This window comes from Bradyrhizobium sp. AUGA SZCCT0222 (assembly GCF_018130205.1).
Lineage (GTDB): Bacteria > Pseudomonadota > Alphaproteobacteria > Rhizobiales > Xanthobacteraceae > Bradyrhizobium.
In genome coordinates this window covers 1-57671 of the sequence record NZ_JAFCLX010000031.1, presented here as the reverse complement: position 1 = coordinate 57671, position 57671 = coordinate 1, and the positions used below count along the sequence as shown (strand labels likewise).

Below are 57671 nucleotides of genomic sequence, written 5' to 3'. Positions count from 1 at the left end.
GATTTCCTGTGCGCTGCTGATCCACTTATCGCTATCAACCGCATGGATTTCAAATCGAGGTTTCTTCGATGTACGAGACGCTTTGCTCGACATCGAGATACGAGCGTCAAAAGTTCTTCCATCTGACGCGATGATTTTGCCGTTCCGGGACGCACCGCCTTCCATAAACCCGTATGGCATGTTCGCAAACTTTCCATTCAGGACTTATTCGCGGCGAGGCGCCGTCCCGTGGGTAGTCGGCCGCAATGCCTACTTCAATTCAGCGAGGCGCCATGAATTGGAGGAAAAGGTGTTCCAAGCCGCCACCGGCCGGCCGCTATGGCAGTCGATCCTCCAGCAATCCGAAGAAATGAAGGTCAACGCTCCCGCAGCTTACTATTTTGGATTGAGATATAGCGACGCGCGCCTCGTACTCGGCACAGCAGGCGCGTGGACCATTTATCAGGAACACGTCGACAGAATGATTAGTGCGGTCAACAAAATGACGCCAGACGAATTTCGCTTTTTTGCCGGGCGCGCAGGCGCCAATTACATCCTAATTTGCAAAGCGCCGGGCGCAGTGGCAACGCCCGCCGCAATTACCGAGAATGCCTATTTTGCTTTGATTAAAGTGCCCAACCCGTAGGGACTCAGCGCGCCGGCGGCGTCCGATCATCGTCAGTTCGCACGTTCAATCGAATAATGTGGTCGATGTTATCGCGGATCTGATGGTGCAGAAAAAAATCACAGATGAACCCCACCAAAAAAACGATCAACCCGAGCAACACTGCAGTAAGCGAGAATGACAGGAGAGGCCTGTCTTGAACGCGAAATTGATCTCCAAATCCGAACCAGAACAGAAACTCGCTTCCGACAAAGTAGGTTAGCACCAATAGCCCGATCGCCGTGATGCCAAATCCCAGCGGACCGAAAAAATGCAGGGGATTCAGACCAAACCGATGCAGAAAGAGCAGCGATAGCAGGTCAAACAAGCCCTGGTAACGAAACGACCGAAACTTCGAGAAGCCATGCCTTCGATTGTCATTGCCGATGGCAACCTCTCCAACCCGATAACCTGCAAGGTGGGCGAGCAACGGAAGATACCGATGGTATTGGCCGAACACGACGATGTTGCGGACCGTGGCGCCGGCATAGGCCTTAAAACCGCAATTCATATCATGAACTTTCAGGCCCGAGCTCAACTTTGTAACGGCGTTGTAAATGCGGCTTCCAACCTTTCTAACCAACGTTTCCTGTCGCGATACGCGCCAGCCGCTGACCAGATCGAAGCCCTCCGCAAGTTTTGCAAGGAATAGCGGTATATCTTCCGGCCGGTCCTGAAGGTCAGCGTCCATCGTAATTACAATCTCGGCATTGGTATCGCGAAAGCCCACCATCAAGGCGAGCGACTTTCCCGAATTGCGCCGCAGGTGGACGGCCCGTAGCCAAGTGTATTTGCGCTTCAAGTTCGCAACTGTATTCTCGGTGTCGTCTGTCGAGCCGTCGTTGATCACGACGACCTCGAACTCGCCGGAATAACCGATCGACCCGAATACATCACCAATCCGCGAGACGAGTTCTTCAAGGCTTTCAGCTTCATTGTAAGCTGGGACAACAACCGCGAATCGGATGCGATCCTTATGCGCGGTGTTCATGCTGTGGTCGTCTGGCTCTGCGTGAATCACCGCGACACCTGAGGAAATCTCAACCGCCAAGCTGCGAAAACCGCCAAATTATAGAGCAATCGATAATAATTCCGACGCCCCGCCATATGCTGGGAGTAGTAATGTTCGACCACGGACATGTCCACCAGACCGTCTTCCTGCCACAACGGATGTTTCAGCAAAGCATCGAGCCGGCTCTTAAGCGCGCCTTTCAACCAACGCGCTATCGGAAAAGTGAAGCCTTGCTTGGACTGATTTACGATTTCATTCGGCAACCCACGCCGACGTGCCAATTTGCGAAGCAGGACCTTGGTCTGGATGCCGCTTACCTTCATACTGCTTGGCAATGTATTTGCAAACTTGATCATGTCGCGCGAAAGAAGAGGCGATCTGACCTCCAAGCTGTTCAGCATCGCGCCACGATCGGTGTGCATGCAGACAAATTCAGGGAGAAATACCTGCTGATAGAAATGCAGACACTTGTTGGTGTCACCCTCGTTCGTCACACTTTTTTCCAACGGTTGAAACAATCCTAACAAGGACTCATCGTTCGCTTGCCGAGAGAAGAATGCGGGAGGAATCCCGGGCATCAGCCGCTTCAAATCCTCAGGCGGGACAGTCGCAAGCCAAAGTGGCAAACGATTCCAATCATCTGACGGAAAACCCTGCAGAAATGCAGCTGCCTTGAACTGCAGTCCCAGATAGCTGTCCGACCCTGGCAGAAAACCCAGCACGGATTGAGCCGCGGGGAAGAATGCAGCCGGCGCAAGTCGCAGCAACCGCGCAACCTGCAAACCCTGAAATGGTGCATATCCAGCGAACAGCTCGTCGCCGCCGTCCCCGGCTATGCCGACAGTGATATGTGTCCTGACCGATTGCGCTAGAAAGTGCGTATTCACCAGGCCCGGATCACCATGAGGCTCGTCGATGTTTTCCAGCACATGATCGAGAGCGTCGATCACCGAACTCTGGTTCAAGGTGAAAACGTGATGATTCTTTATGCCAATATGCTTAGCAACGGCGTTTGCCTTTGCACTTTCGTCGAAGTCGGCTTCGGACATGCGAACACTGAACGATTGAACTTCCGCATTTGAACGAGCGCAGGCATCGAGCACGATCGAGCTATCGAGCCCTCCGCTCAGAAAAACGCCGTAGGGGACGTCGGATCGCATCGACTGTACGCACGAGGCTGTTAGTATCTCATCAAGCTGATCGATTGCGTCAGACTCACTGAGCGGCTCGATGGGCTCTTTCGGAGTACTGGTCCAATATCGCTTGGGTTGACCCGCCTTCTTTTCGATCTCAAGGAAACAGCCCGGCGGCAATTTTTTGACGCCGGCAACGGGTGTATCCGTCCATGCATAATAACTGTTGGCCAGGAATCGGGCGAACGCACCTTTGTCTATCTGCCAAGAAAACGACTTCAATGAAAGCAACGAGCGCAATTCCGACGCATAAATCAGGCAGTCGTCGTCAGCGTAATAGTATAGCGGCTTCTGCCCAAGCGGGTCGCGAAAAATAATCTGGCGACGGTTCTCAAGATCATGCAATCCACCGGCAAACATTCCATCAAATCGCAACAGCGCATCGACGCCCCATTGCTTGAACGCTGCGAGCATTACCTCAGTGTCGGACGTGGTCGTGAATCTGTGTCCGTAGCCCGACAGCTCTTCTCGCAATTCAATGAAGTTGTATATCTCACCATTGAAGCTGAGCACTTCGCCGCCACCGTTCTTGCTGAACGGCTGGTTGGCGGATGCGGAAAGGTCGAGAATGCTGAGGCGTCGATGGCCAAGGTAAACACGGGGAGAGATTGTCTCCCCCTGGAATTCAGGTCCGCGGTGAGCGAGCAGTTTAGTCGCCTGTCGTGACTGTTCTATATCGTAATCGGTCAGATCCCGATTAAACAAAATCCAGCCAAAAACTCCACACATCGATTAGCGCTCACTGCATTCGCTTGCCGACCCAACGTACATTTTTACGCCCTTCGCGAAAATGCGTGGATCGAATCCGAAATCAGCCTTTGCATCTGACGAGTCCCACGGCGCATGCTGATGCAGCGTGGCAAGCTGCTGAAAAGGCAGGTTAGCCCAGGGCATCAGAAAAGCGCCAAACCTGGCCGCTATCTGAACAGGCTTGAGCGGGATGGGGAGCAATACTGGATAGGACCGAAGGTTACTCTGGATAATACCGATCATATCCTTCAGCTTGATTTGCTGCGGCCCAGCCACAACATAAGCCATTCGTTCACGCCCGTTACCCGCGAGAGCGGATAGAATGACGTCACAGAGATCCTCGACGAAAAGCGGCTGAAGCTCAATCGCACTACCGCCGATCACGGGAACGATTGGCCATTTCCGAACGCTTTCGACCAGTAGTCCTACGTTGCCTCTCTCGTGTGGACCATAGATAAGGCTTGATCGAATGAATTTCCATGGATACGGCGACGCTTCGATCAGCTTTTCCGCCGCTCGCTTGGCTAATCCATACCGGCCGAGTTTCTCGATTGCGGAAACTGAACTGAGATAAAGGATCTCCGCTCGTGCACCAGCGCGCTGCAAACCGTCCAACAAGTCGCGGGTGTATCCGATGTTCGAGTCGTCTATTTCTTTCGGACGACCGTTGACCCTGCCGGCCAAGTGAACCACCGCATCGATTTTCTGCGATCTAGCAATTTCCTCGACGATGCGAGACCTATCAGAGCCAATCAAGACCCATCGAACACCAGGAGAATCATTACTCAACGGCTTTCGACACAGCGCGGTTACGGTATAACCAGCGCTTATCAACCTCGGAAGCAAGTTGAGACCGACGAACCCGGTCGCTCCTGTCACCAGCAAATTCTTGCCAAGCATAGCGGCTAGCTGAGGCTATTGGCTATCAGGCGGACAATCGTCGTGGGTGCTTTTGCGAGCAGCCACGACGGACGGAGATAATAGTCGCGATATGCGCGGCCGTGCGCTTTTCGTACCTGGTCCGGCGTCGACGTTTCGATGTTAACCACCGGCCTGTACTCAGTGAACTGCGTGAAGTCCGTTGTCAAAAGTGATCCCTTCACAGATTCATATAGATCCGTGCCCGGAAAAGGAGTCGTGATGCAGAACTGGGCGCCGAGCGTATTCAGGTGCTTGGCGTATTCTATGGTGTCCTCCATCGATTCCTCGGTATCGCCGGTAAGACCAAGCATATAGAAGCCGTTAATCCGCACCCCCTTCTCGTGCAGATAGCCGACGATCCGCTCCTGCAACGCAACGGCCGGATTCTTTTTGCCCGATGCCAGCAGGATGTCGTTTGCACCAGTCTCGATGCCGAGATTGACGCCGCGAAGTCCGGCCTCCACCATTACGTCAATCAGACTTTCATCAAGGCAATCGATTCGGGTCTCGCAAGCCCATTCGACTTTCAAGTTGCGCTCGATCAGCAACTCGGAAATTGTACGTGCGTGCTTTTTATTAAGCGTAAAACAAATGTCCCGGAAAAGCATGCTGCGCATCCCGAAGTCGCGCACATTGCGTTCAATCTCATCGACCACATGCACGGGATCACGACGCCGGAACGCTTTCGTCTGCGACACCATATAGGGACAGAAATCGCAATTAAACGTACAGCCACGCGTCGACTGCACGGGGAAAAACGGGCGCTTGTGGAGCAGCGGAAAGTAATTGAACTTCTTGTGGTCCATCGCCCGCCAGTCTGGAAAGGGCAGACGCGTGAGATCCTTGACGACACCGCGATTTATCGGCCCCGTCAGCTCAATCTCGCTATCCAAAAAAGCAAACAATGCTGATTCAAGTTCGCCGCCGATCATAAAGTCGGCGTCGTTCTTAAACAGAGCCTGTTGTTCATATACAAACGGACCGTAGAAACCGATCTTTGCCTCGGGCATCAGCTTTCGCTGACGTCGCGCCCAGACGAGTTCGTCAGCGTAGCAGTGCATCGAGTTTGCGATGATGACGATATCTTGGCCAGCAAGGTCGGCACCTTGCGTGAACGTAACCGTGTGGCCGGCCTGCTCGAGAATCGACGTGGCAAACCCGAGTGACATCACGGGCAATTCGATAAGATTGGCTTTCATGCGCGAGACGAGGCCGCCAATGACGCCACTCGCTTGCATGAACGAGCCGAAGCCGCCCGTATGATCCCGGTTGGCTTTCTTGTCGCCAAACTTCAGGTCGACCAAGGCAATTTTCATATATCAAATCCCAGATCAAGCTCACTTGCGCCCCCCGCAGCCCAAGGGGCAAACGTATCGGCAGCAATGATCTTAAGTGCTCGCGCACGGCCTTCTTATATTAGAAGCGAATGGTAGCCAAGCGAACGGTCCGGCCTCGTCGTTTTTGAGGGATACCGGCCGATTCTGCTTGAAACTACCGTAACTTGAGCACAATCTGGGCGGCTGATGGGAACCAAAAACGCGCAACCACCGCCCTACGGTGTTTCAGAGTTATCCAGCTTTGACCGCAGCTATCGGGAGACTTGCCAGATCTGTCAACCTGATCGCTGGCGGACGCTGGAAACAGCTGTGGCGGCATCCGACAGCATCGCGCGAGGCGCCGGATTATCCTATGTCGCCGCCTCGTTTGGAGATGGCGCGACCTCGATCGACATGCGGCGATTCAACCGGTTCGTTGGCTTCGATCAATCCGAGAGGTGGGTTGAGGTAGAGGCCGGCATCAGCTTGGGAAAGCTCTACAGTTTTCTGGCACCACGCGGATTGTATCTGGCGGTTCAGCCCGGACATCCTCAAATCACGGTCGGTGGCTGCATAGCCGGCAACGTCCATGGCAAAAACCAGTTTCGTGAGGGGATTTTTCAAAACTGCGTCCTCAGTCTGAAGTTATTTCATCCCTCGCTTGGCTATCTCGATCTGTCTCGCAAGCAAAATCCGGAGCTATTCGAACTGACCTGCGGAGGGTTCGGCCTGACGGGCCTGATCGTTTCCGCAAAGCTGCGGGTCGAAGAGCTTCCCGCGCAAGCCGTAAGCCGTCGTATTATTCCTGTCGAATCGCTGTTAGCGGGCGTGGCAGAAATCGACCGCGCTAAAGCCCACAGTGACATGGCGTATGCCTGGTTTGATCTCGCGAATAGTCATAAGCAGGGGCGAGGATACGTAGCGAGAGGGACCTTCCTTCAGAATAATTCAGTCCAGGAGAATCCGGAAGAAATTCAATTGCCCAATTGGCGCTCGATAGGTCGAAAGCAACAGGCCTTTGGCGGCTTGAAGGTGTTTAATCGAATGTCGTTACCTTTGATAAACAGGCTGCACTATCGGAGCGAATTGAACAGACGCGAAACAACACAATCGCTTTTCACATGTCTTTTCCCGACCATCGGCAACGAAATTTACTACGATGGTTATGGTCGGAACGGATTCATTGAACAACAGGTGCTGGTGCCGGAATTGTCGGTCAACAGCTACGTTGTCGAATTTACCCGTCTGGTCAGAAAATCGAAGTGCTTTATCCCACTGATGACGCTAAAGGCGTTTCGTGGTGATGAACGGTATTTGGATTACAATGGAACGGGCTACAGTTTTGCAATTGACCTTCCGCAAAGTCTCGATGCGCATCGGTTCTTGAACACGCTCGACGAAATCAACGTTGAACATGGCGCCAAAACCAACCTCCTAAAGGACTCACGGTTAAGCACGGCCGTGGTCGAGCGCCAGTATCCACACTACGGAGATTTCAAGCGCGAGCTTTTTCGGTTCGATCCGGCCAGACGATTTCGTTCCGCACTTTCACATCGGCTTTCTCTATGACACGCAGCTGCATCGTCGGCGCCTCGGCAGGGCTGGGGCGATCGTTAGCGGAAGAACTGGGAAAACGAGGACACGACCTCCTTTTGGTTGCTTCGGACCCTCGCGACCTCAAAGCATTGGCAGCCGATGTAGCTATCCGTTTCAAGGTCGATGCCCGATGGATAGCATTGGATCTGGCGGGAGACGGCCTTTCGCCTCTTATTGTTCAAGGAAAAAGTGACGCCTGTCGGATCGACAATTTGATTGTCGTGGCTGGCATTTTTCTGGCAACCGATGGCGTTGAAACAAACGACGTAGATATTTGTCAGATCATTACAACCAATATGTTATCTCCTATCCGGCTGATAAATGCGTTTCTACCCGACCTCAAAGATCGGAAGCACTCAAATATCGTAGGCGTAGGCTCAGTCGCAGCCGGGCGCCCCCGCCGACGCAACGCCGTATACTCATCGTCAAAAAGCGGTCTTGAGTTCTACTTTGAAGCGTTGCGTCATGACTTGGTCGAACGGTCGTGCAACGTCCAATTTTATCGGTTGGGATTCTTGCAAACCAGCATGACGTATGGAAAGCGGGTCGCGCTACCGGCAATGGAGCCTGGCGCCGCCGCTACAATCATTGCCGATAATCTCGGGCGGGACGTTGGTGTTCAGTATTTGCCACGATGGTGGTGGATCATTGTTTCGGCGCTGAATGCCATTCCGTTTAGATTATTCCGACATCTCAATCCGTGAACCAGATTTCCGGTCCATTTCCGGCATCTGAAGGGCCCGGCCATCCGGAACGCTGCGGACATCAAAGCCGCATGGTGGCCCAGACGCCATTCCACGGCCTGGGTAACTAACGTCATCCGGAGCACAGGTTGGCCGCTTGGCCGCCCGCTCCATGGGGTGCGCAAGGCCACTGGCCGACGACTTGCCAAAGCAGGCGCGACCACGAAACAAGCGATGCCAATCCTGGGCATGCCGATCCACCTGTCCATCACATCGGCCTGGGGGCGGCCGCGGCAATCGCCCGCGGCGCGGCGAAGAATCCTGAGAAGGGTAAGCCGTCGCGTCTTCAGGCCGCCCGGACTGAACTCAGGAACTGGCCGACCTCGCGCTTGAGCCGGCTGCTTTCGCCGGACAGCGATTTTGCCGCAGCGAGCACCTGGGAAGAAGCCGATCCGGTCTCGCTGGCGCCCTGCTGAACATCGGCGATGTTGGAGGAGACCTGCTGGGTGCCGTGCGCGGCCTGCTGCACGTTGCGGGCAATTTCCTGCGTCGCCGCGCCCTGCTGCTCGACCGCAGCCGCGATCGCGGACGCAATTTCGGACATCCGCCCGATGGTATCGCCGATTTCCTTGATGGCGCCGACCGATTCCTGCGTCGCGGCCTGGATGCCGTTGATCTGCTGGCTGATCTCGCCGGTCGCCTTGGCCGTTTGCTCGGCCAGCGCCTTCACTTCCGAGGCCACGACGGCAAAACCGCGTCCAGCCTCGCCCGCCCGCGCCGCCTCGATGGTGGCGTTCAGCGCCAGCAGATTGGTTTGGCCGGCGATGGTGTTGATCAGCTCGACCACATCGCCGATCCGGGCCGCCGCTTTCGCCAGCTCGCCGACGCGATCGTTGGTTCGCTGCGCCTGCTCCACCGCTTCAGAGGCGATCCGCGCCGAATCCTGCACCTGACGGCTGATCTCGTTGACCGACGATGCCATTTCTTCGGTGGCGGAGGCGACCGACTGCACATTGGTGGAGGCTTCTTCGGAGGCTGCCGCCACCGTGGTGGCCAGTTTCTCCGAACGGTCCGCGTTCGAGGTCAGCGTGCCGGCCGATACTTCGAGCTCGCTCGAGGCCGTCGAGACGATCTCGACGATCTCGCCGATCATCGATTCGAAGTCGCGGGTAATCGTGTCGACGCGCTGGCCACGCTGGATCTTGGCATCGGCCTCCACCGCCGCCGCCTCATCGGCGGCCTTCTTGGCGATCAGGGCTTCCTTGAAGACCTGCAATGAACCTGCCATCGCGCCGATCTCATCGGCGCGCTCGATCGTCGGGATGGTGACGTCATGGCGGCCGGCGGCGAGGTCACCGACGATTTCGGTCAGATTGGCGAGCGGTGTAATCACCCGGCGGCGCAGCATCATTGTGACGCCGGCGAGCACGCCGAGCAGTGCCACAACGGCAAGGCCTGCCAGCGCCAGCATCGTCAGCGCCCCATCGCGCGCGACGCCGGCGCGTTCGGCGGCTTCAGCCAATGCCGCGTCGCGCACGGCAAAGAAGCTTTGCACCGCCGGCACGATCGTGGCGGCGAGTTCAACATCGGATTTGATTCCATAGTTGCCGTCGCCGCGCGCGGCCGGCATCTCTTTTTCAAGCCAGGGTGCGGCCTTGCCGAAATAGAGATCGATCGCATCCTTCAGCGGTTTGACGAGCCTTGCCGGGCTGCCGATCTGATCCACGCCGGCTTCGATTCGCTCGCGATTCAGGTCCACGCGGCCCTGGGCACGGTCGAACGAAGAGATTTCGGCCACTGTCATCGGGCGGCGCGCGCTGATCGCAGGAGACATCGAAGCGGCGCGGCCGCCGGCGGAGATCCGCATATCCTGGGCTGTACGAGCGATGCTCATCAGCGCCGTCAGCGACGCGTCGGCGGTGGCCACCTGATTTTCAAGGCGGTTCAAGAGCGGTTCGACAATCGCGACGACCTGGGCAACGCCGGGCAGGAAGCCCTTGACCACCGCCGCATCACGCGCAGCCATGGGTACGACAAGCGCGCGATCGTTCGCGGCGCGGATATCGGCAAGCTTGGTCGCCGCCTGGTTGAGGCCCGCAACGATCGTGGCGCCATCGCTGAGGGCGCCGACCGCCGTCCGGGCGTTCGCGAAAGCGGCATCGGCCTGATGCACGGCCTTTGCAATCGCTTCGAGTTGAGCCGGGGTTGCGGTCCCATCCTGGAACAGCGGACTGAGATACGGCGCACGATAGGCCGCGACCTGTTGACCAACAGCCAGAACCGCGCCGAATGCCTCCACGGCCTTGATCGCTTCATTCTTGCTTGCAAAGGTACGATATTGCGGAACGAGAACCCCCGCACCAAGGATCACCGACAGGACCGTCACCGAGAGCATTGATACCGCAAAGAGCCGACCGATTCGCATGTTCTGTTTCCGTTGCCGTGTGAGCGGCCAAAATACGCAAGCAGGACTAAAGCGGGCTTAATGGACGAACGGTATAATTACGGGAGTGCGCCGAGCCGCGAGCGTGAGGGCGCGCAATACTGCGCAACGACATTTGGCTCGGCCAAACGAAAACGGCCCGCCGAGGCGGGCCGTTTCTGTCAGTTAGGTATCGGTGTCGCTGGTTTGATCGGGCGCCAGCTTGGGATCTTTGTCACCCTTGCCGGGAGCCTGACTCTGCTGGCCCGGATTCTGACCACCGCCCTGCTGTTGACCAGGCTTCTGACCCGGCGTTTGATTCTGCTGACCGGGTTGGTTTTGGTTCGTCATGTCGTTTCCTTTCATGGGAACGCCGTAACAACGGATCGAAGCCCGCGACGTTCCGATCAAAGAAAATCCGCAGTTCGCGTTGCCGCCACGATGTGACAGCGAGGCGGGCGCATTCGCGTTTGTCGCTTCCGTTCGTTTTGCCGCGTTCTGCGATTGCGCCGGATTGAGCGGCGATTGCCCTGGTGCGACGCGGCCGGCATGCACCGGGGTTCCGGAATCATCATACGAACACACAAGCAACGCCCAATGACCAAGCGGGAACTGCTGCTTTGGGGCAACCATTGCCGATGCGAGCCATTGGTTCGCTGTCAAGGAAACAAAGGGACATCAAAAATGTCGAATGCAATCCGCAACAACTCGAATCAGAACTCCACGCAAGAAGCTGATAAAGAACGGGTCGACGTAGCGACCGCGTCATCCACTACCTTCCCCGCCGGCTTTCAGGCGCTTGCCACGGCGTACGGCGACTACACCAAGAAATCGTTTGAAGACACCAGGTCGTTCGTCGAGAAGCTCTCGGGCGTGAAGTCGTTCGAGAAGGCGATTGAAATTCAAACCGAGTACGCGAAGACGGCTTACGAAACATTCGTAACCGAGTCGCAGAAGATTGGCGCGCTGTACGGCGATCTTGCCAAGCAGTCCTACAAGCCATTCGGCGGCTTCGGCGTTGGGACCAATTCGACGAACCGATAGTTCTTGTAATTCGTTAAGTCACTGCAAATCGAAAGGTCTTGCCCCGCGATGTCAGAGCAACGTCGCCTGTGCATCGCGGGACCTTTTCCGATGCCCCCTCAATTCGTTCATTTTTTCCAGCATGCGAGAGACTGCGCTCGCAGCTGTTACGAGGAGCATCATGACCATATCCAATCCACGTTCCCGGAATCGCTCGCTCGATCCAGAGGAAGTCTTGGCCGTGAACCAGGCGTACGACCTTGCATGTCAAACGCTTCAGAACATCGGTCAGCTCGAAGTGGATCGTGAGATCATCCGCCCGAAAGGTTTTGCAGGCCGCCGAGAGTGGCGAGCGCGACGCCGACAAAATATGCGCGCGTGCGATCCATGACCTGACCGCTTTCGATTACCGGCAGCATGGCACCTAGGGCCACCACCAACGGAAACGAGCGGGATTTAGGCGGCCAGAGGGAGCCCTGCAGGTGAATGCAGGACTCCCTCGTAGGCCTGACAAGACACTGGCGGCAGTCTGTCTTGCCCGGTTGCACTTTGGGGCCGTCTCAGTGCTATGCAGATGGCGCGTTGGCGGTGTCCATCTCTTCCTCATTGCGCCTACCCGCCGCCAAATCCATCTTCGGCGGTGGGATCTAAACTGTCTGTTCAATTTTGATCATGCGAGCAAATTTCTTGGCCGGCGGTTTGCGATGTCCGAAGCCGGGGCCATGGCCTCGGCTTCGAAACGTAACGTGGTTTGCGTTTAATTTATTTCGGAACCTGAGCGATATTGACCAGCGCCCCGAATACAAGGCGAGCATGCTGGTTCCATCACCGCCCTCCTCGGCATCTTCCGGTGACTGAGAGCTTTGCGCTCCCGCCTGACTCAAAGGGTGGATTGCAATGACCGCTTACCCAGCCGCAATTCCGCTGCTCGCCATACAGCGCCTCCGCTGCCAAACATGTCAAACGCGCATGAACCTTGCGCAGATATCGCCTGGACCCACCGGGTTTGAGCTTCGCACGTTCGACTGTTCCAGATGCGGCAACGTCGAGAAAATTGTTATCGCGTCAGATCCAATGAAGTCCGGCGATGTTGGCTGGCTCGTTGGCGAACTGCGGCCACCGACGTAACGTCATGGAACCGACCGACTCGACTGCAACACCCCGATCGAAAACACTCGATCGCGCGCTTTCGCTTGTCGCGGCATTCATTGTCGCCGCCATCATAGCCGTTATCAGATACTGATCCCGCGGGGTCGAAACGACCGTCGCCGGCAAATTGAGCACCGTGGCGAGGCCTGGCCTGGCCGGACCGCAAAACTGGCAGCGGATCGGCGCACGGTCCCGGCAGCAGCGACCTTGCCCACCACCGTATCGTTCCTGGCCGCACGCCACGATAGAATAGCTCTATAGCTGCTATGTGCAGGCTTCGGTATCCCGATCGGGCGGTGTCGGCTAGAAGTACACGATGGGTTGATGCATTCGGTTTTCACCCCGCATCACGTCCTTCCCGACTTGTCGATATCCACGGAGTAACCCGATGCGACTGCCAGCGATCATGGTTGCAGCTATTCTGACGACCGTCTCTGCAAATGCGAGCGAGCTGACCGGGACGCTGCAGAAGATCAAGGAGACCAACCGGGTCGTGCTCGGCATCCAGGAAGCCTCGGTGCCGTTCAGCTATCTGGACGGCGACCAGAAGGTGATTGGATACGCCGTCGATATCTGCATGAAAATCGTGGACGCGGTGAAGCAGGAGCTCAAGCTTTCCAGCCTGAAAGTCGAGACAAGCCCGGTGACGTCGTCCAATCGCATTCCGCTGATGATGAATGGAACGGTCGATCTGGTCTGCTCGTCCACCACCAACAATGCGGAGCGCCAGCGCCAGGTGGCGTTCACAAACTCGCATTTCCTGTCGGCGACACGCTTTGCGGCGAGGAAGACCGACAACATCACCACGATCGACGCGCTGAAAGGCAAGCCTGTCGTCGCGATCTCAGGCTCGACCAATATGGTGCAGCTCACCCAGGCCAGTACCACACGAAATCTCGGCGTTGCGGTGCTGGCCGCCAAGGACCAGGCGGAGGCGTTTCTGATGCTGGAGACCGGCCGCGCCGCCGCCTACGTCCTCGATGACGTGCAACTTTCCGTCGCGATCGCGCGATCGAAGGACCCGTCGGCCTACATCATCAGCGAGGAGGCATTTTCGAAGGCCGAACCCTACGGGATCATGCTGCGCAAGGATGATGCACCGTTCAAGACCGTGGCGGATCGCGCGACCGCGAACCTGTACCGCAGCCCCGAGATCGAGGTGATCTACAAGAAGTGGTTCGAATCACCGGTGCCGCCGAGCGGCCTCAATTTTCGCAATCCGATGCCGGTGGTTTTGCGCAACGCATTCGCAAATCCGTCTGACAGCGCGGACCCGGCAAGCTACGAGCGTTGACGGCGGCCGGGAAGAAGCGCCGTGGATTGCGGTCCCGTGAAGGTCCGCCTACGCACAGCGCCACACTCTAGACCTCGATCGGTTTGGCGCGTAGCGCTTCCTCAAATGCGCTGACGATGGCCTTGATCAGACGTCCGCTGATCCTGTCCTTCTGCCACAGCGCAGTCATCTCTACGGGTGACGGCTCCCAATCCGGCAGGACGGGAACGAGTGCGCCGGTTGCCATGGCATCCTCGATCAAGAATTTCGGCAGATTGGCGATGCCGAGACCGGCGCGGGCAGCGTCGACGAGAATGGTCTGGCGGTTTGCGGCAAAGCCGATCGCGGGACGTATGATGGCGCGCATCCCCTGAGCATCTTTCAGATCCCATTCGATGAGATCGCGGCGGATCGCGAGCGCCGGCAGCATTTCCAGATCTTGTGGCGTGCAGAGATCGGGATGTGCAGCGAGGAAGGCGGGGCTTGCGACCAGCGCGCGCGGCAGATCGGCGATTCTGCGGAACATCAATTCGGAGTCTGCCACCGGCCCCATGCGAACCACGAGATCGTAGCCCTCCTCGATCAGCGAGACCCTGCGATCCGCGAGCGTCATCTCGATGATGACGTCGGGATATCTGGTCTTAAAGCCGATCAGTGCGGGGCCAAGAACCGCGGTCGCCATATCAGGGGGAAGCGACAAGCGAACGGTGCCCGACAGCGCGACGCGCTCGTCCTGAACCTCGGCGACAGCCTGCTCAGCCAGCATGAAGGCAGACCGGCCGCGCTCGAACAGCTGCTGCCCCTGTTCGGTGAGTATCACGCCCTTCTTGGTCCGGCGCGCAAGCCTGACATTCAAGGTCTCTTCCAGAGCCGACAGCCGGCGCGAGAGCGTGGCCTTCGGGATGCCCGTCGCGCGTTCGGCTGAGGCGAAGCCGCCAGCTTGCACGATGCGGATGAACAGCGCGAGGCCGTCAAAATCACCGAAGGTTTTCATGTTTCATTTTTGGAACATAAGGTAGCAAACATCAAGTCTCCTCAGCAATTCGTTCCAAATGTAGCCTCCATGCGAGCAATAAGGCTCGCAACGGGCACCGGAGACTGGTTATGACCACGACATTCACCCCAAAGAACTCGGCGCTTCTGCTGATCGACCACCAGGTCGGCACGATGCAGCTCATCAAGAATATCGACGTCGCGCGGGCCAAGCGCATGTCGCTCGTGCTGGCCAAGGCCGCCAAAATCCTTGGCATCCCGACCGTGCTGACCTCCAGCCAGGAGGATCGTTTACAGGGGCCGCTGCTGCCGGAACTGAAGGACATTCTGCCGGACGCCTTCGAGAAGCGCGTCAAGCGCGAAGGCGTCGTCAACGCCTGGACCGACGCCAACTTCAAGGCGGCTGTGGAAGCAACGGGGCGGAAGAACCTGATCATGGCCGGCGTGACCACCGACGTCTGCCTCGTCTTCCCCGCCATCGATGCGGTGACCGAAGGCTACAACGTGCAGGCCGTGATGGACGCTTCGGGATCGCCGTTCGAATTGTCCGAGGACATGTCGCGCCGCCGCATGCAAGACGCCGGCGTCGTCCTGACCGCCACCAACACCATGCTCGCGGAACTGGCCCAGAACTGGGGCACGCCCCACGGTCAACAGCTGATCCAGTTGCTGTTCACCGAGGTGCTTCCGCCGATCCAGTCGTAACCGGTGACGAGACGTGTTTGTCAAAGAACGCGCGTCTCGATCCCACCACAGATCAAGAAGGCTGAACGGAACATGACCCAAAAACAGACGCCGATCGTCCATGCGCCCGCCGCAGGTGAGGCCAACAGCGCTTTCGGATTCAAGCGCTATTTTCGCATCACACCCGAAGATACCGGCGGCGCGTTCTGCGTGTTCGAGGAGGAAATCGAAGAAGGGGCAGGCCCTCCTTTGCACATCCACCATGTCGAGCACGAGATGTTCACGGTGCTGTCCGGGTCGGTGAAGTTTCACTGCGACGGGACGGAAGCCGTGGCTGAGGCGGGAACGACCGCGTTGATCCCGCCCGGCGCGTGCCACGCCTTCAAGGGCATCGGCCCCGGCACTTCCCGCGTGCTCGTCATGCTGTCCCCGGGAAAAGGCGAAGGCTTCTTCCGCGAGGTCGAGAAAGAAGGGCTGTCATCGAAGGACGGAATGGACCGGGTGAACGAGATCGCTGCGAAATACAGCGTCGAATTCGTCGGCCCGCCCCTCGACTGACCACCACCGGCGCCCGGCCATCCAGTCGTAACCACCGTTGAGGTCGCACGAAATCAGGACGGCTCATTCGACATGATCCCGGCTCAAACAACGCCGGGACTCCTGTCCCCGAGTCTCAGCATGGAGTTGCCGAATGTTGAAAATCCTACGCGCAGAGCGCAGCCGCGGCTTCGAGCACGGATCGTTCAAGATCCGGCGCGTGCGGCCTGGCCTTGTCCTCGGATCGAACGCCGATCCGGCCTTCGGGCCGCTCGCGGTCCTCGATCACGCCAATCTTGGCGTCGGCACCGTGGTGCGCTTCCACGAGCACGTCAACGACGAGATCCTGAGCTACATGAGGCGCGGCACGATGGTGCATGAGGACTCGTCGGGCAACCGCGTGGCGCTATCGCCGGACAGGCTGATGATGATGAACGCGGGCCGGAGCTTCTGGCATGAGGAATCCGCGCCTTCAGACCCCATCGAAATGCTTCAGATCTTCATCCGCCCCCGCGAGGCGGATCTGCCCGGCGAAGTTCAGTTCCACGACCGCGACGACACTCTTGCCGACGGCAGCTGGCATCTCATCGCCGCGCCGGAGGCAAGCGACGCGCCGCTCAAGGTCCGCCAGCAGGTCACGGTCTATGACGCGCACCTGCCGGCCGGCCGCGAGATCGAGATCCCCCGGGCCGATGGCATGGATCAGCTGCTGTATGTCTTCGACGGAGAGATCAATGCCGGCACCGCACATCTTTTGAAGGGAGATGCACTCGCCGACGACGAGACCCCGCTTCCGGCCATCAAGGCCATTCGTCCCTCCACCCTGGTTGCCTTTCTCGTGGATCGCCATGCGCCCGCCACGCGAGCCGGCACCATCAGCGGCGGATGATCGGCGCAAAAAATGTCTACGCCCCTGCCCCAGCTTCCCGCACAGTCCGCCGAGGTGCAGCCGCCGCCCTCCGAGCACACGTCGCATCCGAAAGCGGAACAGACAAAGGCGCCCACCTCGTGGGGCGCGCTCGGACGATTTGGCATCCCGCTGTTCGCGCTTGCGATGGTTCTGGGCTTTGTCACCATCGCGATCACGCGATGGGACCGGTGGACCGGCCAGGCCGCGGTTCAGGAAACCGACAACGCATACGTTCGAACGGAGATGACGCGCCTCGCGAGCAGGGTCGCAGGCATGGTGCGCACGGTCGCGGTGAGAGACTTCCAGCGTGTCAAGGCGGGCGACCTGCTGGCGGAAATCGATCCCGCTGATTATGCCGTCCAGGTCGCACAGGCCGAGGCCGCCGTTGCCGCAGCCAGAACGGCGCATGACAACCTCAATAACCAGATCGCGCTGCAGCGCGCCACGATTTCCCAGGCCGAATCGCAACAGGCATCTGCGGTGGCGCACGAAATTCAGGCACGCCAGGAACGCGAGCGGCAAGAGAAGCTCGCACAGTCAGGCTTCAGCACGCAGCAAAAAATCGAAACGGTCATAGCCGAGCACGTCAAGGCCCAGAATGACCTGCGGGCGAGCGAAGCTGCCGTGGACGCGCAGCGACGACAGCTCGACGTGCTGACCGGCACAAAGGCGCAACGCGCGTCTGACCTGCAGGCCGCCGAGGCCGCTCTCGCGGCAGCGCAGCTGCGCCTCGGCTATACAAGGATCACCGCGCCATTCGATGGCGTCGTCGGCGAACGCCAGGTGCAGCAGGGCGACTATGTGAACGTCGGCAGCCTGCTGATCGCGGTTACGGCGCTCCCCAAACTCCATGTGATCGCCAATTACAAGGAAACCCAATTGACGCGGGTGACCGAGGGACAGGCCGTCGACATCGCCGTCGATACGTTCCCCGGCGAGTTGCTGCGCGGGTATGTCGAGCGCCTCTCTCCCGCGAGCGGCTCGCAGTTCGCGCTGCTGCCTCCCGACAATGCGACGGGCAATTTCACCAAAGTGGTCCAGCGGATTCCCGTGCGGATCGGCTTTGCACCGGACCAGAAGCTGCTTGAACGCCTGCGCTCGGGCATGTCGGTCACGACGCGTATCCATACCGAAGCGCCCCGAAATCAGCGGGCACAGCCGTGAGCGATTCCGCGGAGACAGCCGATACCGGCCCCGCCGACAAGCCTGCTTCGCAGTACCGCCCACTCTTCGCGGTGGCCGCCGTCCTGTTGGGCCCGTTCATCGTCAGCTTTCACAGCCGCTTCTTCGCGATCGGGCTCGCCGACATCAAAGGCGCGCTGAGCCTGAGCTTCGACGAGGGCGCCTGGCTCAGCACGGCCGGAACCGCGTCACAGATCATGATCGCGCCGGCCGTCGCCTGGCTCGCATCCACGGTCGGCATCCGACGGCTGTTCGTTGCCCCGACGCTGCTCTACACCATCGTCTCGCTCGCCATCCCCTTCGTGCGCTCGTACGATCTGCTGCTTGCGCTGCACATCGTTCACGGGCTGTGTCTCGGCGTCTTCGTGCCGGCCACCATGATGGTGATACTGCGCAGCCTGCCACCCCGATGGTGGCTGCCAGCCATGGCGCTCTATGCGTTTCGCCTGGCATTCACGGCAAATGCCGGGATCTCGCTGGTTGACGTGTATGTTCAGGCCCTCGGCTGGCAATGGGTCTATTGGGGCGATGCGCTGCTCGCTCCCCTGATGGCCCTGTGCGCCTGTCTGGGCGCCCGTTCCGAGCCGATCAATTACGATCTGCTGCGCCGGGCGGACTGGGGCGGCATGCTGCTGTTCGGCGCAGGACTTACTTTGCTGTTCGCAGGACTCGATCAGGGAAATCGGCTCGGCTGGCTCTCCTCCGGCACGGTCCTCGCCCTTCTGTGCGGCGGCGCGGCGCTGATCGCGGCATTCCTGGTGAACGAGGCCGTCGTGCCGGAGCCTTGGGCCCAAGCGAGCGTGATCTTTTCGCGCAACATCGGACTGATGCTGCTCGCTGCTCTTTGCTTCATCGTGACCAGCCTGTCCAACGTCGCGCTGATACCCAACTTCCTCACGACCGTTCGGCAGTTGAGGCCCGAACAAATCGGCCCGCTGCTGCTGAATTACGTCGCACTGCCGCTCGTGCTGCTGGTTCCGATTGCCGTCGTCCTGCTGCGACGGATCGACGCCCGGTTCGTGCTGGTCCTCGGTCTCTCGGCATTTGCAGCCGCAGGCTTGCTCGGCACAAAGCTGACCAGCGACTGGGATCCCGCGGCCTTCGTGCCCGTCGCACTTTTTCAGTCTGCCGGTTACGGCCTGACGTTCCTTGCGATCATGGTGTACGCCTTCGCCAATGCCGATCCGGCTCGCGCGACGGCGTTCTCGGCCTATATCCAGGTCTTGCGCCTCGGCGGCGCGGAAATCGGCGTTGCGCTGATCACGACCTGGCTGCGTGTCCGCGAACAGACGTACTCAAACCTGCTCGGTCAACACGTCGTCGCCGGTGACGCCGGTGTAACGCAGGCCCTCTCTCGGATCACCGCGCCGTTCCTCAGCCATGGATCGGATATTGCAACAGCTCGGGGGCTCAGCACCCTGGCTGCTTTGGTCCGGCGCGAAGCCAATGTTCTCGCCTACATCGACGGGTTCTGGCTGACGTTCTGGGCTGCGCTTCTGGGGCTTATGCTGGTCGCATTGATGACGTCACCGCCGGAAGGCCCGTTCACACCCCAAATGCGGCATGCACCGGAGCGCGTACGGTGAGATATGCCCGTCTTTATCTGGGTTGTTGGATTCTGAACTGGCGATCCCGGCATGACTCGAACATGCGACCTACGGTTTAGGAAACCGTCGCTCTATCCGGCTGAGCTACGGGACCGCGAACCCACCGAATAGGCAGGCTTCGCGATTCCATACCAGAGCGGAAGCCTGATCGCCAGCCTGCGATTGCGCCGTGATCTGGAACGCGCAACCGCAGGATTCCTGGTGATTCTGCCACCTGGAGCCCCGTTCCGAGGGAGTCGAAACGGGGCTCCAGATTCTTGTTTTGACGCTTTTCTTGACGCGAACCGGACGCCACTTCGCTGGAAAACGCTCTACACCGTCGAAATCCCGTCGATCGGGCTGACATCGCCGACGAACCGCAGCAAGTCGGCCATGGTGAAATCGCCCGGTGTCTTGGAGGGCAGCGTCGGCTTCCAGTTCTTGCCCTTGAGCCAGAGATACGACTGGCGGTCGCCATGCACGAGGCCGACGAAGACTTCCGAAATAATCGTGGCGCCGACGGGTCCGAGTTTTTCGCCGCCGCCGCGTTGCTCGGCCTCTTTGAGGATGTAGTACCAGAGCGGGGTGTGCTCGTGCAGGCCATGCTTCTTGGCCACCGCGCCGTCGGTGCCCTTGGCGATCTCGGCCGAAGTCAGCGGGTTTTTGATCCGCATCGCCTTGGCGACATCCTGTCCCGACGGCAATCCGAGCAGCACGCCGCGCTTCAAATTGCGGAACGGCAGGCTGCGGGTGGCAGCGGGGCCGCCGCCCGGGAGCGTATGCAATTGCGGCACCACGAACGGATCGAGCTTGCGCGAGGGATTGAGCCTGACGTCAGCGGGATTGGTGGCCAGCACTTCAAAGTAACGCCGCCAGTCGATGATCCAGTTGCTGGAAAGCAATGGAATCGGCAGCGGAGGCACGACAGGATTCGGCGCGAGATCGCCGACAATGCCGCCGGACAAACCGGTGAACTTGAACAGCAGGTCGAGCGAGGCCGGGATTAGTCCGCCGGGACCGGGCGTGAAGATGCGATTGTGGCTATAGACCTCGCGCACCATGCTGTGGCCGAGCCGGTACGCGGCCCCGGAAAACTCGACGGGCATGTAGGGCGTCTTCTTGAAGCGATAGAAGCGGCGGCCCTGTTCGAGGATTTTCGCAACGATCCCCTTTTCGGTGATGCGCTCGACGAAATCGTGCAGCACCATCCACTGATAGTGCCAGGTCACGATCTGGCGGGCCTGCACGAATATCTCGTCGGCGGGCGTGCCCGCCGCAGCCAGCTGATCGCACACCTTGTTGTGGAATTTCAGCATCGCCAGATGCGTCTGCGCGACCACGAGGTTTTCGTCGTTGCGATGATCGCCGATCAGCGCGAAGCCTTCGGGACTGCGCGGCAGATCATTGCGAGGGGTGATGGTTACATTGCCGGCCGGCACGCTGATGGTCTTGCCTATCAACAGTTTCGGACCAGGACCCTTGCCATCGGGATCGCCAGGATTGCGCGCGTAAAGATGCCGGCTGCCATCCGGACCGAGGCCATAGACGTTGTCCAGATCGAGCGCGGGCGTACGGAAATTCTCGACCGCGTTGGGATCGGCTTCCTTTTCACCGAACGACGTCAGATCCAGCGTGATGTCGTGGTCGACGAACTGCCCGAGATAGGTGAAGCCGGCCGGCACCTTGGTGTTGTTCCCGGCGGGATCGCCGGGGTTCGGGTCTTTCATCGCGTCGGCGAGTTCCTGCAGCGGCGTGTCATCGACCGCCAGCGGATCGAGGTTCGGAAACATCCGACCGAACATGCCGGGATCGTCATGCCCGGAAAGCGTATCAAGAAATTGTCGTGTCGGATGACGGCCAGCTTTGCCATGGCCGGGCTGGACATTCACTTCTGTTGCCATCACGTTTCTCCAATCAGGAAATGCTGCGAGGAGAGGGGCGCCAGTGAGTCGTCTCAGTTCCTTAAAATACGATTCGAAATTTCAGCATTGCCCCTCTGGGTGAGTGACAACAGCTATAATCCCATAGATTGTGGCAGATTGTTGCGTGGTTCACACTTCGCCGCGAAGTTTGCTGCGTCAATAGCGCTCAGGGCCAATAGCGTTCAGGCGATCTCGAACTCTTTGCGGATTTCGGCGTCGGTGTAGAAGCAGATGCCGCCGTCGAGATCGTGGACCAGCCACTCTCCCAGATAGACGATCTGCGCGCCGCTCCGCCGCTCGTGTCGAAGCTCGAGTTGTCCGTCGTCGCTGCGGTGAAGCGAGCAACTGGACTGTACCCAGCTCGGCCATTCGTAGAGCGGCTGCCCGGTGAACTGCCAGGCGATCAGGGCCGTATTGCTGGGACGGGGCTTCAACGTGAGTGTGCTGTTCACAACGATCTCCGAAACGGTGACTTTTCGTAGTCTGACAACGCGCGGAAGCCATAAAGGTTGGGCGCGGTTCCCGGAACTTCGCCACGAGTCGGCCGCTTTTCCTATGCGTCTTTGGGATAGTCCGGGATCATACGGGCACGTTGCGGCAGCCGCCGCAGCCGACCTGCCGGCGGCCGCCGGACTGCGTCCCGAAAAATCAGGGAGATGAGAGCCGGTCCCTACGCCTTGATGTTGTTCTCGCGCACGACCTTGCCCCAGGCACTGACCTGCTTGGCGAAGAACGTGCCGAAATCCTTGGCGTCGGCCAGCAGCAGCGACATCTGCTGCGTTTCGCGCAGCTGCGCCGCGACCGCGGGCTCGCTCAGAATTTCGCGGACCGGCTTTGCGAGGCCATCGATGACATCAGGCGGCGTACCCTTGGGTGCAAAAATGCCCCACCAGGCCAGCGTCTCGGAATCGGGGTAGCCGGCTTCGATCCCCGTCTGCGTGTCCGGCAGCGAGGCCATCCGCTCGCGCCCCAGCTGCAGGATGGGGCGAAGCGTATTGGTTCCCAGCTGCGCCATGATCAGCGCCGCCGATCCCGCGATGAGGTCGACGTGTCCGCCGAGCACGTCGTTCATGGCCGGTCCGCCGCCGCGATAGGGCACATGCGTGATTTCCACGCCGGCCTGCTTGGCGAGCATCGTCATCGCGAGATGGCCGAGCGTGCCGATGCCGACGGATGCGTATTTGATCGAACCGGGCTCCTTTTTCGACGCCGCAACGATATCGGCAAAGGTCTTGAACGGCCGGCCGGCGTTCGCCGCGATCACATAGGGCGCGGTGCCGACGAGGAACACCGGCATCAGATCCTGCTCGACGTCGACCTGCGGCTTTTCGAGAATGGCCGGGATCACCGCGTGAGAATCGAAGGTCACGAGAAACGACGAACCGTCAGGCGGGCTCTTGGCCACCTGCGCCGCGCCGAGCGAACCGGCGGCGCCTGACTTGTTCTCCACCAGCACGATACGGTTGAGCTTGGTTTGGAGGTGAGACTGCAGCAGCCGCGCCAGCGCGTCAGTGGAGCCCCCCGGCGGGAATGGCACCACCAGCGTCATGTTCTTCGCCGCTTGCGCCAAGGCCAGCGACGGCGCGAAGGTGAATGCGGCCGACGCCGCCAGCATGGTACGTCGCGTGATCTTCTTCATTTCTCTCCCCCTGATTGTTCCTGCGTTTGTTTTTTGTTTCGCAGGTTTATTGATTACCGAAGCCCGATCCCGGCTTTTTGTATTCCGGCCGCGGCGGACTGAAGATATCGAGCACGCGGGCGCCCTCCGGCCCGGCACGCATGGTGTGCGGCACGTTTCCCGGCGTGCGCCAGAAATCGCCCTTCTTCACCGTGATTTCCTCATCGCCCTGCACCCGCACGGCCGAACCTTCGAGCAGCACGCCCCATTGCTCCTCGGGGTGATGATGCAGGGTGCCTTGCGAATGCGGCGCCAGCGTCACCACCGACAGCATGGCCTGCTCGCCGGCGAAGATGCGCGTGGTGAGACCCGGCGCGAGATCGCGAAACAGGCCGTCATCCGGGTTGTCCAGATTGTGAAACTCGTCCCTCTGACTCATCGTCGCTTCCTCAACGTCAGTTGTCCCAATGTCCGTTGCGTCTCGATCATGATTTGCCGTAGGAGCCCTGATAGCGGCCTTCGCGGATCGCCACCAACGTTTCCTCTTCTCGCCTGGTCTGGGCGCGCACCGCCTCGAGCAACGAGGGTGCGATCGCGGCCGGAAAGGACACCACGCCGTCCTCGTCCCCCACCACGATATCACCCGGCGATATCACCGACCCGCCGATCGAGACCGGCACGTTGATTTCGCCGGGGCCGCTCTTGTAGGGGCCGCGATGAATGACCGAACGGGCAAAGCATGGAAAGTCGGATGCGGCAAACGCGGCGACGTCGCGGATCGCGCCGTCGATCACATAGCCGGCAGCGCCACGATACTCGGCAATGTTCTTCATGATCTCGCCGACCAGCGCCCTGCTCTCGTCGCCGCCGCCATCGACCACGATCACGTCGCCGGGTCCAACCAGCTCAAGCGCCTTGTGAATGGCCAGATTGTCGCCCGGCCGGGTGCGGACGGTAAAGGCAACGCCCACCAGCCTGCCGCTGCGATGGAACGGCCGCAGCCCCACGGCGCCCGGCAGCCGGGCAAGGTTGTCGCTGATAACAGATGTTGACGCGCTCCTGAATGCCTCGATCAACTCAGGCGCCGGCTTTGGCACGCTATCCATCGCAATGGTGACGCTCATGCAGTTGGTTTCCCCTGATGCTTCTTCTTGTTCGCGGACATCTTTGATAGCGCCAAACCGAGGCAATCAAATACCTTTTTGTACAGATTGATATGCCCAAATTCTATTCCATTGGGCTGTCTTGGAATCGGGGGTGTGTTTCTCCCGGGAAATCGGGCGGCCGATCGAACGGATTTTCATCAGATGTGAGCTCGCCCCTTCGTTGGTGCACGATGTTCGACGAAACCGCACCGGGCCGGCGCCGGGAGTAAATGGCAAAGTCCTGCCACAATGCGTCAACAGGCTGACTGCGGCGCAGCCGCCTCCGACAGGCTTCCGCCCAATTGGGTCCAAACCCCTTTCGCGTTGAATTTCCAGAATAAATTCCAATGAACCGCCGGTGGGTTCCATCATTCACAGGCAAGAAATCAGCGCTGGAAAATCGCCGGGTTCCGGGGGTGACAAGGCCTCTCAAAATGGCGACAATCGGTTTAATCCATGACCGCAAATCAACTTTGGAACTCACGTTGAGGAAACTTCGTCCGTGATTGCGTTACCATCATCGCTGCTCGCTATCGCAGCCGTCGCCGGCCTCGTCGTGCTGGGCCCGGTGCATGCGCATGCGCAGTGGTGGCGCGGCACGCCGGTCGATTTCGAATCTTGCGCCGACGCCGCCGAGAAGGCGAAGACCAAGGAAGACAAGACGTCAGCGCTTGCCGAATGCAACGCGAAGTTCGCCGGCCGCCGCAAGCCTGGCGGCGGCTACACCTATTACGACTTCATGCAGGACCGAACCTTCGACATCGCGGGGCCCAACCCAACGCCGGAAGAGCAGAAGAAGATCGACCAGCAATATACCGCCTATCTGGAAAGCCAGCGCCGCAGCAGCATCGCGGCGGCCTTCACGGCCAAACAACAGCAGCAGCAACCGGAGCCGCAACGCGACGTGCAGCAGGTGGCGCTGCGAACCGAGGTCGAGAAAATCCCGGTACCGGTGGCAAGCCCGGTCAAGCAGGCCGCGCGCATCAAGGCTTCCAACTGCGCAAAAAATTCCTTCTCCTGCGAATGGCCGCGGCTGTCGCAAAGCATCGACGATTTGAAGAAGCTGTTCAACCCGCCGCCGACCAAGCCGAAGCGAAGCTGATTTCTTCCGTCGTCCCGGCCTGTTTTCTTTCGTCGTCCCGGCGAAGGCCGGGACCCATACGCCGCGGCCTGCGTTATTGGAAAAGGAAGACAACGACCAGCGTATTAAAGCAATGATCGCTGGTGGTTATGGGTCCCGGCTCAAGGCCGGGACGACAACATCAATCCGCAATCACCCTCGCTTCAACAAAATCAGTTCGCAGGCACGCGCTTGGTCCGGCGCGGAGGCTTTGTCACTGGCGCGACCGGTCTATCGAGCCGCGTCGAGGCGGCGCGCTGCTCCTGCAGCCGTGCCTCATAGCCCGGCGACGGCGTCGCAACGGGCGGCACGGCATAAGCGGGAAGCACGGATACTGAGCCGAGAAAGGCGGCGATCGCCAGAGGTGCTGCGCGTGTCGGTTTCATGCCGCTTCTCCCAGTGAACGCTCCCAAGCAAAACTCGCGCAGCATCGGCGCCATTTCAAGGCAACCGACCGCTTCAGCTGCGGATCTGGTCCGGTGCCAGCCCCGGCGAACCCTGGCCGGCGGCCTCGGCTTTGCGGATCAGTTCGACGACCCGGCGCGACAGCGGCACATCCAACCCGCGCCGCTCGGCGATCTCGGTGATGACGCCCTGAAAATAGTCGATCTCGGTGCGGCGGCCGCGTTGCAGGTCTTCCCACATCGAGGAGCGCGCTTCGGGATCGATCTTCATCGTCCGCCCCAGCACGGCTTCGAAGATCATATCCGGCAAACGCAATAAATGCGGCATCCAGCCCGCCGGCAGCGGCGTCGGCGAAACCGGCTTGATGCCCTCCGCGCGCATCGCCGCCAATCCTTCCGTCACCTGGTCGGCAAACAATCGCCGCCAAGGCCGTTGCGCGAGTTGGCGGCGCAGCGGCAGATCGGCCAGCGCATTGAGCGCGTTGTTGAGATTGAGCAGCAGCTTGCCCCATTGCACGCCGTCGATGTTGCCGGTCGGACGCATGTTCAATCCGGGCACTGAAAGCTTTTCGGCGGTACCGGCGGCGTCCTGTTCGATCACGATGTCGCCCGACGTCGCGCGATGAAACCGCCCCTCGCCTGCCGTGATCACATTGAACGGCACCATGCCGCCGAGCACGCGTCGGCCGGGCAAGCGATTGCGCAGCACCGCAACATTGCCGACGCCGTTCTGCAGGCTGACGACAATGACATCTGATGGAGCGTGCCGTGCGATGATATCCGCCATGTCAGCGGTATCGGCGCTTTTGACAGACACCAGCACCACGCCGGCATCCCCAAGGATTGCGGGATCATCCGACAGCGTGAGCTTCCTGGCATCAAGCGTTTGATCGAAGCCTTCAAAGCTCGTCGGCCGCAGGCCTTTGGCCTCGATCTCGGCGATCACGCGCGGGCGTGCCAGCAAGGCGACACGGCGGCCGCCGGCCGCCAGCATGCCGCCGACGAAGCAGCCGATGCTGCCCGCGCCCGCCACGCCAATCGTTCGGCCTGCGTTCATCTTCAATTGCCTCTATTGCCGGCCGTTCGATAGCAGAACCGGCGCCCGGTGCCTATCGAAGGCGCAAACGCATATCCGGGCGCGCCTTGTAACCGTCATGGGCCACCGTTATGTTTCGCCCGGGGGCTGACACGCTGCAGGAGACTACCATGGGTTTACTCGACATACTCAACGGCATGCAGAACGGCCCGCGCGGCCCCGGCAACCCGAACGCGCAATCGGACAGCAAGGAGGGCATGTCGCCGATGACCATGGCGATCCTGGCTCTGCTGGCCTGGAAAGCCATGAAACATTTCGGCGGCAGTCAGCCGGGTGCAGCGCCCTCGGCGCCTTCTGCCCCGCCGAAACTGCCCGGTAACGTGACTGCGGGCCTGCCCGGCGGCCTGGGTGGTGCTTTGGGCGGAGGCGGCCTCAGCGATCTGATGAAGGGCGGCCTCGGCGGCTTGCTCGCTGGCGGCGCCGCCGGCAGCATCCTCAGTGGCGGTCTCGGCGACCTGCTCAAGCAGTTTCAGGAGAAGGGCCAGGGCGACGCGGCGAGTTCATGGGTCAGCAACGGACCCAACAAAGAGATCGCACCGGGCGATCTCGCCAGTGCGCTCGGCGCCGACCAGATCGAATCGCTGTCCTCGCAGACCGGTATGTCGCGCGATGATCTGCTGCAGGGTCTCAGCCAGTATCTGCCCGACGTGATCAATCACCTGACGCCGGACGGAAGGCTGCCGGACGAGAACGAAATCTCAGGCCGGCTTTGATACCGCGGCGCGCTCGCGCGCCGCATTCTCCCTCATAGAACATTGCAAAGGACCATCGCCATGGGTGGCATTATCTGGGTCATCGTCGTCGGCTTTGTCGCCGGAATTATCGCGCGCCTGCTTTCGCCCGGCCCCAACAATCCGAGCGGCTTCATCCTGACCACGGTGCTCGGCATCGCCGGCGCGTTTCTCGCAACCTTCATCGGCCAGGCGATGGGCTATTACAGTGCCAGTCAGGGCGCCGGCTTCGTCACCGCCACCATCGGCGCGCTGATCGTGCTGTTCATCTGGAACCGGCTGGTGGCCAGCCGCGTGATTTCGGATCCGGGGAACAGGTAGAAAAACTATCCGTCGTCCCGGCGAACGCCGGGACCCATACTCCGCGGCCGTCATTGTTTGCAGAAGGTCTCTAACGCCGGAGCTCTTACAGCAACGTCACGGCGTATGGGTCCCGGCTCAAGGCCGGGACGACAAATGATTGCATCCTCACAAAACCAAATGCATCCCCGCGTCCATGCGCACGAACTCGCCGGTCATCTGTCCAGACGCCGGCGAGGCGAGGAAGCAGACGAGCTGCGCGATATCGTCAGCCGTTGAGGCCGTCTTCAGCGGCACTTTTGCAATCACCGAATCCCGCACCGCCTTGGCGCCGGCCTCGCCGCGGCCCTTGGTGAACCAGGGCGTATCGATGTAGCCCGGGCATACCGTATTGACGCGGATCAACGGCGCCAATGCGCGCCCCAGCGATTGCGTCATGGTGTTGAGCGCGCCCTTGCTCGCGGCATAGGCGACCGACGAGCCGCCGCCGGAAATGCCGGCTACCGACGACACGTTGACCACGGCGGATGCCCGCCCGGAGGCTTTGGCGCCGGCCTCGAGCTGCGCGCGCGCGGCGCGGATCATCTGGAACGGGCCGATGGTGTTGACGGCGTAGATGCGCTGGAAATCTTCCGCCGTCAGATCATCCATCCTGTCGTGCGGCACGTGCTTGGTGGTGCCGGCATTGTTGACCAGCACGTCAAGCCGTCCCCAGGATGCGGCAGCCGCGGCGATCTTCTTGCAATCCTCGTCGCGCGAGACGTCGCCCTGCACCACGATGACTTCGGCGCCCGCCGTGCGGCAGAGGTCAGCGGTCGCTTCGGCCTCGGCCTTGCTGTTGGAATAATTGACGACGATACGCGCACCGCCCTTGGCCAGAATGGCCGCGGTCGCAGCCCCAAGGCCGGATGCCGAACCCGTTATGATCGCGCACAAACCATCCTTCGACATCCGCATTTCCTCTTCTTGTTTTGAAACTTTGTTCGAACCTATTTTCGCGTCTACCATATCGCGCGGCAAAGTCCCTGCAAATCGGGGAAATCCGTTGCGCGGAATTTATTCTTCGCCTGTCGCTCCGCATGCCGCCGCCGCAGGCAGCCCTGCGGGCAGCGCTTGTCAGGGCTATGGCTTTTCCGCATCATAAAGCGCAAGAAAAGACCGCACCTAAGCTTGGCGGAACAGCCGGGCCCAGTGCCAATAAGCTGTGCCAATCAAGATGAGGAACGCTGTGGCGGAGAGTGAGAACATCGTTGCCGAGACCGCGGAGAAGATCTTCGCCGATCTCGCCGACGCCCAAACCATCAATCGCGACAAGGACGGCGCGTGGAAGGCCCCGCTCTGGCAGGCGCTGAGCGAGTCCGGCCTGCCGCTGTCCTGGGTGCCGGAGGATTGCGGCGGTTCGGGCGCGAGCCTTGCCGAAGGCTTTTCCGTTCTCAGCGCCGCCGGACGTTTTGCGGTCGCGGTACCGCTGGCCGAAACGATGCTGGCGGGATGGCTGCTGGCGCAGGCGAAAATCTCCTCGCCCGACGGCGAAATGACGGTCGCGCCCGCAAGCCCGAAAGACCGCATCACGCTCAACGCCGATGGCAGCCTGTCGGGCAAGGCCCGCGGCGTGCCGTTTGCGAAAGCCGCCAAACATATCGCGGTCGTCGTAAGCGATGCCAAGGGTCTCTCGATCGCGCTCGTTGAAGCCGCCAAGTGCCGGATCGATGCCGGCCTCGGCCTCGGCGGTGACCACAGCGACACCGTGACCTTCGACAAGGCGCAGCCGATCACGACCAAGCCGGCGCCGAAGGGTTTTGAGCAGACCCATCTGATGCTGATGGGCGGCGTCGCCCGCTCCCTGCAGATCGCCGGCGCGCTGGAATCGATGCTGGAAATCTCCGTGCGCTATTCCAACGAGCGCGTCGCGTTCGAGAAGAAGATTTCGAAATTCCAGGCGGTGCAACACAACCTCGCGCGGCTCGCGGGCGAGTCGGCAGCGGCGCTTGCCGCCGCGACCTCGGCCGCGGATGCCATCGCCAACGCCACTTCATTCAACGACGAAGTGTTCCTCGAAGCGGTATCGGCGAAAATCCGTTGCTCGGAAGCGGCCGAAAAGGGCGGCGGCATCGCCCATCAGGTGCATGGCGCGATCGGCTTCACCATCGAGCACATCCTGCATCGTTACTCGCTGCGCGCACTGGGATGGCGCGACGATTTCGGCTCCGAAAGCTACTGGGCGGTCGAGCTCGGCAAGCTTGTGGCCAATCGCGGTGCCGATGAATTGTGGCCGCTGGTGGCCTCGCGCTGATTTTCACACCCGTTTGCCTGCATAGAGACGCACCATGACCGCAGCCCTCCGTTTCGATCCGATCCGCCTGCCGCCCGAATGCGAACAGCTTCGCAAGGAAGTGCGCGCCTTCCTCGCCGAGGAAATCGCCGCCGGCACCTTCGATCCGCACCAGCCCAATCGCGAAGACACCGACGCGCCGGAATTCTCCCGCCGGGTCGGCGCCAAGGGCTGGCTCGGCATGACATGGCCGAAGAAATATGGTGGCCATGAGCGCTCGTTCCTCGAGCGTTATGTGGTCACCGAAGAGATGCGCGTCGCCAACGCGCCGACGCGGCGCTTCTTCGTCGCCGATCGCCAGAGCGGCCCGGTGCTGCTGAAATACGCGCCCGAGAACATCAAGATGGACATCCTGCCGCGCATCTGCCGCGGCGAGGTCTGCTTTGCGATCGGCATGAGCGAGCCGAACTCCGGCTCCGATTTGTTCGCGGCCAAGACCCGCGCCACCAAGACCGACGGCGGCTACCTGATCAACGGCACCAAGATCTGGACCTCGTCGGCCCATATCGCCGACTACATGATCGCGATCTTCCGGACGTCACCGCCCACGAAAGAGAACCGCCGCCACGGCCTGACCCAGTTCCTGGTCAAGATGAAGCAGCCGGGCATCGAGGTGAACCCGATCCAGCAGATCACCGGCCAGTACGAATTCAACGAAGTTGTCTTCACCGACTTCTTCGTGCCCGAAGATCACGTGCTCGGCGAAGTCGACGGCGCCTGGAAGCAGGCGACCTCGGAGCTCGCCTATGAACGCTCGGGCCCCGAACGTTTTCTGGAAACCTATTACGTGCTGACCGAACTGGTCCGCGCCGTCGGCAAGAACCCGGATACCCGCAGCGCCGAAGGCATCGGCCGCTTGGTCGCACAGTTGCACACGATGCGGCGCATGTCGGTGTCGGTGGCGGGCATGCTGCAGGCCGGCAAGGAGCCGGTGGTGGAGGCTTCGATCGTCAAGGATATCGGCACGGTGTGGGAGCAGGCGCTGCCGCACCGGGTGCGCGACCTTGCGGCGTTCGTCGAGGAAACCGCAACCAACCGCGAGACGCTGGAAAACCAGCTTTCATTTGCGATCAAGACCGCACCAAAACTGACGATCCAGGGCGGCACCACCGAAGTGCTGCGCGGCATCATCGCCCGCGGGCTTGGCTTGCGCTGACGCGCGGCCCGGCTTGCGCTCATTCAACGAGGAAACAAAATGACAAAATACACTGATATCGGCGTCGAGAAGCACGGCCATGTCGGCCTGATCGAAATCCAGCGGCCGCCACTGAACTTCTTCGACATTTCGCTGATCAACCAGATCGCGGATGCGCTCGAGGAGTTCGACCAGGATATCGAAATCCGCGCGTCGGTTCTCGCAGCCCAGGGCAAGGCGTTCTGCGCCGGCGCCAATTTCAGCGATCCAAAGCGGCAGGAGCAGGAAGCGGCCGAGGCGGCAGCAGCCAAAAAGGGCGATCCCGCCGACAGCCTCGGTTCGATCAACAGTCTTTACCTGCACGCGGTGCGCATCTTCCGCGCCAAGAAGCCGATCGTGGCAGCCGTGCAGGGCGCGGCCATCGGTGGCGGCCTCGGTCTTGCGGTATCGGCTGATTTCCGCGTCACCTGCCCCGAAGCGCGCTTTGCCGCCAACTTCACCAAACTCGGTTTTCATCCGGGCTTCGGGCTGACGACGACGCTTCCCGAACTGGTCGGCAAGAACAACGCCGAACTGATCTTCTACACCAGCCGCCGCGTTACCGGCGAGGAGGCCACCAAAATGGGCCTCGCCAACCTCTGCGTGCCGCAGGATCAGGTGCGCGCTGAAGCCATGAAGCTCGCTCAAGAAATCGCCGAATGCTCACCGCTCGGCCTGCTCTCGACCCGCGCCACCATGCGCACCGGTCTCGCCGACCGCGTGCTGGCCGCGACCAATCACGAACTCGCCGAACAGTCCCGCCTGCGCGCCACCGAAGACTTCAAGGAAGGCGTCAAGGCGACTGCGGAGCGCCGCGTCGCGAATTTCAAGGGGCGGTAGCGTTTTAGACGGTGTCGTAAGCGCGCACGGCTCTCACAACACGTCGTCCCGGCCTTGAGCCGGGACCCATACGCCGCGGCCCATCGATCGGAGCACTGGCGTTAGATACCTTCCAAGACAAATACGGCCGCGGAGTATGGGTCCCGGCTCAAGGCCGGGACGACCCGTTGTTAGTTCTTGCGTACGACTAACGCATCGACAACCGTCACGCCCTGCCCCTCCGCGTGCACCAGCACCGGATTGATCTCGATCTCCGAAATCTGTCCGGCATGCTGCGCCGCCAGCACCGACAGCTCTGAAATCAACCGCGACAATGCAGTCACATCGGCCTTCGCCGCGCCACGAAACCCGTTCAGCAACGGCGCTGCTTTCAGAGCTTCCAGCATCACCGTCGCCTCTTCCGCACTCACCGGCGCCGGCCGGTAGATCACGTCGCGAAACAATTCCGTGGTGATGCCGCCGAGGCCGACCATGATGACCGGCCCGAACACCTTGTCCGTCAGCGTGCCGACGATGATCTCGACGCCCTTTTTGGCCATCGGCCCGACCAGCACGCCCTGGATGTCAGCATCCGGCCGGTGTTTTCGCACGTTGTCGAGCAGCATGCCGTAGGCCGTAAACGCCTCGCCCTTGGTCGCGATGTTGACGCGGACGCCGCCGACCTCGCTCTTGTGCGGGATGTCGCGCGACTGGATTTTCATGACCAGCGGAAAGCCCGCGCGGGCGATCGCGGCATCCAGTTCGGCCCGATCGGTCACCAGCGTCTCGTCCGGCAGCGCGATGCCGGCGTCACCCAGCAGCGACTTGCTGTCGAACTCCGACAGCGCCAGTGATTTCAGATATGCGGAGAGATCGCGCGCGGGCAAGGCGGCCACATCCGCCGCTGGCGCCAGTTTGAAATTCGCAACCTCCACCAGCCGCCGCATCGCGACGCCGACATGCGTGAGGCCCGAAAACACCACGACGCCGGATTTCGCAAGCTCCGTCCGCGCGAACGGCGACGGCAGGGTGTAGGAATAGAACACGATCGGCTTCTTCTGCGCCGCTATCACCGGCTTCAGCTCGGCCTCCTTGAACGCCATCCGCACCTCGCTCGACAGCGACAGCACCACCAGGATGGCATCGACTTCGTCGGAGACGGCGAGCAGATCGATGGTCTTTTGCAGGCCGCCGCTGCTGGCGCCTTGCGCGGTGACGTCGACCGGATTGCCCGCGGCGCCATAAGACGGCATCCACTTCCTGATTTCGCTTTGGATCGAAGGCGACAGCTCCGGAACCTTCAGCCCCTGCATCGAGACGGTATCGGCGCCCCAGATGCCGCCGCCACCGGACACGGTCAGCACCGCGACGCGATCGCCCTTCGGCAGCGGGTTCGTCGCCAGCACCGCGGCGATCGTCACCGCCTCGTCGAGATCGTTGGAGACGATAAAGCCGTACTTGGCGAACACCGCGTCATAGGCGGCCGACCATCCGGCCATGCTGGCGGTGTGCGAGGCCGCGGCGCGCTCGCCCGCACCGGAACGGCCGACTTTCGTCACGATGACGGGTTTACGCATCTCCGCGGCGCGGCGCGCGGCGGCGAGAAACTTGTCGACGTCGCGGATGCCTTCGATGAACAGCAGGATCACATCGGTGGAAGGGTCCTGCACCATGTAGTCCAGAAACTCACCGGCGCCGAGATCGCTTTCATTGCCGGCGCTGACGCAATAGCTGATCGCAACCCCGAGCGCCTTGGCGCGATGCTTGAGAGCAAAGCCGATGCCGCCGCTTTGGGCGACAATGGCGATCCGCCGTGTGGTCGCGACAACAGGCACATGACCCGGCTTGACGTCGACCGTCGGGCTGAAGGTGGCCGCGACCTTCTGCACTTCGCTGAGAAAACCTTCGGCATTCGGCCCTGAAATCCGCATACCGGTGCGCTTCGCAATCGCGACGATCTTGTCCTGCATCGCGGCGCCGTCGCCGCCTTCCTCCGCAAAGCCCGAGGAGATGATGACGGCATTCTTCACGCCGACCGCGGCACACTCCTCCAGCGCGCCCACCACGGCGCGGGCGGGAATGATGATGATGGCGAGATCGATAGGCGCGCCGACATCGGCGATGGTCCTGTAGCATTTCAGCCCGTCGATATCGGGATAGTTCGGATTGATCGGATAAATCCTGCCCGGATACTCGTTCTTGCGCAGCATCGACAGCAGCCGCCCCGGAATCTTCTCATGATCGCGCGAGGCGCCGATCAGCGCGATGCTGTCGGGCGCGAAGAAACTGTCGAGCGGATGCGGCATGGGGGAACCTATTGTGCTTTTCTTCTGACGCGCGACTATACCGCGTCTCCGTCATCCTGAGGCGCGAGCGCAGCGAGCCTCGAAGGATGAATCGGCCACAGACGGGCCGTCGTCCTTCGAGGCGCGCAAGAGCGCGCACCTCAGGATGACGGAATGGCCGGTGCCCCTCACGCCACCAGGCTAAACCTTACCCCGCACAGATCAAACCCGTCCCCGGTCACCTTGCAGCCCTTCGCCCTGGCCGCATCGCGCACCTTGGCGATATCGGCGACCCTGAACGTCAGCCCGCTCATCAGATCGGCAGGCCCGTTGACGAAGCGGAAGCTGGCGTTGGGCAGTTTCAGCTCCGGCTCGCCCTTCGCGTTCTTGCTGACGGCGACGCCGATGATCTTGCCCCAATGCGCGGCCAGCACCTCCGATTCGGGGCTTTCCATCTCGACGTCAGTCAGCGCCAGCGTCACATCCTTTCGGATCGACTTTTGCCAGTCGGGACCGGCCGGCGGATAGATTCCCAGAATGTCGTCGCTGCCTTCGGTGTGGTTGAACTCGATAAAGGCGGCGCGGCAATCGCGCGGGTGCAGTTGCACGCCGTGATACGGCGCGTGCGTGATCACGTTCGCGGTGCGCACGCCCATCTCGTTGGCGCGCTTGCCATAGGCATCGGGATCATCGCAGCAGAAGATCGCCATATAGCCGCCGCGGCCGCCATTCTTGTCGATGAAGCGCCCCGCCGCGGTGCCCGGCTGGAACGGCGCCACCACTTCCAGCAGGATCGTGTCGACCGGCAGCAGCGCGTTCTCGAGGCCGTATTTGGCGACATTGCCGTCGCGGAAGCACTCGTTCAGCCCCATGATCGCGGCAATGTCCGAAATCACGGGTTCCAGTTTCGGCGCCACCAGGCAGATCTGCCGCAGCCTCATATAGCCGGCCATATCGCGACCCTCTCAGTGATTCTGGAATACGGGCTTGCGCTTCTCGACGAACGCCTTCGCCGCTTCCTTGTGATCGAGGGTCTCGCCCGAACGCGAATGGTGGATCGCCTCGGCATCAAAACATTCTTCCAGCGACATCGTCTCGGCGTTGTTGATGTTGCGCTTGATGTAGCCGAGCGTGATCGACGGGCCCTGCGCCAGCGACAGCGCCAGATCATGCGCGACCGCCTCGACTTCCGCGTCGGGCACCACCTTGGTCACCATGCCGAGGTTGTAGGCTTCCTGCGCGCTGAGCACCGGCGAGGTCAGATACAATTCGCGCGCCTTGGCGCTGCCGAGCATCTGCGTGAGGAAATACGTGCCGCCGTAGTCGCCGGACAATCCGACTTTTGCAAACGCCGTCGTGATCTTGCACGACGCGCTGGCAACACGAAGATCGCAGGCGAGCGCGATCGAAAGCCCGGCGCCGGCCGCGGCGCCATCGACCTGCGCCACCACGGGCTTTTGCATCTGGTGCAGGATGCGAGAGACTTCCATGCCGCGGCGGAGATTGACCATCTTGGCTTCGAACGACAGCGGCGCCCGGCCCTCCGCCATCGATTTGACGTCGCCGCCGACGCAGAACGTGCCGCCGGCGCCCTTCAGCAACACCGCGCGCACCTCGTGATCCTCGGCCGCGCGCCGCGCCGCCTCGACGAGCCCGCGCGTCATGTCCGGATTGAGCGCGTTGCGCCGGTCGGGGCGGTTCATGATGATGGTGAGCAAGCCCTGGTCGAGCTGCTGGAGGACCATTTCGTTCTGGCTCATGTGCGGGTTTCCTTGTCGTTATTCGTTATGTTTCCAAGCCGTCATTGCGAGCGAAGCGAAGCAATCCATTGCCCGCCTGAGGAAAGATGGATTGCTTCGTCGCTACGCTCCTCGCAATGACGAGGCTCCAATTTCTATTTCTTCACTAATGGGCAGCGCGACAATTCCAGCGACTGGAATGCCTCGTTGCCGGGAATGGTCGTCAGCAGCTTGTAATTGTCCCAACGGCCTTTCGATTCCGACGGCTTCTTGACTTCGAACAGGTACATGTCGTGCACCATGCGGCCGTCCTCGCGGATCTTGGCGTTCTTGGCGAACATGTCGTTGATCGGCGTTTCCTTCATGATTTTCATGACGGCCGCCGAATCGGTGGTGCCTGCGGCCTTCACCGCCTTCAGATAATGCGTGACGGAAGAGTAAACCCCGGCCTGCGCCGACGTCGGCACGCGCTTGATGCGTTCCATGAAGCGTTTTGAGAACGCGCGGGTCTCGTCGTTGAGGTCCCAGTAAAAGGCTTCCGCGAGCAGCAGGCCCTGTGCGGTTTCCAGCCCGATACTGTCGATATCGGTGACGAAAGCGAGCAACGGCGCGACCTTCTGGCCGCTCTTCGTAATTCCAAACTCGGCGGCCTGCTTGATGGCGTTGATGGTGTCGCCGCCGGCATTGGCGAGGCCGATCATCTTGGCCTTGGAAGATTGCGCCTGCAGCAGGAACGAGGAGAAGTCGGACGTGTTGAGCGGATGCCGCACGCTGCCGAGCACCTTGCCGCCGGACTTCGTCACGACATTGGCGGTGTCCTTTTCCAGATCATGCCCGAACGCATAGTCCGCGGTCAAAAAGTACCAGCTGTCGAGGCCCTGCTTGACGGAGGCCAGGCCGGTCACATTGGCCTGGCCGTAGGTGTCGAACACGTAGTGGACGGTCAGGGGACCGCAGGCTTCGTTGGTGAGCCGGATCGAGCCGGGCCCGTTGAAGATCACGATCTTGTTGCGCGCCTTGGCGATCTCGCCGGCAGCCAGCGCGGTCGCGGACGCCGCCACGTCGTACAGCATCTCGACGCCCTGATTATCGAACATGTCGCGGGCGATGTTGGCGGAAAGGTCGGCCTTGTTCTGGTGATCGGCCGCGATGATCTCGATCTTGCGGCCGAGCACCTCGCCGCCGAAATCCTCTACCGCCATTTTCGCCGCATATTCGCTTCCGGCGCCTGTAATGTCGGCATACAGGCTCGACATGTCGAGGATGCCGCCGAGCTTGAGCGGCGGCTTGGCCTGCGCCAGTGCCGCCGTGCTCGACATCGCCAGAACAGCGGCGAAAATACCTGTGACAACACGCTTCATGAAGGCCTCCCCTTTTTTGGCTGCCGCTTGCCTGCGGCTTCGAATTTCACGCGGCGCGATCATGCCGCATGGCACCCACAGCGGCAAGGCGCGCGCGGAGCGCGCCTCGCATGCGTTTTTCCGTTAAGCGGAATGGAGGTGATGCGAACCGGATCGGAATATGCTATGTTTCGAACATGCCGAAAACGAAGCAACCAGATCCGAAGACCAAGAAAAAGGGCGGCTTTGTCCTTGGCCGCGACAGCTTCGGCAAGATCAGCGCCGTCGAGGGCATTCGGCTGACCCCAGCCATGAAAAAAAGGGCAGCCGACGCGGAGCGAAAGGGATTGTCGGCGGAGGAATATCGCCAGACCATTGTGCGTTCGTATCGCAAGGGCTGAGCACCCCACGGTATGTATGACGCGATCGACGATCCCTACACCTACGAAAACTCGACGGTTCTCGTAAATAAGCTCGATCTGCGCGACCGGGATCAACTGGATGCTTACGAGGCCGAGATCTCCAACGCGCGATCGGAAGAGCCCCTGCCCGAGGGCAAGCTAGATTTTGCGCATTTCTGCGCCGTCCACCACCATCTGTTTCAGGATGTTTACGACTGGGCAGGCAAGCCCCGAACAGTGCGTATCTCGAAGCAGGGAAATCCGTTCTGTTTTCCCGAGCACATTGAAGCTCAGGCAGCGAAGCTGTTTGCCGAACTGAAGGCGGTCAACTTTCTTGAAAACCTTGAATTCGATGATTTCTCAACCCGGGCTGCGCATTTCCTGTCCGAGTTGAACGCGATTCACGCGTTCCGCGAAGGCAACGGCCGTACCCAGCTGACTTTCTTTGCTCTGCTGGCCGACAACGCCAGCCATCCACTTGACCTCGAAAAGCTTGACCCCGAATTGATGCTCAAGGCCATGATCGAGAGCTTCGCGGGCGACGAGAAAGAACTGTCCCGCGTGATCAGGGAGCTTATCACCTAAACGAAAATACTCTCTCCTTCACAGGCTCTCACCCCAGCAACCCCTTCCCGGCACATGGGTCATATTTTCGGATAGCAATTGGGACGCAGCATACAGAAACAGGCCGGGACCAATAGCACCGGTATGACCCATCAGGCATTGCGTTGCGGATCATGGGTCGCGGCCTGCCTGATATTCCTGTTCGCCTCCACGCCCGCCATATCAGCCGGCTGCGCGTTCGAACCGCAGGGCGAAGGCCGCGTCGTCGCCGTGATCGACGCGCGCAGCTTTCGCCTCGATGACGGCCGCGAAATCCGCCTCGCCGGCATCGTGCCGTCAGTCACGGACAAGGCGAACGGCGCGGCAGCCCTGGCATCGATCGTCACCGGGCGCGACGTGACGCTGCGCAGCGGCGACGACGCGCCGGACCGTTATGGCCGCCAGTCCGCCTTCGTATTCCTGCCGGGTTCCGAGACGCCGGTACAAAGCGAGCTGCTGCGCCGTGGCGAGGCGCTGGTTTCGACCGAAATGGCCGACAAGGACTGCGCCGCGGAACTGGCGGCCGCCGAGGCCGAGGCGCGGCGGGCTAAAAGAGGAACCTGGGCCGATCCGGCGGCCATAAAAAACGCGGAAAGTCCCGGCGATATTTTGGCCGGGATTGGGCGCTTTTCGGTGGTCGAGGGCAAGGTTTTGTCCGTGCGGCAGGCAGGGGCAACGACCTATCTGAATTTTGGCCGGAACTGGACACGGGACTTTGCTGTGACTATTTCAAGGCGCATGATGCCGGCGTTCGAGGCGGCCGGGCTGTCGCCTAAGTCCTTCGAAAATCGACGGATTCGTGTCCGCGGCTATGTCGAGGCGCGGGGTGGGCCACGGATCGACGTGCTCCGGGTGGGACAGATTGAAGTACTCGGCGGGAATTAGCTCGTTCGGAAGAGAAGAGTGGGCTGACGTGACGAAGCGTTCGGGATGGCGCGAGGGAAGTACAGGCCGCCGCCTTTTGGCTGCGCCGGCCGTGCTGTGCGCTGCTTTGACGCTGGCGGCCTGCGGCAGTGTCGGCGGCAAGTTCGAGACAGCAGCGCCGACGGCCACGTCGCCCGCCAAGCCGAACCGCACCGTAGCACAGACGCCGGCGAGCGAGCGCGAGCATGAGCGCATCCTCTCCTCCTATGGCGGCGCCTATGACGATCCAAAGCTGGAAGCGCTGATCAGCAAAACCGTCGACCGGCTCGTCGCGGCCTCCGACCGTCCCGACCAGGCCTATCGCGTGACAATCCTGAATTCCGGCGCGGTCAACGCGTTCGCTCTGCCGACCGGCCAGCTCTATGTGACGCGCGGCCTGATCGCGCTCGCCAGCGACACCTCGGAATTGTCCTCGGTGCTGAGCCACGAAATGGCGCATGTGCTGGCCAAGCACGCCTCGATCCGCGACGACAAGGCAAGGCAGGCCGCCGTCGTCACCCGCGTCGTCACCGACATGAGCAACGATCCGGATCTGACCGCGCTGGCGCTCGCGAAAACAAAACTGACGATGGCAAGCTTCTCCCGCGCCCAGGAGTTCGAGGCCGACGGCATCGGCGTCGGCATTTCGGCGCGCGCGCATTTCGATCCCTATGGCGCCTCGCGCTTCCTGAGCGCGATGGAGCGCAACGCGGCGCTGAAGGCCGGCAAGACCTCGCTCGATCCCCGCGCGCAGGACTTTTTATCTTCGCACCCGGCAACTCCGGAGCGCGTGCAGAATGCGCAGAACTCGGCCCGGCAATTCTCGTCGCCGGAAGGCGGCGAGCGCGACCGCGAGACTTATCTCGCCGCGATCGACAACATCGTCTATGGCGAAGACCCCAGCGAAGGTTTTGTGCGCGGGCGGCGCTTCCTGCATCCCAAGCTCGGTTTCAGCTTTGCCGCTCCCGACACGTTCACGCTCGACAACACCGCGCAGGCCGTGATCGGCGTCCGCGAGGGCGGCTCGCAGGCGATGCGCTTCGACGTGGTGCGGGTGCCGGCCGAGCAGACGCTCGGCGATTACCTCAATTCCGGCTGGATGGAAGGCGTCGAGAAGGCTTCGACCGAGGACCTCACCATCAACGGCTTCCCGGCGGCGTCGGCCTCTGCGAGTGGCGACCAGTGGCAGTTCAAGGTCTACGCGCTGCGCTTCGGCAGCGACGTCTACCGCTTCATTTTTGCCGCCAAGCAGAAGACCACCGAAAGCGAGCGCAACGCGCGCGAGACCGTCAACTCGTTCCGCCGCCTGACGCTCGAGGAGATTCAGGCGGCACGTCCGTTGCGCATCAAAGTCATCACCGTGCAGCCCGGCGACACCGTGGAATCGCTCTCGCACCGCATGGCCGGCGTCGACCGCCCGGCCCAGCGCTTCCGCATCCTCAACGGCCTCGACGCCAACGCCCAGGTCAAGACCCGCGACCGCGTCAAGATCGTGGTGGATTGACGCGCGAAGCGCGTCATCTCCGATGCGCAATTGCGCGTCTGGGGGCTGGTCTCTTCTTAATCGTCGTCCCGGCGAAGGCCGGGACCCATAACCACCGATGTACATTGTTGCACGACGCTGTTGCTCCAGCGGATACAACCATGCGCATCGGTGGCTATGGGTCCCGGATCGCGCTTCGCTTGTCCGGGACGACGGATAGTTTGCCGTCACGAGGACAATTGCGCCTCAGTGCCTGCTCGGCTCAAGCACCACGACCAAACCCGTCATTTCCGGTTCATGCGGCCTCAGACTGGTGAGCGTCGCATCGCTCCAGTCGGCCAGACTGACGACTTCGCCGCTTTGAGCCTCGGTCTCCGGCGCGCCGGTAGGTTCGAGAACCTTGAGGCCGCGGTTATCCAGAAAGAACGTGTGGTTCCCGAACAAATTGTTCAGCTGGGGGACCGCCGGATGATCGTCGGGAAGAACCTCGGCCTGGAACTGGCTCAGGGTTTGTTTAACCTGTGTCGAGCTCAACTTCATGATCTGCTCCATCTGGTGCGCGATTTTGTTGGTGCGGGATTCTGCCCTGTCTGGGTGTGTTCCCCTCCTGTCTGTTCCCGCGTGCATCGGACAAGCCCAAGGCAAGGGCAAGGCAAATCCAATTCGTTCCCGGGCGTGCGATCGTGGATCGGGGTGCAGCCAAAGCTCTGAATGTTGCCGGCCACATGCCTCGAATGAATCCGCCCTGAAAACGTTCCGGCTTCTCACGGTAAATTTCCAGGACACGTTCGCTCCTGATCGCGAGCCTGCCGAATACGGTGCAAGCGGCTCAAGCAGCGACAAGCCGCTCGATTTCGGCAACCGGATGCGACGTCAGTTCCTTTGGAATTTCCGCGATCACGCGCGCGATGACCTCCGCGTGGAGGGCCTTGCGAAGATTGCCCAGCACTTTCGGCGGGGCGATGATGACAAGCTTCTCGAAAAGATTGGCATGGGCATGGCGATACAGCGCGTCGGCCAGCTCGCCGGCAAACCTCTCCTCGGCAATGTGGTGCCAATCTGTTTCTTCCATGGCGCTCCGGGCCACACCAACACTTCCATTGGATCGCCCCGGACGATCGGTACCCTGCTCGCGGGTCGGCGGATTGTCGCGCTCGATAATGCGTTCGACGACAAGGTGGACTTGATGCGCGGTGCCTTTGTTGCGCAGGAAGAGCGCCTTTTGACCGTCGCCGACCAGGATAAGCGCGTTATGGGGAACTTGCGGTGTGAGTTCCGTAGCCATTCTTGCTCCAATCAGTTGCGTTGATTGACAACGCCAGAGCCAAGATAGGTTTCCGCAAGGAGATGCCGGCGTCGGCATCGACATCGCGTCAAATGCGCACGCGATAGATCTGCACCGCAGACTGCGTAAGATCTCCGTCGTCCCGGACAAGCGAGCGTAGCGAGCGCGATCCGGGACCCATAACCACCGATGTTGGTTGTCTGCACGACGCTGGAGCTACAGCGGATTCTAACTACGCATATTCGTGGTTATGGGTCCCCGCCTTCGCGGGGACGACGTGGGGTTAGATATCGCCTCAAAACAAAAAGCCCGGTCTCTCGACCGGGCTTTTCGCAATTCAACCTGTGAAGCGCAGCTTACGCCGCCTCGTCCGCAACGGCAGCATCGTCACCGTCGGCATCGGCTTCATCACCTTCACCGTCAGCTTCGCTGCCGGCTTCGGTCTTGGCGCCGCGGCGCGGGCTCTTGGCGAGCTGGCTCTCGATTTCCTTGACCGCTTCGGTCTCCGTCGAATGCTGGACGACGGCGATTTCGCGCGACAGGCGATCGAGCGCCGCTTCATAGAGCTGGCGTTCGCTGTAGGACTGTTCGGGCTGCGATTCCGAGCGATAGAGATCGCGCACCACTTCGGCGATCGCAACGATGTCGCCCGAATTGATCTTTGCTTCGTATTCCTGCGCTCGGCGCGACCACATCGTGCGTTTTACGCGCGCGCGGCCTTTGAGCGTCTCGAGGGCCTTCTTGACCAGCGCCGGATCGGACAGCTTGCGCATGCCGACATTGGCGACCTTGGCGGTCGGCACCCGCAGCGTCATCTTGTCCTTCATGAAATTGATCACGAACAGCTCAAGCTTGGCGCCTGCGATCTCCTGCTCCTCGATCGCCAGGATCTGGCCGACACCGTGAGCGGGATAGACCACGAATTCATTGGCCTTGAAGCCCTGACGCTGGGTCACGACCTTCTTCGGCTCCTCCACGCGCGGGGCGGCAGCCTTCGGGGCCACCACGGCGGCCTTCGGAGCCACAACAGCGGCCTTGGGCGCAGCAACGGCAGCCTTGGGAGCAACAGCGGCAGCTTTGGGGGCAGTCTTGGCGGCGACCTTCGAGGCAGTGGCCTTCGAAGCCGTCGCTTTCGCGGCGGTTTTTGCAGTCTTATCTGGCATTGAGCTTCTTTTGTTTTTCGAGGACTTTGTGGCTGCAGCCTTCTTGGCTTCCTTTACAGACGCCTTGGCACGGCCTTTGGTTGCGCTGCGGCTGGCCGCGGCGGCTTTTTTCGAAGTCTTTGAAACACTCTTTTTACGCGTTTTCTGTGACACAGCCTGCGCGCGGAACTGCCACGCCCCTGTTCGATGTTTTTTACGGAACCACCGGGAGGGCCAAAGTTACGCAAGGCCGGATCCGGCTTGTAATGTGCCCAATATAGCACATTTTCCGCAAAAATCAATGATTTACGCCCTGTTTCGGACCTTCTCAGGGACCTTTCGGTCATAAGTCCGTCAACAAGGTTAAATCGGCAGGCTGTGTATGGGTCTGGCGGCTCCGAATTAGGTTCAAATTAGGTCCGGAGCGGTCTCAACTGGTCTCGAAGGGGCGATCCGAATCAGTCCCCGCTACCGGGTTCCTTGGAAAAATATTTCTCGAACTTGCCTTCCACACCCTCGAATTCTTTCGCGTCGGGCGGCTGGTCCTTCTTCTGGGTGATGTTGGGCCAGGCCTTGGCGTATTCGGTGTTGACCTCGAGCCACTTCTCCAGGCCCGGCTCGGTGTCCGGCTTGATGGCGTCGGCGGGACATTCGGGTTCGCAGACGCCACAGTCGATGCACTCGTCGGGATGGATGACCAGCATGTTCTCGCCCTCGTAGAAGCAGTCCACGGGGCAGACCTCTACGCAGTCGGTATATTTGCATTTGATGCAGGCATCAGTGACGACGTAAGTCATCCATAACTCCGAAAGAATTGGCTCCGAAACGATCAAGTTTTTCCGGGGTTTGCGTAGCGCATGAACTGCGCAGCCGCAAGGGAAGAGCAAGGCAACGACAAGCAGGGCACAGCGCCGGAGAGCTTGGGTCTTCAAGCGCCCGACGGGCTCGTTTGCAGATAGTCATTCCCTGCGGTTCTGCAAATCCTCGTACAGCACGCGCGCAGCCGCGGCATCGCCCCGCCGCTCGGAGAAGCCGGCTACCTTCAGCACCCGCACCGAATTGTCGAGCCCGATGGTGACGACGTCGCCGAGCTTCACGGCATGTCCCGGAGCCTTCTCGCGCACGCCGTTGATGCGGACGTGGCCGGCTTCGACCAATGCGGCAGCACTCGTGCGGGCCTTCACCACCCGCGCATGCCACAGCCATTTATCGAGACGCTGTCGCTCCAATCAACCTGCTCGAACGTAGCGTTTTCAAGCGAAGCCTGTCCCGCACTTGATGCGGGATGGGTACCGGTTCGCGTGAAGAAAACGCGTCAAAAAATAAATCTAGCGATCCTTGTTGCCGGCGAGCTGTTCCTTCAGCGCCGCCAGTTTTGCAAATGGCGAATTGGGATCGATCGGCCGGTCGCGCTCGCGCGGCGCGGCGCTGGTGGCGTATTGCCGATGCGACGGACCAGAGTCGCGCTTGTCGCGGCCGCCCTTGTCACGCCCACCGAAATCGCGGCCACCTTTATCGCGCCCACCGCCCTTGTTGCGGTCACCCTTGTTGCGATCGCCGCCGAATTTCTCCGGACGACCACCGCCCTTGTTGTCGCGGCGGTTGTCATTGTCGCGGCCCTTGCCTTCAAAGCGCTCGCGCGGCGGACGGCTGTCGGCACGCGCTTCCTGCGGTGCGCCCTCTGCCGGCGGCGTGGCGTTGGCATCAGCGGGTGCGCCCTCGCGCGGCTTGCGGAACTCGTTGTGACGGCGGCCGCGGCGATGACGCTGCTCGCGTCCGGGCGCTGCAGCCTCGCCGCCTTCACCGGCGGCAGCCGCCGCGGGCGCAGCAACGTCGGCGCTCCTGTTCTGCGGGCGCCCGTGATGACGCTGGCGGTTGCGGTCGTGGTGTGGACGGCGTTCTTCCGAACGGCCACCGGGCCGCCAGACTTCCACCATCTCGGGCACGACAGGCGCATCGGGCTCAGCGGCAGCTTCTGTTGGTGCAGCGTCCGCCGGGGCGGCGTCGCTGGCGACGGTTTCGGTCGTGGCTTCAGCGGCAGGCGCTTCTTCAGGCGCGGCGGCCACTTCGGACGCAGCGACTGGCGCTTCCACGACCGGTGCTTCGGCCGGCGCAGGCTCTGCGGCGGCTTCGACAACAGGTTCAGCTTCCACCGCGGGCGCTTCGGCCGGCGCCGGCGCCAGGGTGACCTCGGGCAGCAAGGCGGCCGATGGCGCGGGGTCGCCGGAGACCGGCTGGGCCGCGGTCTCGTCAGCAGCTTCGACTGGCGCTTCTGCCGACGCTTCCACCGGCGCGTCTGCGGTGGCTTCGGTCGGCGCGGCCGCATCGGTCACAGCATCAGTGCCCTCAACCGGCGCGGCTTCCGCTGCAACGATCGGCTCAGTCGCCGCGACCGGCTTCGGCGGCAGCGGCGCGCGGCGCTCGGAACGATAGCCGAGCGCGCGCAGGATCGAGGCGAAATCTTCGCCGGCTGATCCCGTCAGCGAGGTCATCGCCTGCGTCACCACAAAGCTGCGGCCATCGAACGCGCCGGCGGGCTTTTCGCCCGGCGAACTTTCGCGCCAGGCCAAAGCGGGACGGATCAGATCGGCAAGACGCTCCAGAATATCGACGCGCACCGCGCGCTCGCCGCACTGGCGATAGCCGAGCACGCGATAGGCATCGCGCGCCAGCGCCTTGTCGACCGCGAACGAGGTGCGGCCGCTACTCGCCAGATGCTGCGCACCCGACAGCGCCGACATATCGACATTGTCCTGCTTCTCGGCCCACAGCAGCGAGGCGAGCGAGCGCGCCGCGGGCTTCAACAGGCCCGGGAAATAGATGTGATAGGCGCCGAAGCGGACGCCGTATTTGCGCAGCGTCGCGCGCGAGGGCTGGTCGAGATCCTTCATCTCGGCGGTGATCTTTGAACGCTCGAGCACGCCGAGCGCCTCGATCAACTGGAATGCGATGCCGCGCGCGATGCCGGTGATGTCCTCGGCCTTGGCAAGCCCGAACAGCGGGCCCAGCAATTTCTCGATATGCGTTTTGAGCCACAAATCGAGCCGCGTCTGCACGGCTTCGCGCGCCGCGCCATTGAGGCGATCGTCGGAAATGATGCGCAGCCGCGGATGCAGCGCGTCGTCGGCGGCGACGAGCTTTGCCACCGCATCGCCGGTCCAGCGGATGGTGCCGTCGGAGGTCAGCACGAAGGCGTCGTCGGGCGCAGCGCTAAGCTTTTCGGCGCGCGTGTCGATCTCGCCGGCCAGCACCTGCTGTGCTGCCGCCTGCAACGCCTTGGCGTCGCTTCCGGCCTCCGCCGCATCTGGTGCAAAGGTGAATCCGTCGAGGCGGCCGATCACATGGCCTTCAACGATCACTTCGCCGGTCTTGCCGATTTCCGTATTCAAAACACTGTTCTCCCGCAGGCGGCGCATCAATACACTGGTACGGCGGTCAACGAAACGCTCCGTTAGCCGTTCATGCAGCGCATCGGACAATTTATTTTCGACCTCGCGCGTGATCCCCTGCCAGTGATCGGGGTCACCCAGCCAGTCCGGCCGGTTGGCGACGAAGGTCCAGGTGCGGATTTGCGCGATCCGGCCCGACAGCGTGTCGATATCGCCGGTGACGCGGTCGGCCTGGTCGACCTGGGCCGCGAACCATTCGTCGGGAATCCGGCCCTTTTTCATCAGGAATCCGTACAGCGTGGTCACGAGTTCGGCATGGGCGGCGGGCGCCAGGCGCCGATAATCCGGGATCTGGCAGGCGTCCCACAGCCGTTCCACGGCTGATGGCCCGTGGGCCATTTCCCGCACCTCGGCGTCGCGTGCCGCATGATCGAGCACGCGCAGATCCTCCGCAATTGGCGCGCGGGTCAGCACTTCGTGCTGCGGCGAGAGCGCCAGCGAGACCTGCAAACTGCCGAGCGAGGCGAAATCCAGCTTGGAATTGCGCCACTGCAGCATTTTGACGCTGTCGAACGTGTGGTTCTGCAGCGCGTTCACCAGTTCCGGCTCGAACGGCGCGCAGCGGCCCGTGGTGCCGAAGGTGCCGTTGCGCGTGGCGCGGCCGGCACGGCCCGCGATCTGTGCAAACTCCGACGGGTTCAAGCGGCGGAACTGGTAGCCGTCGTATTTGCGGTCGGACGCAAACGCCACGTGATCGACGTCGAGGTTGAGGCCCATGCCGACGGCGTCGGTGGCGACGAGATAATCGACATCGCCGTTCTGGAACATCTCGACCTGCGCATTGCGTGTGCGCGGTGACAGCGAGCCCAGCACGACAGCCGCACCGCCATGCTGGCGGCGGATCAACTCCGCAATGGCGTAGACTTCGTCAGCCGAGAACGCGACGATCGCGGTCCTTCTCGGTTGGCGCGTGATCTTGCGGTCGCCGGCGAATTCGAGCTGCGACAATCTGGGACGCGTCACGATCGACGCGCCCGGCAGCAGCCGCTCGATAATGGGCCGCATCGTCGCTGCCCCCAGCAGCAGCGTCTCGTCGCGGCCGCGGCGGTGCAGGATGCGATCGGTGAAGACATGCCCGCGTTCGAGATCCGCCGCGATCTGGATTTCATCGACCGCGAGGAACGACACGTCGATGTCGCGCGGCATCGCTTCCACCGTCGACACCCAGTAGCGCGGGTTCTTCGGCTTGATCTTCTCCTCGCCGGTGATCAGCGCAACGCTATCTGCACCGGCGCGCGCGGCGATCTTGTTGTAGACCTCGCGCGCGAGCAGCCGCAGCGGCAGGCCGATGATCCCCGACGAATGCCCGAGCATCCGCTCGATGGCGAGATGCGTCTTGCCGGTGTTGGTCGGCCCCAGCACCGCGGTAACGCCGGCGCCGGGAGCCCGTTCATGTCCAAACGTGGACGAGTAGGAGAAAGCCATAATTTGCAGGTGTTTCTTTGATTTTTCGCCGTCATTGCGAGCGAAGCGAAGCAATCCATCGCGCTACCAAGGAAGTATGGATTGCTTCGTCGCTTCGCTCCTCGCAATGACGGAAATCGTCGGTTTGTGTGTCAGTTTGCGACGGTGATGCGGTCGCGGCTTAAGCTCTGGAACGAGTCTAGAACGAATCGCGCCCGAATCGCTGACTCTTACTTAAACTGGCTTCGTTCACCGCAACATCCAGCGTTAGCGCTCATGATGCGGCACTAGATCAAGTTTGCCTTGGCTCCACAAGGCGGGGTTTTCACGCGAATTCCTTAAAGGTTGAGAGGGTTCGGAGTCGAATCAGAAGCGGCGAAGAGTCAATGGGATTCCTTGGGTCTCTTGTCGTCCCGGCGAAGGCCGGGACCCATACGCCGCGGCCGTGCCGTTTGAGCCGGTCGAAGTTGCAACTGCTGCAACAATGAATGCCTGTGGTTATGGGTCCCGGCCTTCGCCGGGACGACAGCGATTACTGCGTCTTCGCCACCCTTGGCGGCGCCGCCGTTGTGACAAAACTCGTGGCTTCCAGCATCGCGGGGCCGAACGGGGTCGGGATCGTCATGCGGAATGGAACCAGGATGCGGGTGCCCGCGATCGGCACGAAGGCGATCTCGATGTTGCGCTGGGCGGCGAGGTGCTTGATCACGGGCCGATCGGGGATATAGCCCGCGATCGGCGTGAAATAGACGGAACAGACCACGGCCGGCCCATGATAGCCGCGCTCGGCCTTCACATTTTCCATGCGCTTGTAGTCGAGCTTGAGGTCATAGCGCAGCCGGCCGTCGAAGATGCCGGTGCCGGTGCGGCAGGCCTCCGGCGACAGCGGATCGGCCGTTCCGGGCACGCGGATCATCGCGCCCGTCATCGGATCGAGCACGTTTTTGCGATGCGCTTCGGTGACGACGATGCGGTCGGGATCGACAGGCGGTTCCGGATCGATGGAAAAATCCTTCACCCCGCCGTTGGCGATCACGAGGCGGACGGTCTCGGATTTCTTCGAACTCGTGGTGGTCGCGGTATAGGCGTTGGCGACCAGCGCGCCACCCACGACGCGGCCTTGCGAGGCGCCGGAACCCTTGCCGCCCGAAAACGCCTGCAGCAGGCCGGTGGAACCGCCCTGCGCGGAGGCGGAAAACGCATCATCGCCGATTTCGATGGTCCAGGTGCCCTTGCCGACGGGAATGCCCGCCAGCGACGCCTCGTAATGGGCATCGAGCCGCCCTTGCGCGGAGGCTTCCAGCGGCGCCAGCCACAGCAGAGCGCCGGCCGCAAGACTGCCCACCAGGCCGAAACGATGCGAAATGGCACGTGTGGTCACGTAACTGACGGTCCTGCTGGCGCGAGCGCTGGTTTATGTAGTCAAAAATATCCGGCAATCAACGCGTGGGTGGTCCCTCGCGGTGGCTCAATCCGCGGGGAACAGAGATGTCGGCGGGGATTGCGCCCTTTATATGGTCCTAACGTCTTGATATCCTTAAACCCTTGTAATGGCTTCCAAACCGGCAATGCTGTCTTCCCAGGGATACGCAAAATCTTAAGCGAAACCCCGCAAAACCTTGACGCCTAGGGCCTGCCGCCCTATACGTCCGCGGTTCCTGGAAATGGACATGATTTTGGACCCCCGCGCGGCGCCATAGTGCGCTCGGCTGTTGCGGGGATGGAAGAGGATTTTGTGCGATGTCTCGGCGCTGCGAACTGACGGCCAAGGGCCCGCTGGTGGGTAACAAGGTGAGCCACTCGAACATCAAGACCAAGCGGCGCTTCCTGCCGAACCTGGTCAACGTGACCTTCATCTCCGACGCGCTCGGCCGCAACGTGCGCCTGCGCGTCTCGACCAATGCGCTCAAGAGCGTCGACCACAATGGCGGCCTCGACGGCTACCTGCTCAAGGCCAAGGCCGACGTGCTGTCGCCCCGCGCGCTGGATCTCAAGCGCGCGATCCAGAAGAAGGTCGGCAAGCCGGAATACGTGAAGAAGGCGAGCTAAAGTCGAATCTCCCTCGCCCCGCTCTTGCGGGGAGAGGGGCTCTCTCCGAGCAAAGAATTTCTAACGGCTGGGTCGAAAGACCCGGCCGTTTTTGTTTCTCCAAGTGACGCTGAAAAGCCCGTTGGGCGGCAGCCCGAAACATAAATTGTCAACGTGGGGCTAGCATCGGGTCCCACCCCACAAGGCCATCATAGGAAAATGACAGGAAAGCTGAGATTCGCTTTCCCTCGTCATCCTTTGAAAGCTTGTCTAAGGGAGTGATCCTGACCATTAAACTTTGACCGAGATCAAGAGTGGCGTTCTGCGGACCTCTGTAGTTCCGCATTGTCCCTTCGACCCGCCCAAGCTGAGCGTCCAGTCGCTTCCGATCAGGATTGTCCGGTGCACGGATGAGCGAGGGCGGGTCAAAATCAAGATCAGAAAAGTTTGCTATACGAAAGCGCGCCCCCTCCTGTTTCAACCATTCATATGACCAAGCTCGTTCTCCGAACGGCCTGTTAACCTGAGATTTCTTGATCCAATCATTCACTTGCAAAGCCAGTCCTTCACGAGGCGAGGGCGCCGGGAGCCAGCGAAGGAAATAGAAAACATACAAATAAAAGACCGGATCAACCGATCTAGGATTCAAGTTATGCCAATCGAGCAGGCGTTCGATAGCAATGTTCACATCAAAGCCGCGCAGGCGACGATATGCGCTGAGCCATCGACGAACATCAGCGTCACGAACCCCCTGCTGATGAATATTGCGCTCCATCATAAGCGCAATCGTTTGCAGGTCTCCTTGACTTATTGAGTTCCAGTTGTGTTTAGCGCGCGCTATTATCGCAGAACATAACGCTCGGCGTACGGCCATATCCTCATAGCGAGATGCCAAGATGCGGAGATCGCTGATTACCTTATCTATCTTTCCATAGACAAGATCCCACTCAGCAATTGCACGCCGAGCGCGAATTGAAGTCTGCGGGCGACGCTTTAGCTCGTCGATGGACTCTTCCGCCAAAGCAAGCGCATCAAGATACCAACCACGCGATGATTGCCGCAGGAACTGTCCAAGGTAGGTGGCTTTTGCAAGTTCGCTTGCGAAGCGTAGTAGCGTGCTTACAGTCTGAATTGTCGCCACAAGTCCGTATTCGTTGCCAGGCTTCATCGCGGTCGCCCGCGTAAACGCATCCACAGCCGCTTGAAAATCACTTCTCGTGTCGCCCTCGATCGATTGCAAAGCCCTCCCTTCGTTGCTTGCCTCACGCAAACGTTGTTCCATCCGCACTCGATAGGCCATACCAACCACGTGCACGAGTGCCGCATCTCCATCATCTCGAGACGTGCGCTCAACGGCGGTCGCAATCGTTACCGCTTCCTCGACTTCCTTGGGCTCCTCATAGAGCAAATGGCGAGCAAGGTGGGCTGCGTAATGCGATCCTTTTGGCCACAACTGGACGACACGACGAAATATCGTACGTGCCTGCGCCACGTTACCGAGATCATTTATTAAGGGCGAAAACCTTCGTTGTGTCGCAATGCCGCCCGTTTGAATGTCATTGTCTGCCTCAATCGCGCTTTCAATATCGCGCGTAATGAAGAGAGTTTGCACTATAGTTTCGATTCGATCGGACACCCTATGAGTGAGGGATGCGAGATGAGTGAGTAACGTACTTGAGAATAGAGACAGATCAACGCGCCATTGACCATCAGCTCTTGATAGGGCGGCCAACACCTTCTCCGCCAGCAAGGCGTGCGAGACTTTAACATGAGAGGCTGTCGTTAACAGAAAGAGGGATTCTCTTGCGACAGGCCACTTACTTTCATTAAAGCGGACACATAGCTCGTCGTAATCATAGATTGGGAACCCGTCATTGGAGTACACACTTACTAAACAAAGGTCTATCAGCAGGGATTTTGCGATCGGATCCATAGCCTGATCGATAACGTCTTGAACGAGGCGATCAGCTCCCAGAAAATTCTCCCCAAAAGCCGTGAGCCCGAAGAAGAATGGATTGCGCTGTTCTTGCAGTTCCGACGAACTGCTCAGTCGCTGGATGGCTTTGCGACGTGCATCATCATTCACCTGCTCGAGATAAGCGTCACGAAACAGAGTCACCTCCGTATCCTCGAGCTTTCCTGAAAGAATTTCCTTGCTTTCGCGATATCCGTACGCCCGAGAGACCCACAAGAAGACTGCACGAGTATTGTCTTCTCGGAGTTGTCGCAGGAGGCCCTCTCTTTCGCTCTCTGTCACCACAACGGATTCCATGAGAACCAACACAGGGAGGGATGAGAATTGAAATATATCCCGCAGGTAGGAAGCGGTATCGGAGCTGATTTGATCAAGCAACACGACCGGATAGCGCTCCATGAACTCCCACGCAAGGCGCCGTCCCAGAGTAGTTCCTCCTGCACTTGGTTCATGCAACAGATTGACCGTTCGATTGCTTGATGCCCGTAAGCCTTCCTCTATTTCGTCGTAGTAGCGTGCAAAGGCTGCCTTACGCCCTACATCGAGATTCTGAGCGAGTTCGGCCCATTCAATCGGCATGCCGCGGCGAAAGTCGCGACCAAATACTCGGCCAGGTGGAAAGGTTTGCGCACGAGCCCGAAACAGAAGCGTAAGGTCGCGACTGACTCTTGCCAGGAGGTTTGGTGGGATTTCGGCTAGCGAAAATGCCGTGCCCTCCCGCCGTGGCAGCAACGCAACATCGATGTCTCGCGTTGGGGCCGCGGCGCGCGCGCCGTCGAGAACGATCACGGCAGCATCTACAGTCGATCTTATTGACCGTATTCCATCCAGTTGGCCGCCTTGCGGGTCATCAGAAACTACAACGATGGGAGCAAGCGTATCGCCAAAAGCGGTATCAAGGCTCTCGGCAACTAGCCTAATTTGATCAAAAGGAAATGCGTTAGCCAAAATGAGGGCTCTGACCTCAACGGGCGATGCACTTTCTGAAATGCCCGTAAGGATGTCGTCGAGAGAGCGTCGATAACGGCGGCGCCATTCCGACGGTGTTGGCGACGGCTCTACCCCCGAAATGTCGCTCCGACCGTTTGCGAAATGCCAAAGTCCGCCTCGCGCAAAGAGTCTAAAGTCTGGCAATTGCTGTCCAGGCCAACTTTGGCGGAACAAACGCCCGCTGAGCTGGATCTCATTTTCTGAGGGCGGGCGTTCGCGAAAATCAATGATTAATGACCAAGGAAGTGAGGAAATCTCCTTCGGAACAGACTGAGGTGAATTAGGGATAACCAATACATTGAAGCCATCGGAATCGAAGTACTTTACTTTCCTCCACTCCTCCGACGCCGGTGTAGTACCACCAGGCGGAAGGACTTTCCCCAGAATCGGCACTTCTGTTTCAGACGGGAAAAGGCTTTCGATTGAAACCGAAAGCGAATCTAAAAATTGATTCAGGAACGAAGCCGCCCAGACAAACGATTGCTGATATTGAGACGCGCTAAGACCGCCCGAACTATTACCTTCGCGCGGAATCTTATGGAGAAAAGCCAAACCAGCAGCGACTTGCGCGAGAAGAAATTGGAGCTTCAGATCGTCCATCCGATCTGGGTAGTTTCTGGCGACAAGCGCGAACATATCTCGGCGAGCTTCGAGAATATCCTCCACCCAACCTCGCTCGTCAGGCTCCAGCATGGGACTGGAAGCATTGCGGGAAAGGGCGAGGACAAATTCTAACCAGCGGCGATCTCCGAGCTGGTCCATTTGCCGGAGCATGGTTGCCAGTTCAAGATAAGCATGATCGAAAAAAAATAGAGATTTCGATTGATAAGTTGCTAGATCGACTAGCTGTACATCAACCTCATAAGGATCTTGGCCCACGTTGATAAACAGATTTTGCGAATGACAATCACCGTGGACCGGACCCGAAAGAGGCCTGAGCGGGGACATGAGGCTCGGCGATACAGCAAAGTAGTATGGATTGGGCAGGATCCGATTGTTATGAACAAACCGCGCTCGGACAAGAAAATCCTCTCCGAGAAAAGATGAAATATTGGCTGTAATCCGGCCCCCCTTTGTCGGCGTCAGCTTATAGCCCACGGCTTCAGAAACAGCATTCTGCGGGGATTGGTGTTGTCCAAACGCAAACAGATGCGGAGTCCACGCAATCGTTGCGAACCTGCTGTAAGCTGAACGAAACAGCCGAAGAGATGCCACTAGTGGTCGCCAGGTCAGGCGCGATCCGCCAGCAAGCTTCATCAAAAGACAATAGTGCGAGTCGCCTCTTTCGCTTAGGACAAGAAATGGAAGCTTACCCGAGAAGGCTCCATCATTCAGCGCCTGTTTCTGCCGAGTCTGTCCTGCCGGCCGGGATCGCATCGACCTTGAGAACGTAGACGCCGTCATGGCTCCCTGAACAATCCACCAACGCAACAAATGCCGTGGACTTTCCGGTGGGGAAGACTTCTCTTAGCTCAACCCTCGTCCCATGCTTCTTTTCTATCTGCAGAATGAAGTCATGCACTGGGCTAGGAAGCTCGTTCCGCATGTTCGGCTGCCCCAATTCAAGTTTGCCGGCTGAAGCTGAAGAATCGTACAACATTGATTGTAGGATGAGAAGTTACTAAAACCAGTGGTTGAGATACTTATGGACAAGTACTCAATGGGTCATCTACTTGCATGGGTTTGCAGATGCCTTACGCTTGGCTATGCAAGCACGCGCGGCGCAGGCTTTGTACGCCTCCAGCAAACGAAATATCTGGCGCCTTTAACGGCAGGCGCTTGAAGCAACTCCCGGGAAAGCCTTCATCAGAGCAGCTCTATTTCTCCCAAGTTGCGTTACACCAGCCTATTGCCTGCGAGTCTGTCATGAGAAACATCGTCATCTGCTGCGACGGCACCGGCAACGAGATCTCCGAAAACATCTCCAATGTGCTGAAGCTCTATCGCTGCCTGCGCAAGACCGAGAAGACCGAGCCGCGGCAGCTGGTGTTTTACGATCCGGGCGTCGGCACGCTGGCACGGCCGAACACCTGGCACCGGCTCAGGCAGAATTTCAACGCCATCCTGGGGCTGGCCACCGGCTATGGGCTCGATGACAACGTGCTGGCGGCCTATTGCTTCCTGGTGCAGAACTGGCGCGAGGGCGACCAGATCTACCTGTTCGGCTTTTCCCGCGGCGCCTACACCGTGCGGGTGCTGGCGGGGCTGATCCACAAGATCGGCCTGATCACGGAAGAGCAGGCCAATCTGGCTGGCAGCGGCCTGATCGCCTACAAGGCGTTCTCCAGCGACGAGGCGCCGAAGCTGCGCGAAAAATTCAGGGGGCGCGTCGACGCCGCCGCCGCCGAGGATGCCGAGCCGCCCTCGCCGTTCGACAACGCCGCGCAGTTCGCGCGCATCACCTCGGCGCGCTGGCCCACCATCCGATTCGTCGGCGTCTGGGATACGGTGGCGAGCGTGATCGTGCCGCGGCCCGACCGGTTCTATCTCCCGAGTCTGGAGGAACTGGCCTGGACGCTGCAGAACCCGAGCGTGCAGATTTTCCGGCAGGCGATCTCGATCGACGAGCGGCGCTGCATGTTCCGGCTAAAGAAGTGGGACGCGCCGCAGACCTACAAGTCGGTCCGCTTCAACGACGTGAAGGACGCGCCGCAGGATATTTTGCAGGTATGGTTCTCAGGCGTGCATGCCGATATCGGCGGCGGCTATCCGGAAAAGCAATCCGGTCTCTCCAAATATCCGCTGCTCTGGATGATCGACGAGGCCGAAAAAGCCGGCCTCAGGTTCAACCACGCCAACGTCAACCAGCTCGCCTGGGGCATTCCGCGGAAGGGAAGCCCGTTCTCCTATGTCGCGCCCGATGTGCGCGGCGAGGTGCATAATTCGCTTGTTGGCGCGTGGTGGCTTCTCGAATTCTTGCCGAAGAGCGCGAAATACCGGGAGTGGCCGAAGCGGCAGGTGTATTTCGGGTTCTACATTCCGGACGCGGAGCCGCGGGTGATTCCGGAGGGCGCTGTCATTCATGAGTCGGTGGCGAAGCGGATGGCCGAGGTGAAGGATTATCGGCCGGTGAATTTGCCGGAGAGGTACGAGACGTGGCCGATGCCGGTGAAGGCGGAAGCGGTGGAGATGCCGGCGGAGGTGTGAGGCCTAACATCTTGCGTCGTCCCGGCGAAGGCCGGGACCCATAACCACAGGATTGGATTTTGGGCACAATCGTCGAACAGCGTCTCTCAACACAAACGACACGGCGTATGGGTCCCGGCCTTCGCCGGGACGACAATTTGCACTGGCCGGGCTCGTAACCACATGACCACGCCCCGCACCTACTACGTCTACATCCTCGCCTCTGCCCGCCACGGAACGCTCTACATCGGCGTCTGCAACGATCTCAGCAACCGCCTCACGATGCATCGCGCCGGACGCGGGTCGGAGTTCGTCAAGAAGTACGGCGTTACGCGCCTGGTCTACATGGAGACGTATGCCTCGCCGCAGGAAGCCATAGCGCGCGAGAAGCAGTTGAAGAACTGGCATCGCGACTGGAAGGTACGGTTGATCGAGGAAGAGAATCCTGAATGGAGCGATCTGTCGCATCTGCTTTAGTCGTCGTCCTGTCTTGTGTCGTCGTTCCGGCTTTTGTTGTCGCCCCAACTCTTGTTGTCGTCCCGGCGAAGGCCGGGACCCATACGCCGCGGCGCTTGTGTTGAGAGAAGTTGTTCGACGACTTCGCCTAAACCACTAAATCCTGTGGTTATGGGTCCCGGCCTTCGCCGGGACGACGAGAAACTGCGACAAAACAACACGACGGCCGCGCCCGGCGCAGCCTTGGCGAAGCCGGGGCAAATCAGTTCTGATCTTCAGAAATCATGTCAAGTCCAAAATTTCCGAAAATCAAAAATATTTCTCTTCCCTTCCACCCCAAATCACCTGCACATCAATAGCCATCCCGTCCCACTCAGAGGGGCGTCGGCCGTCGTCATGACGAGGGGCGGGGATGCGGTGGACGCTGATGTTGCGATTGACGGTCGCGGCTGATGCGTACGGTGAAAGCGTGTGGTCCTGGCGCCCGTAACGGCGTCAAGCCTTTCGGAAGCCAACGCTTCCGAGGGG

The 57671-nt window shown here is 60.5% G+C and carries 50 protein-coding genes and 1 tRNA gene (1 of these 51 running past the window's edge); 23 read left to right on the top strand and 28 right to left on the bottom strand.

The annotated features are described in order from the left end of the window. A protein-coding gene (locus JQ629_RS24585) for a hypothetical protein (protein WP_212414836.1) crosses the window boundary here: on the top strand, positions 1–625 show its 3' portion. The gene continues 1259 nt to the left of window position 1, outside the view; 625 of the gene's 1884 nt are visible here — the last part of the coding sequence; the start codon falls outside the window, past its left edge; its stop codon occupies positions 623–625. 4 nt (positions 626–629) lie between these two features. Here the strand turns inward: JQ629_RS24585 and JQ629_RS24580 are convergent, their stop codons facing one another. The 4 genes from JQ629_RS24580 to JQ629_RS24565 are packed head-to-tail and all read right to left on the bottom strand — an operon-like array spanning position 630 to position 5835. Then, positions 630–1634 (bottom strand): glycosyltransferase family 2 protein, encoded by a 1005-nt coding sequence (locus tag JQ629_RS24580; RefSeq protein WP_212414835.1) that lies wholly within the window; start codon positions 1632–1634, stop codon positions 630–632. Positions 1635–1660: 26 nt separating this feature from the next. After that, positions 1661–3577: an asparagine synthase (glutamine-hydrolyzing) gene (gene asnB / locus JQ629_RS24575; protein ID WP_212414834.1), complete on the bottom strand. Its 1917-nt coding sequence runs from the start codon at positions 3575–3577 to the stop codon at positions 1661–1663. A 3-nt stretch (positions 3578–3580) separates the two neighbouring features. Continuing rightward, a complete protein-coding gene (locus JQ629_RS24570; protein WP_212414833.1) occupies positions 3581–4498 on the bottom strand; it encodes an NAD-dependent epimerase/dehydratase family protein in 918 nt (305 codons plus the stop codon). A 5-nt stretch (positions 4499–4503) separates the two neighbouring features. After that, on the bottom strand, positions 4504–5835 hold the full coding sequence (locus JQ629_RS24565) for a B12-binding domain-containing radical SAM protein (RefSeq protein ID WP_212414832.1): 1332 nt from the start codon (positions 5833–5835) through the stop codon (positions 4504–4506). A 207-nt stretch (positions 5836–6042) separates the two neighbouring features. On the opposite strand from JQ629_RS24565, the gene JQ629_RS24560 reads away from it, so the two are divergent. Together JQ629_RS24560 and JQ629_RS24555 are read left to right on the top strand one after the other, a co-directional pair. Further along, a complete protein-coding gene (locus JQ629_RS24560) occupies positions 6043–7404 on the top strand; it encodes an FAD-binding oxidoreductase (protein ID WP_212414831.1) in 1362 nt (453 codons plus the stop codon). Further along, on the top strand, positions 7401–8135 hold the full coding sequence (locus tag JQ629_RS24555; RefSeq protein WP_212414830.1) for an SDR family NAD(P)-dependent oxidoreductase: 735 nt from the start codon (positions 7401–7403) through the stop codon (positions 8133–8135). The genes JQ629_RS24560 and JQ629_RS24555 overlap by 4 nt, the downstream gene beginning before the upstream one ends. A 325-nt stretch (positions 8136–8460) precedes the next feature. On the opposite strand, the gene JQ629_RS24550 is transcribed toward JQ629_RS24555, so the two are convergent. Together JQ629_RS24550 and JQ629_RS24545 are read right to left on the bottom strand one after the other, a co-directional pair. Then, entirely contained in the window at positions 8461–10539 is a 2079-nt protein-coding gene (locus JQ629_RS24550; RefSeq protein WP_212414829.1) for a methyl-accepting chemotaxis protein, read from the bottom strand. 183 nt (positions 10540–10722) lie between these two features. After that, on the bottom strand, positions 10723–11169 hold the full coding sequence (locus tag JQ629_RS24545) for a hypothetical protein (RefSeq protein ID WP_212414864.1): 447 nt from the start codon (positions 11167–11169) through the stop codon (positions 10723–10725). 51 nt (positions 11170–11220) lie between these two features. Here JQ629_RS24545 and JQ629_RS24540 point away from each other — a divergent pair, with 51 nt between their 5' ends. Continuing rightward, complete coding sequence (locus JQ629_RS24540; RefSeq protein WP_212414828.1) at positions 11221–11580, top strand: phasin family protein; 360 nt, start codon at positions 11221–11223, stop codon at positions 11578–11580. 1516 nt (positions 11581–13096) lie between these two features. After that, positions 13097–14002, top strand: a complete 906-nt coding sequence (locus JQ629_RS24535) for an amino acid ABC transporter substrate-binding protein (protein WP_212414827.1) — start codon at positions 13097–13099, stop codon at positions 14000–14002. A gap of 67 nt (positions 14003–14069) precedes the next feature. Here JQ629_RS24535 and JQ629_RS24530 read toward each other — a convergent pair whose 3' ends face one another. Continuing rightward, complete coding sequence (locus tag JQ629_RS24530; protein ID WP_212414826.1) at positions 14070–14975, bottom strand: LysR family transcriptional regulator; 906 nt, start codon at positions 14973–14975, stop codon at positions 14070–14072. Positions 14976–15085: 110 nt separating this feature from the next. Between JQ629_RS24530 and JQ629_RS24525 the strand changes: the two genes are divergently transcribed. From JQ629_RS24525 to JQ629_RS24505, 5 genes are all read left to right on the top strand, one after another. Continuing rightward, positions 15086–15679 (top strand): isochorismatase family protein, encoded by a 594-nt coding sequence (locus tag JQ629_RS24525; protein ID WP_212386578.1) that lies wholly within the window; start codon positions 15086–15088, stop codon positions 15677–15679. A gap of 72 nt (positions 15680–15751) precedes the next feature. Then, positions 15752–16216 (top strand): cupin domain-containing protein, encoded by a 465-nt coding sequence (locus JQ629_RS24520; RefSeq protein ID WP_212386577.1) that lies wholly within the window; start codon positions 15752–15754, stop codon positions 16214–16216. Between the two features lie 133 nt (positions 16217–16349). Further along, positions 16350–17084 (top strand): pirin family protein, encoded by a 735-nt coding sequence (locus JQ629_RS24515; RefSeq protein ID WP_212414825.1) that lies wholly within the window; start codon positions 16350–16352, stop codon positions 17082–17084. A 12-nt stretch (positions 17085–17096) separates the two neighbouring features. Further along, complete coding sequence (locus tag JQ629_RS24510) at positions 17097–18269, top strand: HlyD family secretion protein (RefSeq protein ID WP_212386575.1); 1173 nt, start codon at positions 17097–17099, stop codon at positions 18267–18269. Next, a complete protein-coding gene (locus JQ629_RS24505; protein WP_212414824.1) occupies positions 18266–19873 on the top strand; it encodes an MFS transporter in 1608 nt (535 codons plus the stop codon). The genes JQ629_RS24510 and JQ629_RS24505 overlap by 4 nt, the downstream gene beginning before the upstream one ends. 38 nt (positions 19874–19911) lie before the next feature. On the opposite strand, the gene JQ629_RS24500 is transcribed toward JQ629_RS24505, so the two are convergent. From JQ629_RS24500 to JQ629_RS24475, 6 genes are all read right to left on the bottom strand, one after another. Beyond that, positions 19912–19988, bottom strand: a tRNA-Arg gene (locus tag JQ629_RS24500). 217 nt (positions 19989–20205) lie between these two features. After that, positions 20206–21774, bottom strand: coding sequence for a peroxidase family protein (locus tag JQ629_RS24495; RefSeq protein WP_212265704.1), 1569 nt, complete (start codon positions 21772–21774; stop codon positions 20206–20208). A gap of 203 nt (positions 21775–21977) precedes the next feature. Beyond that, on the bottom strand, positions 21978–22247 hold the full coding sequence (locus JQ629_RS24490) for a hypothetical protein (RefSeq protein WP_212414823.1): 270 nt from the start codon (positions 22245–22247) through the stop codon (positions 21978–21980). 218 nt (positions 22248–22465) lie between these two features. After that, complete coding sequence (locus JQ629_RS24485; protein WP_212414822.1) at positions 22466–23434, bottom strand: tripartite tricarboxylate transporter substrate-binding protein; 969 nt, start codon at positions 23432–23434, stop codon at positions 22466–22468. Positions 23435–23480: 46 nt separating this feature from the next. After that, positions 23481–23852 (bottom strand): cupin domain-containing protein, encoded by a 372-nt coding sequence (locus JQ629_RS24480; protein ID WP_212037010.1) that lies wholly within the window; start codon positions 23850–23852, stop codon positions 23481–23483. A gap of 46 nt (positions 23853–23898) precedes the next feature. Beyond that, entirely contained in the window at positions 23899–24537 is a 639-nt protein-coding gene (locus JQ629_RS24475) for an RraA family protein (RefSeq protein ID WP_212414821.1), read from the bottom strand. A gap of 526 nt (positions 24538–25063) precedes the next feature. On the opposite strand from JQ629_RS24475, the gene JQ629_RS24470 reads away from it, so the two are divergent. Then, entirely contained in the window at positions 25064–25660 is a 597-nt protein-coding gene (locus JQ629_RS24470; RefSeq protein WP_502753284.1) for a hypothetical protein, read from the top strand. A 191-nt stretch (positions 25661–25851) separates the two neighbouring features. Here JQ629_RS24470 and JQ629_RS24465 read toward each other — a convergent pair whose 3' ends face one another. Both JQ629_RS24465 and JQ629_RS24460 read right to left on the bottom strand, forming a co-directional pair. Then, on the bottom strand, positions 25852–26064 hold the full coding sequence (locus tag JQ629_RS24465; RefSeq protein ID WP_212414863.1) for a hypothetical protein: 213 nt from the start codon (positions 26062–26064) through the stop codon (positions 25852–25854). A 73-nt stretch (positions 26065–26137) separates the two neighbouring features. Continuing rightward, positions 26138–27139: a 2-dehydropantoate 2-reductase gene (locus JQ629_RS24460; protein WP_212414819.1), complete on the bottom strand. Its 1002-nt coding sequence runs from the start codon at positions 27137–27139 to the stop codon at positions 26138–26140. A 149-nt stretch (positions 27140–27288) separates the two neighbouring features. On the opposite strand from JQ629_RS24460, the gene JQ629_RS24455 reads away from it, so the two are divergent. Together JQ629_RS24455 and JQ629_RS24450 are read left to right on the top strand one after the other, a co-directional pair. After that, positions 27289–27891, top strand: coding sequence for a YidB family protein (locus JQ629_RS24455; protein ID WP_212265697.1), 603 nt, complete (start codon positions 27289–27291; stop codon positions 27889–27891). 60 nt (positions 27892–27951) lie between these two features. Then, positions 27952–28230, top strand: a complete 279-nt coding sequence (locus JQ629_RS24450) for a GlsB/YeaQ/YmgE family stress response membrane protein (RefSeq protein WP_192736510.1) — start codon at positions 27952–27954, stop codon at positions 28228–28230. A gap of 147 nt (positions 28231–28377) precedes the next feature. Here JQ629_RS24450 and JQ629_RS24445 read toward each other — a convergent pair whose 3' ends face one another. Continuing rightward, complete coding sequence (locus JQ629_RS24445) at positions 28378–29160, bottom strand: SDR family NAD(P)-dependent oxidoreductase (RefSeq protein ID WP_212414818.1); 783 nt, start codon at positions 29158–29160, stop codon at positions 28378–28380. A 277-nt stretch (positions 29161–29437) separates the two neighbouring features. Here JQ629_RS24445 and JQ629_RS24440 point away from each other — a divergent pair, with 277 nt between their 5' ends. From JQ629_RS24440 to JQ629_RS24430, 3 genes are read left to right on the top strand one after another with little or no spacing between them, the layout of a single operon-like run. Next, positions 29438–30502, top strand: coding sequence for an acyl-CoA dehydrogenase family protein (locus JQ629_RS24440; protein WP_212414817.1), 1065 nt, complete (start codon positions 29438–29440; stop codon positions 30500–30502). Positions 30503–30536: 34 nt separating this feature from the next. After that, positions 30537–31697: an acyl-CoA dehydrogenase family protein gene (locus JQ629_RS24435; RefSeq protein ID WP_192736508.1), complete on the top strand. Its 1161-nt coding sequence runs from the start codon at positions 30537–30539 to the stop codon at positions 31695–31697. A 39-nt stretch (positions 31698–31736) separates the two neighbouring features. Continuing rightward, positions 31737–32555, top strand: coding sequence for an enoyl-CoA hydratase/isomerase family protein (locus JQ629_RS24430; protein ID WP_212414816.1), 819 nt, complete (start codon positions 31737–31739; stop codon positions 32553–32555). Between the two features lie 170 nt (positions 32556–32725). Here JQ629_RS24430 and JQ629_RS24425 read toward each other — a convergent pair whose 3' ends face one another. The 4 genes from JQ629_RS24425 to JQ629_RS24410 form a co-directional block, all read right to left on the bottom strand. Further along, positions 32726–34840: an acetate--CoA ligase family protein gene (locus JQ629_RS24425; protein WP_212414815.1), complete on the bottom strand. Its 2115-nt coding sequence runs from the start codon at positions 34838–34840 to the stop codon at positions 32726–32728. 167 nt (positions 34841–35007) lie between these two features. Next, positions 35008–35772, bottom strand: a complete 765-nt coding sequence (locus JQ629_RS24420; RefSeq protein WP_212414814.1) for a VOC family protein — start codon at positions 35770–35772, stop codon at positions 35008–35010. A gap of 12 nt (positions 35773–35784) precedes the next feature. Continuing rightward, positions 35785–36579, bottom strand: coding sequence for an enoyl-CoA hydratase (locus JQ629_RS24415; protein WP_212265691.1), 795 nt, complete (start codon positions 36577–36579; stop codon positions 35785–35787). Between the two features lie 134 nt (positions 36580–36713). Further along, positions 36714–37919, bottom strand: coding sequence for an ABC transporter substrate-binding protein (locus JQ629_RS24410; protein WP_212414813.1), 1206 nt, complete (start codon positions 37917–37919; stop codon positions 36714–36716). A gap of 110 nt (positions 37920–38029) precedes the next feature. Between JQ629_RS24410 and JQ629_RS24405 the strand changes: the two genes are divergently transcribed. The 4 genes from JQ629_RS24405 (at position 38030) to JQ629_RS24390 (ending at position 41309) form a co-directional block, all read left to right on the top strand. Beyond that, positions 38030–38299, top strand: coding sequence for a hypothetical protein (locus JQ629_RS24405; protein WP_249135247.1), 270 nt, complete (start codon positions 38030–38032; stop codon positions 38297–38299). A gap of 12 nt (positions 38300–38311) precedes the next feature. After that, positions 38312–38884, top strand: coding sequence for a Fic/DOC family protein (locus tag JQ629_RS24400; protein WP_212414812.1), 573 nt, complete (start codon positions 38312–38314; stop codon positions 38882–38884). A 123-nt stretch (positions 38885–39007) separates the two neighbouring features. Further along, positions 39008–39787 (top strand): thermonuclease family protein, encoded by a 780-nt coding sequence (locus tag JQ629_RS24395; protein ID WP_212414811.1) that lies wholly within the window; start codon positions 39008–39010, stop codon positions 39785–39787. Positions 39788–39815: 28 nt separating this feature from the next. Beyond that, on the top strand, positions 39816–41309 hold the full coding sequence (locus JQ629_RS24390; RefSeq protein ID WP_349631317.1) for a M48 family metalloprotease: 1494 nt from the start codon (positions 39816–39818) through the stop codon (positions 41307–41309). Between the two features lie 225 nt (positions 41310–41534). Here the strand turns inward: JQ629_RS24390 and JQ629_RS24385 are convergent, their stop codons facing one another. The 7 genes from JQ629_RS24385 to JQ629_RS24355 form a co-directional block, all read right to left on the bottom strand. Next, positions 41535–41828 (bottom strand): hypothetical protein, encoded by a 294-nt coding sequence (locus tag JQ629_RS24385; protein ID WP_212414809.1) that lies wholly within the window; start codon positions 41826–41828, stop codon positions 41535–41537. A 289-nt stretch (positions 41829–42117) separates the two neighbouring features. Continuing rightward, positions 42118–42573 (bottom strand): host attachment family protein, encoded by a 456-nt coding sequence (locus JQ629_RS24380; protein ID WP_212414808.1) that lies wholly within the window; start codon positions 42571–42573, stop codon positions 42118–42120. A 356-nt stretch (positions 42574–42929) separates the two neighbouring features. Continuing rightward, a complete protein-coding gene (locus JQ629_RS24375; protein ID WP_212414807.1) occupies positions 42930–43736 on the bottom strand; it encodes a CarD family transcriptional regulator in 807 nt (268 codons plus the stop codon). A gap of 437 nt (positions 43737–44173) precedes the next feature. Then, a complete protein-coding gene (gene fdxA, locus JQ629_RS24370) occupies positions 44174–44512 on the bottom strand; it encodes a ferredoxin FdxA (RefSeq protein WP_192736497.1) in 339 nt (112 codons plus the stop codon). Between the two features lie 162 nt (positions 44513–44674). Then, complete coding sequence (locus tag JQ629_RS24365) at positions 44675–44944, bottom strand: RNA-binding S4 domain-containing protein (RefSeq protein ID WP_212414806.1); 270 nt, start codon at positions 44942–44944, stop codon at positions 44675–44677. Between the two features lie 99 nt (positions 44945–45043). Continuing rightward, on the bottom strand, positions 45044–48589 hold the full coding sequence (locus JQ629_RS24360) for a helicase-related protein (RefSeq protein ID WP_212414805.1): 3546 nt from the start codon (positions 48587–48589) through the stop codon (positions 45044–45046). 511 nt (positions 48590–49100) lie between these two features. Further along, on the bottom strand, positions 49101–49913 hold the full coding sequence (locus JQ629_RS24355; RefSeq protein ID WP_502753283.1) for a DUF3108 domain-containing protein: 813 nt from the start codon (positions 49911–49913) through the stop codon (positions 49101–49103). A gap of 395 nt (positions 49914–50308) precedes the next feature. On the opposite strand from JQ629_RS24355, the gene rpmB reads away from it, so the two are divergent. Continuing rightward, positions 50309–50617: a 50S ribosomal protein L28 gene (gene rpmB / locus JQ629_RS24350; RefSeq protein WP_192736494.1), complete on the top strand. Its 309-nt coding sequence runs from the start codon at positions 50309–50311 to the stop codon at positions 50615–50617. Between the two features lie 148 nt (positions 50618–50765). Here the strand turns inward: rpmB and JQ629_RS24345 are convergent, their stop codons facing one another. Beyond that, positions 50766–54818: a tetratricopeptide repeat protein gene (locus tag JQ629_RS24345; protein WP_212414804.1), complete on the bottom strand. Its 4053-nt coding sequence runs from the start codon at positions 54816–54818 to the stop codon at positions 50766–50768. A gap of 609 nt (positions 54819–55427) precedes the next feature. Here JQ629_RS24345 and JQ629_RS24340 point away from each other — a divergent pair. Together JQ629_RS24340 and JQ629_RS24335 are read left to right on the top strand one after the other, a co-directional pair. After that, positions 55428–56708: a T6SS phospholipase effector Tle1-like catalytic domain-containing protein gene (locus tag JQ629_RS24340; protein WP_212414803.1), complete on the top strand. Its 1281-nt coding sequence runs from the start codon at positions 55428–55430 to the stop codon at positions 56706–56708. Between the two features lie 162 nt (positions 56709–56870). Then, on the top strand, positions 56871–57164 hold the full coding sequence (locus JQ629_RS24335) for a GIY-YIG nuclease family protein (RefSeq protein WP_212414802.1): 294 nt from the start codon (positions 56871–56873) through the stop codon (positions 57162–57164). Positions 57165–57671: the final 507 nt, after the last annotated feature.

Coding starts and splice junctions, on each gene's coding strand:
- JQ629_RS24580 (WP_212414835.1), bottom strand. CDS start 1,634: ATGAACACCGCGCATAAGGATCGCATCCGATTCGCGGTTGTTGTCCCA.
- asnB (WP_212414834.1), bottom strand. CDS start 3,577: ATGTGTGGAGTTTTTGGCTGGATTTTGTTTAATCGGGATCTGACCGAT.
- JQ629_RS24570 (WP_212414833.1), bottom strand. CDS start 4,498: ATGCTTGGCAAGAATTTGCTGGTGACAGGAGCGACCGGGTTCGTCGGT.
- JQ629_RS24565 (WP_212414832.1), bottom strand. CDS start 5,835: ATGAAAATTGCCTTGGTCGACCTGAAGTTTGGCGACAAGAAAGCCAAC.
- JQ629_RS24560 (WP_212414831.1), top strand. CDS start 6,043: ATGGGAACCAAAAACGCGCAACCACCGCCCTACGGTGTTTCAGAGTTA.
- JQ629_RS24555 (WP_212414830.1), top strand. CDS start 7,401: ATGACACGCAGCTGCATCGTCGGCGCCTCGGCAGGGCTGGGGCGATCG.
- JQ629_RS24550 (WP_212414829.1), bottom strand. CDS start 10,539: ATGCGAATCGGTCGGCTCTTTGCGGTATCAATGCTCTCGGTGACGGTC.
- JQ629_RS24545 (WP_212414864.1), bottom strand. CDS start 11,169: ATGGTTGCCCCAAAGCAGCAGTTCCCGCTTGGTCATTGGGCGTTGCTT.
- JQ629_RS24540 (WP_212414828.1), top strand. CDS start 11,221: ATGTCGAATGCAATCCGCAACAACTCGAATCAGAACTCCACGCAAGAA.
- JQ629_RS24535 (WP_212414827.1), top strand. CDS start 13,097: ATGCGACTGCCAGCGATCATGGTTGCAGCTATTCTGACGACCGTCTCT.
- JQ629_RS24530 (WP_212414826.1), bottom strand. CDS start 14,975: ATGAAAACCTTCGGTGATTTTGACGGCCTCGCGCTGTTCATCCGCATC.
- JQ629_RS24525 (WP_212386578.1), top strand. CDS start 15,086: ATGACCACGACATTCACCCCAAAGAACTCGGCGCTTCTGCTGATCGAC.
- JQ629_RS24520 (WP_212386577.1), top strand. CDS start 15,752: ATGACCCAAAAACAGACGCCGATCGTCCATGCGCCCGCCGCAGGTGAG.
- JQ629_RS24515 (WP_212414825.1), top strand. CDS start 16,350: ATGTTGAAAATCCTACGCGCAGAGCGCAGCCGCGGCTTCGAGCACGGA.
- JQ629_RS24510 (WP_212386575.1), top strand. CDS start 17,097: ATGTCTACGCCCCTGCCCCAGCTTCCCGCACAGTCCGCCGAGGTGCAG.
- JQ629_RS24495 (WP_212265704.1), bottom strand. CDS start 21,774: ATGGCAACAGAAGTGAATGTCCAGCCCGGCCATGGCAAAGCTGGCCGT.
- JQ629_RS24485 (WP_212414822.1), bottom strand. CDS start 23,434: ATGAAGAAGATCACGCGACGTACCATGCTGGCGGCGTCGGCCGCATTC.
- JQ629_RS24480 (WP_212037010.1), bottom strand. CDS start 23,852: ATGAGTCAGAGGGACGAGTTTCACAATCTGGACAACCCGGATGACGGC.
- JQ629_RS24475 (WP_212414821.1), bottom strand. CDS start 24,537: ATGAGCGTCACCATTGCGATGGATAGCGTGCCAAAGCCGGCGCCTGAG.
- JQ629_RS24465 (WP_212414863.1), bottom strand. CDS start 26,064: ATGAAACCGACACGCGCAGCACCTCTGGCGATCGCCGCCTTTCTCGGC.
- JQ629_RS24460 (WP_212414819.1), bottom strand. CDS start 27,139: ATGAACGCAGGCCGAACGATTGGCGTGGCGGGCGCGGGCAGCATCGGC.
- JQ629_RS24455 (WP_212265697.1), top strand. CDS start 27,289: ATGGGTTTACTCGACATACTCAACGGCATGCAGAACGGCCCGCGCGGC.
- JQ629_RS24450 (WP_192736510.1), top strand. CDS start 27,952: ATGGGTGGCATTATCTGGGTCATCGTCGTCGGCTTTGTCGCCGGAATT.
- JQ629_RS24445 (WP_212414818.1), bottom strand. CDS start 29,160: ATGTCGAAGGATGGTTTGTGCGCGATCATAACGGGTTCGGCATCCGGC.
- JQ629_RS24435 (WP_192736508.1), top strand. CDS start 30,537: ATGACCGCAGCCCTCCGTTTCGATCCGATCCGCCTGCCGCCCGAATGC.
- JQ629_RS24430 (WP_212414816.1), top strand. CDS start 31,737: ATGACAAAATACACTGATATCGGCGTCGAGAAGCACGGCCATGTCGGC.
- JQ629_RS24425 (WP_212414815.1), bottom strand. CDS start 34,840: ATGCCGCATCCGCTCGACAGTTTCTTCGCGCCCGACAGCATCGCGCTG.
- JQ629_RS24420 (WP_212414814.1), bottom strand. CDS start 35,772: ATGGCCGGCTATATGAGGCTGCGGCAGATCTGCCTGGTGGCGCCGAAA.
- JQ629_RS24415 (WP_212265691.1), bottom strand. CDS start 36,579: ATGAGCCAGAACGAAATGGTCCTCCAGCAGCTCGACCAGGGCTTGCTC.
- JQ629_RS24410 (WP_212414813.1), bottom strand. CDS start 37,919: ATGAAGCGTGTTGTCACAGGTATTTTCGCCGCTGTTCTGGCGATGTCG.
- JQ629_RS24405 (WP_249135247.1), top strand. CDS start 38,030: ATGCGTTTTTCCGTTAAGCGGAATGGAGGTGATGCGAACCGGATCGGA.
- JQ629_RS24400 (WP_212414812.1), top strand. CDS start 38,312: ATGTATGACGCGATCGACGATCCCTACACCTACGAAAACTCGACGGTT.
- JQ629_RS24395 (WP_212414811.1), top strand. CDS start 39,008: ATGACCCATCAGGCATTGCGTTGCGGATCATGGGTCGCGGCCTGCCTG.
- JQ629_RS24385 (WP_212414809.1), bottom strand. CDS start 41,828: ATGAAGTTGAGCTCGACACAGGTTAAACAAACCCTGAGCCAGTTCCAG.
- JQ629_RS24380 (WP_212414808.1), bottom strand. CDS start 42,573: ATGGCTACGGAACTCACACCGCAAGTTCCCCATAACGCGCTTATCCTG.
- JQ629_RS24375 (WP_212414807.1), bottom strand. CDS start 43,736: ATGCCAGATAAGACTGCAAAAACCGCCGCGAAAGCGACGGCTTCGAAG.
- fdxA (WP_192736497.1), bottom strand. CDS start 44,512: ATGACTTACGTCGTCACTGATGCCTGCATCAAATGCAAATATACCGAC.
- JQ629_RS24360 (WP_212414805.1), bottom strand. CDS start 48,589: ATGGCTTTCTCCTACTCGTCCACGTTTGGACATGAACGGGCTCCCGGC.
- rpmB (WP_192736494.1), top strand. CDS start 50,309: ATGTCTCGGCGCTGCGAACTGACGGCCAAGGGCCCGCTGGTGGGTAAC.
- JQ629_RS24345 (WP_212414804.1), bottom strand. CDS start 54,818: ATGAAGCTTGCTGGCGGATCGCGCCTGACCTGGCGACCACTAGTGGCA.
- JQ629_RS24340 (WP_212414803.1), top strand. CDS start 55,428: ATGAGAAACATCGTCATCTGCTGCGACGGCACCGGCAACGAGATCTCC.
- JQ629_RS24335 (WP_212414802.1), top strand. CDS start 56,871: ATGACCACGCCCCGCACCTACTACGTCTACATCCTCGCCTCTGCCCGC.